This window comes from Williamsia sp. Y721 (assembly GCF_059683565.1).
The window spans coordinates 1,086,206-1,143,876 of record NZ_JCASNH010000002.1; the positions used below are offsets into that span (position 1 = coordinate 1,086,206).

Below are 57,671 nucleotides of genomic sequence, written 5' to 3' on the forward strand. Positions count from 1 at the left end.
CGACGATGCGATCAAGGTTGTCAAAGACAACCAGGACAAGGTGACCTCGGGCGCGTTGTCGACCGCCACCACGGTAGGTGAGATCGTCACCGGCGCATTCCTGATGCTCTTCTTGATGATCTTCTTCCTCTACGGCGGTGGTCAGATCTGGCGTTTTCTGACTTTGGCAGTACCGGTGAAGTCTCGCGAAAAGGTCTGGGAGGCCGGGCAAAACGGGTTTGGTTCACTGGTCGGATATGTGCGCGCAACCGTGGTTGTCGCGGCAACGGACGCGATCGCGATCGGCGCTGGACTCGCAATCCTGCAGGTTCCCTTGGCATTACCGCTGGCCTCACTTGTGTTCATCGGCGCATTCATCCCGATCGTGGGTGCGCTGGCGACCGGCGGCCTCGCGGTGCTGGTCACCCTGGTCACGCAGGGTTGGGTTGCCGCCTTGATCGCACTCGCTGTGGTGGTTGGCGTGATGCAACTGGAAGGTCATGTGCTGCAGCCGTTCTTGCTCGGACGGTCCGTGCGGCTGCACCCGGTGGCAGTGGTGCTCGGTATCGCCGCGGGACTGATCACGGCGGGCATCGTCGGTGGTCTGCTGGCCGTTCCGGTCATCGCATTCGTGAACACCGCGGTTCGCACGTTGGTGGCGAAATCGCATCTGGTCGAATCCGATCCAGATCTTGCAGAGTTCGCCACCGTCACCGGCGGCGGACACGATCGGATGTACGAGGCTGCTCCGGACAAGCCGAAGTGGGACGAAATCGATGCCAGCGCCTCTGATCCGATACCGGACAACAACCAGGACCACACCGGCGATCCCAGCTGAGGGTGACCGTGACCCGATCATCGAGTGCGCCCCTGCGGTCATCCGGCACCGACGACGATCCGGTGGCGCCGCTGTGGCGTGGTGCGCAGGTCTTTCGTCTCCTGAGTTACCTCTACGCCTTGGGCTTTCAGCTCGCTGTCCGCGATGATTACGAACGTGTGGGTTGGAGCTGGTTCTGTTTCGCCCTGCTGACGCTGTGGACGGGTGCCAGCACCATTCTCTATTTGAAGGGGCCTGGGCGCCGCTGGTTCTGGGTCATCACCGACCTGGTGGTGGCCTGCGGGCTGATCGCCATGACCCGATGGCTGGCATCGGCGCAGTGGGCCGCGGACAACCAGTCCTTTCCGACGACGTTGTGGGCGACGAATGCTGTTGTCTCCGCGGCGATCCTGGGTGGTCCGGTGGTGGGCGCGGTCTTCGGGCTGGCGGTCCGGGTGGCCAGTGCGGTGGCCAAGGGTGGTTACGATCTGAACGTCGGCCGCGACGCGACCGTGGTTGTGCTGTTGGCGGTGGGTGTGGGGGTTGGGCTGGCCGCCAACTCGGCCCGTCGCAATCATGTGCGGATCACCGGCGCCCTGCGTCTGGCTGCGGCGGCCTCGGAACGGGATCGCCTCAGCAGGCAGGTGCACGACGGGGTACTGCAGGTCTTGGCCTTGATCAGCAGGCGGGGAGCCGAGATCGGCGGAGAGACAGCCCGGCTCGCGCAGATGGCAGGCGAACAGGAGCGCTCGCTGCGCCGACTGATCGCCGACATCGAACCGCCCCTGCCCGACCAGCAGACGGCCGAAGTGGATCTGCGCATGCTGCTACGCCCCCACGCCGATGACCTGGTGACGGTCAGCGAACCGGGGGAGGCGGTGCTGCTGGACCACTTTCGGGCGATGGAAATCGAAGCCGCGGTCGTCAACGCGCTCGACAACGTACGGTTACACGCCGGGCCGAAGGCGCGTACGTACGTCCTCGTCGAAGATCTCGGTGACGAGGTCGTGGTGAGTATCCGTGACGACGGCCCCGGCATCGAGGACGGTCGGCTGCGTGAGGCCGTCGCGCAGGGCCGAATGGGTGTGTCGCGGTCGATCGTGGAACGGATCGAGGCACTCGGCGGTACCGCAAAACTCGACACCGGTCCCGGTGAGGGAACGGAATGGGAACTCACGGTGTCAAAGCAGACGGGTTCCGGGAAGCCGGATTTCGACAAGAGCGCGGGCAACAAGAATGAGGGGCGGATCTGATGGCCGATGTGGGAGATCCGGGAGTTCTGCGGGTGATGGTGGTCGACGACCATCCGATGTGGCGCGACGGTGTTGCACGCGACCTGGCCGATGCCGGGTTCGACGTCGTGGCTGTCGCCGACAGCGTGGCCGCTGCGATCGCACGCGGGCGGGCGGTTAGACCGGACGTGGTGCTGATGGACATGCAGCTGCCCGACGGTAACGGGGCGCAGGCCACCGCAGAAATCCTCGAGACCTCGCCCCACACCCGGGTGTTGGTGCTCTCGGCGTCGGACGAGCGCGACGACGTACTCGAGGCGGTCAAGGCGGGCGCCAGCGGTTACCTGGTCAAGAGCGCGTCGAAGGAAGAACTCTTGGAGGCGGTGAGGTCGACGGCAGCGGGGCAGGCGGTGTTCACCCCGGGTCTGGCCGGCCTGGTGCTCGGCGAGTATCGGCGCATTGCCCGCGACCCCGATCGGGCCATCGACGCGCCTGCGCTCACCGACCGCGAAACCGAGGTGTTGCGGTATGTCGCAAAAGGGCTCAGCGCCAAGCAGATAGCCTCGAAACTCACGCTGAGTCACCGCACCGTGGAGAACCATGTCCAGGCGACACTGCGCAAGCTGCAGCTGGGCAATCGGGTCGAGTTGACCCGCTACGCCATCGAACACGGTCTCGACACCGAACCGGGGTGAGTCGACTCGCGGTTGTTCCCCTCGCGATAAGTCCCCCCGCGGTAAGTCCCTAGGTGAAGTGAGTAGTGCTACTCATCCGCGAGGACGCCCGTCCCGCGACGATCGATACATGACCCAACCGAACGAAGCTGTCATCAGCCGGCTGTCCACTGAGTTCCACTCATTGTCGAATCAGTTTGCTCGTGTGTCGGGCGATCTGAACGAACTGCACACTGTGCTCACGCAGCTCAAAGAGCACCCAGTGCCGCCACCGCACACCACCCCTCAGCCGACTCCGCAGCCACCTCGGCCACAGCTGCAGCCGGTCCCGCCGTTTGCGGCACAGTTTCCGCCGATGCCTGCGCCGACTGTGCCGCCACAGGCCCGGCAACCGCATCCGATGGGGCCCGCGGCGCATGGATATGGCGCACCTCAGGCCCCGAAGCCCCAGCAGGCCCCGAAACCTCAGCAGGCCCCGACACCCCAGCACGCACCGCACGGTCCCTACCCATCCCAGTACGGTGCCGCTGCGCCTCGTCGGGCCGGACCTCCTCCACCGTCCAAACCGACACTGTGGCAGCGGATGACCGCCGAATCCGGGGGCGGTCTGATCGGCAAGATCCTCGCTGTCGCAGGTGTCACGGTGACACTGATCGGCGTTGTGATGATGCTGGTACTGGCCGCGCAGGCCGGCATCCTGCGGCCGGAGATCAGGGTCGCAGCCGGTGGCGCGCTGGCGATCGCGCTCATTGTGATCGCGATTCGGATGGCCGAGCGTCCTGGTGGTCGGGTCGGTGCAATCGCCCTGTCCGCCACGGGTATTGCGGCCGCTTACCTCGATGTTGTTGCGGTCACCCGGATCTACGATTGGCTACCCGACTACGGCGGCCTCGTGCTTGCCGGCCTGGTCACGTTCGCCGGTCTGTTGTTGGCCCGTCGTTGGGATTCCGAGCATCTGGGGCTGCTGGTACTCGTGCCGGTCTTTGTCCTCGCTCCGGTGCTCACCGCCGGACCGTCGCTGCTGCTGGTCGGATTCATGCTGGCCATGGCAATCGGATCGTTCCCGATCCAGCTCGGAAGAGACTGGATCTGGTTGCACGGGGTGCGGGTCACCGCAAGCACGTTCGTGTTGCTCGCCTGGGTTGCGGCAAGCGTCGTCGGTGACGACACGCACTTGGTACTCGGGGCCGTCGCAATGGCTGTCAACGCCGCGTTCGGTGTCATCACGTCGGTGGTCCTGGTGCGCGGCACCAGACTTCCGTCGCTGACGGCGCTGCTCGGCTGTGCAACGGTTCTTCCGGTCCTGTTGTCGCCCATGGTGTTCGACCGTCCGGTCGCCGCGGGCCTGATCTGGGGTGTGGCGGCACTGTTGCTCGCGGTGGCGCTGATTGATCGTGGGCAGCAGAACACCATCCGGTACATCTACGTGACAAGTGCTGCACTGGTAGCGGTCATCGGAGTGGTGGTGGCCTTCGAAGGGCCGGTGATCGCGCCGGTGTTGCTCGCGATGTCGATCGTGATCGCCATGGCCGCTCGACGCGATCTGGTCGGTCGGGTGATCGCCACGACGATCGGGGTTCTCGGAGGTGTCAACTATCTGGCCATCTCGCCGCCGGAGCAACTGTTCGAACCTTCTGAATTGGCTGTGTCCGACGCCCTTTCGGTGATCGTGGCCAGCGTCTTGGTGGTCGCGGCCATCGGAACCCTGATGTGGTCGTGGTACCAGGCGTCCGAACGCCATTCGCCGGAGAATGTTCAGATCTTCGGGATCCTCGGCGCGCTGGCCTCGCTGTACGCCGTGACCGCATTGACGGTGAGCGCCGGCGTCGCTCTCGGTGGACCCGCCGGAGGATTCCTCGGCGGCCACGTCGCCGCAACCATCTGCTGGATGATGGTCGCGGCCGGGCTTCTGGTCACGTCGATCTCGATTGCGAAGGGCCGCAGGATGTTCGGTGGTATCAGTCGAAACATTGTTGTCGGGGCCGGGTTGCTGTTGACCGCGGCAGCAGTGACAAAGTTGTTCCTCTTCGATCTGGCGACGCTGAACGGGATCTTCCGGGTCACCGTGTTCATCGTGGTAGGCCTGATCCTGCTGGCGCTGGGTTCCGGATACGCCCGAGCTCTGGGGCAGGGTGCGACCTCTGCGGGCGATCAGCCCCGCAACCCTGTAGGTGCGCAACACTGATCCTGCGGAATCCGTGAATCCACCCGTTCCAGCCCAAACCACACGTTGCATCATGTGGATGTGGTTGGAGCGGGTGGGGTTTTGTGGTCAGAAGGCCCCCTGCGAACGCCCGGAGAAGCGACTAGCTTCGAGAAGGTGACTGCCGACCCAGTGTGGACCGACAAGGGGCTTGACCGCCTCGTGTTCTTCACCGATGCCGTCCTGGCCATCGCGATCACCCTCGTGGTGCTACCTCTCGTCGACGAAGTGCGCGACCTCGACGGGGCGTCGGTCGCAGACTTTCTCGCCGACAACCATTCCCGGCTCATCGCCGCCGCCGTGAGCTTCGCGGTGATCGGTGCTTTCTGGCGGGATCACCACCGTTTGTTCGAACGCGCGACCGGATACACGCCGTTGCTCCTGCGGGTGAACCTGATGTGGCTGGCGGGTGTGGTGAACATACCGCTGGCCACCGTTCTCTATGTGTCCGCGTCCTCGGGTGATCGGGGGGCGATTGCCTACTACCTCGGCACGGTTGCGTTCACGATGATCATGACGCGCGTCGAAGAGATGATCCTGGCGCGTGCCGGATTGCTGACAGGCCCAGGTGTCACCGCAAGTCAGATCTTGTCGAAAGTGTTGCCCGTCATCGTGATTCTCCTGGCGATGGGAGTCGCGATCGCGATCCCGCGCCTCGGGCTGTGGCCGGTCCTGAGCCTGATCGCCGCCGGGCCGATCACCAGGCTCTCCGACAAACTGCTCGGCACGAGGGATCGCTCTGCCCCGGTGGAGGATACCGGTCAGCGCGCGTAAGCCCGCAAGAATGCATCGAGGCCGGAAGTCACTGCGCGCGTGAAGTCGTCGTCGCTGATCGGGGTCGTCCCCAGTCGGCTCATCTCGGGTAGTTCGGCGCTGATGAGGGCAAGGAATTGCCGGGCGGCAAGGTCAGGGTCGGGGACGGACAGGTGGCCGGCCTCGCCGAGCCGGGCGAGCTTGTCCGCCAGTAAGGCGAGCACCGGCGCGGCGGCATTGTCGAGAACGTATTGATAAACCGACGGGTCTCGGCCGACCGCCGCGTGCAGCTGTCGGTTGAGTGAGATGGAACAGCGGCTGCGCTGGCATTCGGCCAATTGGAGGGCGGCCCTTGTCAGGACCTGCCGCCACTGCCTGCAATCGGGATCGATCTCGTGGACGGCTTCGGTGGCCCGGACGTTCAGTACCTGGGCGGTGAAGGCGATGTGATCACGAAACAGCTGTTCTTTGCTGCCGAAATGGTTGTAGATCGTCGGCTTCGATACCCCTGATTTGGCCGCAACCGCGTCGATGCTGGTGCGCTCGTATCCCTCGATGTCGAAGATCTCACCCGCAGCTCGCAGGATGGCCTCACGTTTGTCTGGGCGCAGCCGCCGGGCCGCGGACTGCTCGCCGGTGACCTGCGTGGATGTCATGGTTCCAGATTCTACCTGCACCGAACTCTTGACTACACTAAACGGTGTAGTTTAGTTTGGCAGGCATGACCGTCAACGTGGAGAAGCCTGAGGTCGGGACGCCTGAAAAGGCTCCGATGCTGATCATCGGTTTGTTGGCGCTCGCCGCCTTCATGGCCGTACTCGACGGTTCCGCCGTGACCACCCTTCTCGACCAGTTCGGCGAGTCTTTTGATGCACCGATGACGTCGGTGGTGTGGGTCGTCTCGGGCTACCTGCTGGCGGCCGCGCTGGTGCTGCCCATCTCGGGCTGGCTGCTGGAAAGAATCGGCGGGCGAAAGCTGATCGTCGGTGCGCTGATGCTCTTTGTTGCCGGTTCGGTGTTGACCACAGCGGCCTGGTCGATCGAGAGCCTGATCGCGTTCCGGGTGATCCAGGGTTTCGGCGGTGGGCTCCTCGAACCCACGTCGCTGAGCCTGGCGGCGGCGGTTGCCGGCAAGGAACGCATGGGCAAGGTGATGGGCTTGCTCTCGCTGGTGATCAATTTTGCGCCCATTGCGGGCCCGCTGCTCGGTGGCTTCCTGAGTGATCCGGACACCTGGCACTGGATCTTCTGGATCAACGTACCGATCGGTGCCGTGATCCTGGTGGGTGCGGTCACGCTGCTTCCGAAACGGGTTCCCGGGGACGTGGGCGCCGCCGGCCGACCCGATATCCGTGGCCTGTTGCTGTTGTCTCCGGGCTTTGCCGCCCTGCTCCTGGCGGTAGAGCAGTCGGGGAGCGGATCGCCCTGGCGGATAATGGTTCCCGCGCTTGTGGGGGTCGTCCTGCTGGCCGGTTACGTGTGGCACGCGCTTCGTACACCCAAGCCGGTGATCGACCTCCGGATGCTCACCCGATCGCGCGGCTACGCGGCGAGTCTCGGTGTGATGGCCATGGTGGGCTTCATCATGTATTCGCAATTGGTGATGTTGCCACAGTTGGCCCGCAGCGAGTTCGGGCGAGACGGGGCGATGGCTGGAATCATCGTCGCGTCCCTTGGCGTCGGACTGTTGTTCGGCATGAGTGTCTCCGGCGCACTGAGCGATCGGATCGGCCCGCGCCCGCTGGTGTTCGCCGGTGGTGTGCTCACGGCGGCGCTGATGCTGTTGGTGGCGTTGACCATCGACGTGATCGCGCTTCCGGTGTTGCTGGTTCTGTACGTGCTGATCGGCGTGACCTTCGGATCGGTTGCCTCACCGACCTTCTCCAACGTCTACCGGGTGGTTCCGGGAAGCGCGGTGCCGCAGGCCACCACGTCGCTGTTCATCACGGTCCAGCTGACTGCGGCCACCGGTGCGACCCTGATGGGGTTGTTGCTGTCGGAGTCGTCGACCAACTGGGCCTTGAACTTCGGTGTCCTCGCAGCTGTTGCGGGCACTGCCGGGTTGATCGGGTTACTGCTGCCGAAACGACTGTCGCAGTAGGGAATCTCGCCACAGAAGTCGGGAGAAGCGTCGCAAAACCTGAGACAGGCCGACCGTTTGATGAACGGCCGGCCTGTCTCTGGGTTTCGATCAGTTGTCGGAGTCGTTGCCGCGACGGAGAAGATCGCGGACGCTGATCTGTCCGTCACCCCGACCGCGGGCGCGCCGCCGTCCACTCGATGAAGAGTCCTGCGACTCAGCGTCTTCCGGCTGCGGCTGCGGCTGTTGCGGTGCCGGAGTTGGCGGCTGCCCGTTCCGCCTCGGCGGTACCGGCTGCTCAGGGTTCCGTGGCCGAGCCGACTGCTCCGGGTTCCTCGGCGGTACCGACTGCTCCGGATTGAGCGACGCGATCAGTGGTGCTCCGCTCTGCGATCCCAGTTCCGGCCGACGCCGCAACGGGCTGCTCTGCTCGCCGTCGTACGGGCTCGTCGTGGTGGGTCCACGACCTGAAGGATCCTGCCTGCCTGCCGGAACCGGGCGCGGACCCGGACTCGGGTTGCGCGGCTCGGCGGGCCGACTGTTCGGCCCGGTCGTGCCACCGGGCTGGATCGGCTGCGGACGGGGTGGACGACCCGGCTGACGGCTCGGTTCGGATCCCACGTCAGCAGTGCCGTTCGTGGGCACGGACGGGCCGGCTCCGGAACCGTTGGTGGCCGGGCCATCGGTGCCGCCCAAACGAATACCGCCTGCACCCAGACTCCAGCCGCCGGTGTCGGGCCCGTTCCTGCGGGCATCACCCCGACTGGGTGTGCGGGGGACCACCGGATCGGAATTGGGTGCCGGACGACTCGGTGAACGCCGGATCGGTCCGCTGACCGGAGGCTCCGACGGCCGCTCGGGGCGGTGTACCGGACCGGAGTCGGTCCGCGGTGCGGGCATCCGGCCGGTGGGTATCGAAGCCGGATTCGGGCCACTCCGAATGGGTGTCACGGTGCTGAACCCAGGTGCCTGCGGCTGTCGGGGACCCGACGGCCGATCCGGATCGGATTGGCTGCCACCACGTCCCGCACCGGTCGGTGGGACCGGTGGACGCGGGCTCTGCGGTGGCCGATTGATGGGGCCGGACGCCCGGGTGGGGCCGGCAGCGGCACCAACCGCGACCGGTTGTTTGCGGTCGGTGGTCGACTGCGAACGGAAGGCCGACGTCGGTGCTTCGGCGACAACGGTTCCCGCACTGCGGTCGCCGCGGGCGACTTGAGCCGAACGTCCGGCACCGATGTCGTCGTCGAGGATCGTCTCTCCGAGCCCGATCTTCTCCTGCACCTTCTTCATCCACTGTGGAGCCCACCAGCAGTCGTCGCCCAGCAGCTTCATGATCGCCGGGACGAGCAGCATGCGAATGATGGTGGCATCGAGGATCAGCGCGGCGATCATGCCGAACGCGATGTACTTCATCATCACGATCTCCGACAAACCGAACGCTCCGGTCACCACCACCAGGATCGCGGCGGCAGCGGTGATGATGCGCCCGGTGTGCGCTGTGCCCCGTCTGATCGCCTCGGTGGTGCTGGCGCCCTTCTGTCTCTCCTCGACCATGCGGGAGAGCAGGAACACCTCGTAGTCGGTGGACAGGCCGTAGATGATCGCGATGATCAACACCAGGACGGCCGACATCAGCGGCCCAGGAGTGAAGTTCGCGAGCGATGAACCGTGCCCGTCGATGAAGATCCACGTCAGGATGCCCAGCGTGGCACCGAGTCCCAATGCCGAGACCAGCGCTGCCTTGATCGGCAAGACCACAGAGCCGAACGCCAGGAACATCAGCAGGCTGGTCACAAGGATCAGCATCACCACCATCAACGGCAGATCGGAGAGCAACGCGTTGATCGAATCCTGGGTCAGTGCCGGGGTTCCGGCGACGTACATCTGCAGCCCCTGGGTGTCGATCGCCCGGAGTTCTTCGACGGCCTCACCGGCGGTGTTCATGTCGATCAGGCCTGCCGACATCTCGACGAGATTGCCTTCGGCGAGTGCCCCGTCGAGGGTGAACTCCTTGGTGAATCCCGGTATCTCGTTGGCCTGGTCGGCGATTGACTGGAGTTTGGCCGCGTCGTCGTTGCTCTCGGGGTCGTAGAGGACGACGAGCTTGATCTCTTCGGTGCGTTCGGTGGGGAAGAACTCGTCGAAGTGCTGCTGCGCGATGCGGTTGTCGTTGTTCGGCGGCAGGTACTTCTCTGTGATGCCGCCGAACTGGATGCCTGCGAACGGGATGATCAGGGCCAGGAGCAGTAAGACCACCGGGATCGCGGTCTTGAGCGGATGCCGCATGACCCAACTGGCGAGCTTGCCCCAGAAACCGTCCTCGACCTCTTTTTTGGTCTTGGTCCGGCGCAGGAAGGAGAAGCCCCACATGTCGATCCGCGGACCGAGGATCGACAGGATCGCGGGCAGGACCGTGAGGGAACAGACCGCGGCGAGGGTGACCGACGCGATGGCACCGTAGGCCACCGACTTCAGGAAGCCCTGCGGGAATATCAGCAGACAGGCCAGCGCGGCCACGATGATCGTCGCCGAGAAGACGACCGTCTGTCCGGCGGTCATCACGGTTCTCCGGATCGCGCTCGGGGTGTCATAGCCCTCCGCGAGTTCCTCCCGGAACCGGCTGACTATGAACAATCCGTAGTCGATGGCGATGCCGAGCCCGATCAGCGTCACCACCGATTGGGCGAAGACGTTCAGTTCGGTGACCTGGGCCAGGATTTTCATGATGCCGAGTGAGCCGGCGATCGTCAGACCGCCGACCACCACCGGTAGACAGGCGGCGATGACACCGCCGAAGATGAAGAACAGCATGACCGCAACCAGCGGCAGCGCGATGATCTCCGCCCGTTTGATGTCCTCGTCCATGCCTGCCGACATCGCGCCGGAAACAGGTTGCAACCCGGCCAGCTCGAAGGTGGTGCCCGGTAGGTCGTACTTTTCCGCAAGATCGTCGAAGAACGGCGCGACGGTCTTGTAGTTGTTCAGGATCGTGGTGTCATCGTCACCGCGGATGCCGATGCTGACGAAGGCGTGCTGCAGAGAATCATCGAACAGACGGTCCCGGATCTGCTGCTGAGCTCCCTTCTGGAACTCGTTGGTCGTCGCGGTGAACGGATCGATGATGCCGGGATCGTTGCGATCAATGATGTCCGGATACTGCGCCACCAGATCTTCGACGATCTGCTCGACCTTGGCCCCGAAGGCGGGATCGTCGACCGTGGTCCCGGCAGGCGGCGTGACCAGAAGGATCACGTCCGACTTGTGGTCGCGGCCGAGGATCTCGTCACGCAGCTGCGAACCCGCGACGGACTCGGAGCCGGGATCAAACCAGCCGGACTGACTCAGATGCTTGTTCAGGTCGAGGCCGTAGAGACCGAGACCGGCCATCAACGCGACCATCACCGCGATGACCGCAAAGCGCATCCGGTACACGAAGTTGCCTATGGCACCAAACACCGCAGCGTCCTTTCTGTACTCAGGCCGTCATTGTGGTCGCGCAGATTCTCATCGGCACATAGTTGGTCACATCGCGGACCGGGCTTGCACACCACTGTGGATAGTTGCTTTCAGTTCTGGCGGCCGGACAGCAACGCTGTGAGCGGCCGGAAGGGAGCCAACCAGGCGCCTTCCTCGGGAAGCGAATCCAGATTGATCCGCGGCAAGGGCTCGCGGAACACACCTGGGATGTCCTCTAGGTCTACAAACTCCAAACTCTCCGACGTCAGTGCCCACGCGGCGTGCTCCCGGAACCCGAGCACCTGAACAGGCACACCATCGGAGGCAACATCGAGCAGCAGCTCCCGAAAGGCCTGTCCATCCGCCGATGCGACGATCAGACCGGCCAGCCCCACAGTGTGCCTACGCAGCTCGATGTGGTCGAGCATGTCCGAGTCCACGTCGCTGTCTTCATCGACCTTGGGCTTGGCAAAAACAGCAAAACCAACATTACGCAACGCTTCGACCCACGGGCGGACCACTTCGGCGGTACCAGGGGCGATATTGGTGAAGACGGTTGCTTCGGGGATCGGGGAGTACCCGGTCTTGGGGCGGTCCTCACCTTCGGCGGCAATCCGTGGCACCGATGCGGAGATCTCCGCGGTTCGATTGAGCAGCCACCGGCCCAACGCGTCGAAGCGGGGGCGGTGAGCTGCGGTGGGACGACCACCGAGGATCGAACCGAGCCCCATGTCGAGGTTCGGCGCATCCCAGATCAGCAGGACCCGCGATTCCTGGCTGGCCCCCGAGATGGTGTGAGCGACCGAATTGTCGGGTCCGCGGGCGGCGTCATCGCCGTACGACGCGGGGCTCATCGGGGCACCCGTGTGAGAACGAACTCAGTGACCGGGCGACCTTCGACTGCGGCTCGTCCCTCGAACTTGGTGACCGGGCGCTGCGTGGAGAACGGCACCTTCTCGTCGGTCGGGACCAGCAGGCTCTGCGCGGCGAGGACCTCGGCGATCGATTCTGCGTAGTCGGCGTGGTCGGTGGCGATGTGCAGTGCTCCACCGTCCCTCAGGACGTCGGCGATCAGTTCGATGGTCGACGGTTGGAGTAGTCGTCGCTTGTGATGCCGGGCCTTGGGCCACGGGTCGGGGAAGAACACCCGGACCCCGGTCAGCGATGCCGGTGCGAGCATGTTCTTCAGGACGATGATGGCATCGCCGCGGATGATCCGGATGTTCTCCAGCTCATCCCGGCCGACCGCGCCGACGAGCTGGGCGATGCCCGGTCGGTAGACATCGACCGCGATGACGTCGTTCTCGGGTTCCGCCGCCGCCATCGCCGCTGTCGAGGTGCCGGTTCCGCACCCGATCTCCAGGATGAGGGGTGCGCTGCGGCCGAACCAGGCGACGGGATCGATCTGGTCGGTTTCACTGACGTCACGACCCACGCTTGGCCACAGGCGCTCCCAGTTGGCCTGTTGTGCCGGAGTCAGACTGCCGCGCCGCGTCCGGAAGCTGGTCACGCGGGGATAGAGCCGGGCGCGTTCGCGGAGCTGGGCGTCATCGGCAGCCGAGTCGGAGGTCTCGGCGAGCTCCGATCGGGTCAGGGCGGCGACGTCGGATTCGGTATCGACGCCCTGGTCGGTGTCCGCATTCGGGTTCGAGCGTGGGCTGGTCACCGGCCCATAGTCCCGCATTCGGCACGGATGTGACAGCAGGGGTTGACCAACCACCTGCTGATTGTTATCTGCGAGTGACCGGAACCATAGCGTCGCGGGGCGCGTCTGACCTGTTGGCGGCGGGTTTTTCCTCGGGAGGGTGAATTGGATCAATCAGATCTGCGAGTCGGGGATGCGGCGTATGCCGATCTGACGGTTCGGCTGGAGGCGTTGTCTGCGCGGGTATCGGGAGCCGATGACCTGAATCGGGCGGTCTCGGAACTGCGCGGGCCGCTGCGGGTCGCGGTCGCCGGACGCTTCGGTACCGGCCGCGACACGCTCGCCGGGGCGCTGCGTCGCCGCTTCGACGTCAGCCCGATCGGCCCCGGCGATGACGCCGATGACGCCGACGCCTGGCTCCACGTGATTGCGGGCTGGCCCCGGGCCGATGATGTGGCGGCACAGGCGGGCCGCGATCCCCGACGCAGCCTGGTGCTGCTCGGCAAGGCGGACAGTCTGGGGTCGTGGCCTGCTGCGCGTGCCCGGGCCGCCGAGTGCGCACAGGAACTGCGCAGGCCGGTGATACCGGTGATGCCGCTGCTGGCGATCGCCGACCTCGGTGACGAGGAGATCGACCAGTTGGCGGCGATGGCCGCGGCGGGCGAACAGGTGCCGCCGATGCAGGCCACGTTCATCGACGCAGGCGGACCGGGTCAGCGGCTGCAGCGGATGGCGCTGCTGCGTCGTCTCGACGCCTACGGCATCGCCGCCACGATCGCGGTGTTGACCAACGCGCGCTGCTCGGCTGAAGAACTCTCCGAGCTGCTCACACAGCGCAGCGGGCTCGACGCGCTGGTGGGGCCGCTCGGGGCCTTTGCGTCAGCCGCTCCGGCGGTGCGGTTACGCCGGGTGGCCGCAGAGCTGGAAATCCTTGCCGCGCAGGGTGTTCTGCGCGACGAGATCGAGAATCTGTTGTCGGGGTCGGTGCTCGCCGGTGCGGTAGGGGAGGAATTCATATGGACGTGATGCAGATGCGATCTGTGATCGCCGAGGTCGCCGAGCTGACGGGAAGCGGCCTTGCCGGCATCGACGCGACCGATGTGGTGGTCGGGGGCACCGGAAAGGTCGGGGTCACATCGGTGACGAGGGTGCTCGGTGACCACGGTGTATCGGCGCGGGAGTGGTCTGAATCGGGACGACGGGCAGCGGTGGCTTTGCTGATCCTCGATCCGTCGTCCGGGGTATCGGACACAGAGGTCGAGGTGGTGCGCCGGTTGGGTGAGTTCGCGCCGTTGGTGGCCGTGGTCTGCAACAAGATCGACGCCCACTGGGATTGGCCGACCCTGCTGAAGGTCAATCGGGGCATCGTCGACCCCGATGGCCGCATGCCGATCTTCGCCGTGTCGGCGGCCGCGGCGCTGGCGGGGTACCGGGCCGAATCCGGTTTCGACGAATTGATCGAGTGGCTGCACGACCAGATCAACGGCCCGGCCCGTCCGGAACGACTCGAGTCCCTCGAAGCCGAACGTCACCTCGACCACCTCATCTCCGAACTCGCGACAGAGCGCGCCGATCCGGCCGCGAATCTGCTGGTGCAGCGCACGAGTGTGATCGCGTCCCGCGATCGTGGCCGGTCCGACAGGTTGGCGGCAGTACGCGGAGGCGCGAATCAGATCCGGGCCGCGGTGCTCACCGAACTCGATGGAGCCGCCCGCGACCTGTCGAGCGATGCGACCGCCCGCGCGGCCGCGCTGGGCCGATCGGAAACCGAAGATTTCGCGCAGTGGCTCTCGGGCCGGCTGACGGCCCTGCGGGATCGGGCACAACAGCGCTTCGACGAGGACCGCAGTGCACTCGAACATCGGGCGTTTCTCGGACTCGAAGAGGTGGGACCGCCGCCGGCCCGACCTCCCCTGTCCCTTCAGTTGCCACCGACTCCTCCGAAGCGCCGCGGTGTGGAAGAGGCGTTGTTGGTGGTCTTCGGTGCCTCGGCCGGACTCGGCCTGGGGCGACTGCTTGTCATGCCGCTCTCTGCCGTCCACACGTTGCAGTGGATTGCGATGCCGCTGACGTTGCTGCTCGGGGCGGCGATCGCGGTCGGATTGGTGCGGTTGCGCCGCCTGTCGGCGCTACGCACGTCCATGGCCGGCTGGGCGGGTGAAGCGATTGCCACCACGCGGGGTCGTATCGAACAGGATGTCTCGCGGCAGGTGCAGGCCGCCGAATCGGTGATAGGCGGCCGGTTGGCGCGTTTCTACGAGCGTCGCGCGCAGACGGTTTCCGACCGGGTGTCCGAACTCGACGCACAGATTCGGGCCGGACGCCGCGCGGCACCCGAAGCGCGCGAGCGTGACCTGCGTCGACTCGCTGCGGCGGTGGATGCTCGCGACCGGCTCGACGAGGTTCTGGTCGCCATCGGTCACTGATTTCACCGCCACGGAACCAGCGACCGGTCAGATACGTCCAAGGGTCCGGACCCCAAGACGATTACACGCAGACCACTACAACGGGGGTGGATGAGATGGACGGCGAGTTCGGATCCGAGTTCTGTGACGATCCGGTGGATCGGGGACCGACGTTTCATCAGGTCGCCGCGATCACACCCGACCTCGATGTGAGTAGCGACGCCTACGACAACCTGTGGATCGTCGAAAACGACAGGGTGTGGGACCTCGGTCCCGCTGATCTGGACACCGACGCCGACGGTGTGGCCGACTCGCTGACGCGCACCGGACCCGAGGGGATGACGGTGTACACCGACAGCGATCGCGACGGGCAGGTCGATCTGATCACCGAGGTCCACCGCGACGGTGGTTACCGGACGTCGAGACTGGATCCGGCCAGCGGCCAATGGACGGCCACCGACAGCGGTCGGCTCGAATAGGTCATTTGTGCAACAAAGGCATTGTTCGGGTGTGCGGAAAAGTTGATATCCGGGTCATAAAAATTAAATAAGTTTAGTTGCATGAAGTAAGTTCCGATTGCTGTTTTTTTCAACTCCTGGCGGCGACTCCCGCATACCGTCGGTGCGACGGTTACCTGACGACTTCCGCTCACGAAAAACAGATGACAGCGGCCGGAGTGATGATGGACAAAACCGGCGCCAGGTGGCCGAGACCACGCCTTACGTGCGAAATTACCGAGCGGCCCGTGAATTCTCGCGGACAGCGGTACGCTCGAATGGCCGATTTCGCGATTATTGTCACAGCTGTAACTTGGACTTCGACTAAGTATTTGATCACTTCGCGTGATGAGATGTGCCGTAACGCACGCACCCGATTGACCAGATCGGGTGCGGTCGAAGTACCCTGACAACGCACCCCACGGAGGGGCTGACCGGCGCAGACGCACACCTTGGCGTTACCGACACCGGCCGGTCACCAGCAGGAGAGATAACAATGACTTCAGCGACAATTCCTGGTTTGGACCCCGACAGCGCTCCCACTTCGCATTCAGAGCTTCTGGCCTGGGTGCGGGAGATCGCCGAACTGACCCAGCCCGACCAGGTTGTCTGGTCTGACGGCTCCGACGCCGAGTGGGATCGCCTCACCGCAGAGTTGGTGGCGGCGGGCACCCTGACCAAGTTGAACGAAGAGCGCAAGCCCAACTCGTTCCTGGCCCACTCGGATCCCGCTGACGTCGCGCGGGTCGAGTCCCGGACCTACATCTGCTCGAAGAACGAGGTCGACGCCGGCCCGACGAACAACTGGGTCGATCCGACCGAGATGCGCGCCACGATGACCGACCTCTACCGCGGCAGCATGCGCGGTCGCACCATGTACGTCATCCCGTTCTGCATGGGCCCGCTCGGCTCGGACGACCCGAAGCTCGGTGTCGAGATCACCGACTCCGCTTACGTGGTGCTCTCGATGCGGATCATGACCCGCGTCGGCCCCGACGTGGTTGCCGCCCTCGGCGAAGACCGGTTCTTCGTCAAGGCGCTGCACTCGCTTGGCGCACCGCTCGAAGCCGGTCAGGACGATGTGCCGTGGCCGTGCAACTCGGAAAAGTACATCACCCACTTCCCCGAGGACCGCGAGATCTGGTCCTTCGGATCGGGTTACGGCGGCAACGCATTGCTGGGCAAGAAGTGCTACTCGCTGCGGATCGCCTCGGCGATGGCGCACGACGAGGGCTGGCTCGCCGAGCACATGCTGATCCTCAAGCTGATCAGCCCGGAGAACAAGGCCTACTACATCGCGGCCGCGTTCCCGAGTGCCTGTGGCAAGACGAACCTCGCGATGATCCAGCCGACGATCCCGGGCTGGCGTGCCGAGACCCTTGGCGACGACATCGCCTGGATGCGTTTCGGCGAGGACGGCCAGCTGTACGCCGTGAACCCGGAGTTCGGTTTCTTCGGTGTTGCACCCGGCACCAACTACAGCTCCAACCCGAACGCCATGAAGACCATCGAAGAAGGCAACACGCTCTACACGAACGTGGCGCTGACCGACGACGGTGACATCTGGTGGGAGGGTCTCGAAGGCGAGCACAAGCACCTCCTCGACTGGCGCGGCAACGACTGGACCCCGGATTCGGACACCCCGGCGGCGCACCCGAACTCGCGGTACTGCACGCCGATGGCGCAGTGCCCGATCATGGCTCCCGAGTGGGACGATCCGCAGGGTGTGCCGATCTCGGCGATTCTGTTCGGTGGTCGTCGCAAGACCACGGTTCCGCTGGTCACCGAGGCCCGTAACTGGCAGCACGGTGTCTTCATGGGCGCCACGGTCGGCTCCGAGCAGACCGCAGCGGCAGAGGGCACCGTCGGTGCCATCCGCCGCGATCCGATGGCCATGCTGCCGTTCCTCGGTTACAACGTGGGCGACTACCTGAATCACTGGATCAACCTCGGCAAGAACGCCGATGAGTCCAAGCTGCCGAAGGTCTTCTACGTCAACTGGTTCCGTCGTGGCGACGACAAGCGCTTCCTGTGGCCAGGATTCGGTGAGAACAGCCGCGTGCTGAAGTGGATCGTCGAACGCATCGAGGGCAAGGCAGGCGGTGTCGAGACCCCGATCGGGATCGTGGCAACCCCCGAGTCGCTCGACCTCGACGGACTCGACGTTTCCGCGGCCGATGTCGCCGAGGCCCTTGCGGTCGACAACGACGAATGGCTCGGCGAGATCCCGTCGATCGAGGAGTGGTTCAAGTTCGTCGGCGAGAAGCTGCCCACGGGTCTCCAAGATGAGTTCGACGCCCTCAAGCAGCGATTGGGCGCCAAGTAGTCCGAGGATTCCTCAGACGCTTTTGTTTTCGCACAAGCACCTACAGGCACAGCCTGTAGGTGCTTGTGCATTATTGGGTTGGATCGTTAATCGGTTGCGTGTGATGATCGGGTCGTCCTTAACTTGTCAGGACGCATCGAGGTCGGACGCGACGGCGGGCCGGGTGAGGATGTGGGGGGAAAGATCAGGGTGGTCCCCGATGATTCGGAGGCGCCGCAGCAGTCACTATTTGTACTGCCCGACCTACCGGCATCATTTCCGCACGTGTCCACCCGTCTCGGCACCTGCGACGCCAGAGCTTGTGCACCACTGACCGACATCGAGAAAGGCCAGAACATGACTGCCCCACCGACTGCAGTTGCAGCCCGCGCGACCGATTTGAGGAAGGTGTACGGCAGCGGCGACACCCAGGTGGTCGCGCTCGCGGGCGTCTCCGTGGACTTCGTACGTGGTGAGTTCACCGCGATCATGGGCCCATCGGGTTCGGGCAAGTCGACGCTCATGCACTGCCTGGCCGGCCTCGACACCGCGAGCAGCGGTTCGGTGAGCATCGGCGACACCGATCTGTCCGGACTCTCGGACAAGCAGATGACGATGCTGCGTCGCGATCGGATCGGATTCGTCTTCCAGTCGTTCAACCTGGTGCCCACCCTGACCGCCAGGGAGAACATCACGCTGCCGATCGACATCGCCGGTCGCAAGCCCGACCAGGAGTGGTTCGACACCGTCATCGGCCGCCTCGGCATCGGCGATCGCCTCGACCACCGTCCCAGCGAACTGTCCGGTGGGCAACAGCAGCGCGTCGCCTGTGCGCGCGCCCTGGTCGGCCGCCCGGAGATCATCTTCGGTGATGAGCCGACCGGTAACCTCGACTCCCGTTCGTCCGGCGAGGTGCTCAGCATCCTGAGGGCCTCGGTCAGTGAGTTCGGCCAGACCGTGGTGATCGTGACCCACGATCCGCGGGCGGCCTCCTACGCCGATCGCGTCATTTTTCTCGCCGACGGTCAGATCGTGCAGGAACTGCGGAACCCCGACGCCGACGAGATCTTCGAATACATGAAGAACCTCGACGAGACCCCGTCGACCGGAGGCTTCGCGCAAGCTCCCCGGGAGCTGTGATGGCCTCGAACACCATGCAAAAGGTGTCGTTGAGAAATCTTGCGGCACATAAGCTCCGACTCGTCCTGACAGTTTTGTCGGTGGTTCTCGGTACCGCCTTCGTGGCCGGGTCGATGGTCTTCACCGCGACGATCTCGTCGGCCTTCGACGGCATTTTCGACAAGGTCGCGCTCGGGGTGGACACCCAGATCTCGCCCAATGATTCCAACTCCTCCGGCGTCCCGGATTCAGTGCTGACCCAGTTGCAGGACAACAAGTCCGAACTCGGTATCGCCAAGATCCTGCCCACGTATTCGGGGCCGGCAACCATCGCCAAGAAAGACGGCAAGGCATTGCAGACCGGAGGTGCGCCGAGTATCGGCAGCGCCTTCGTGCCGCCGGATCAGCGGTTGTCGGATGTCGAGAGCGACCTCATCGAGGGGCGCGCACCCGAGGCGCCGAACGAGGTGGCCCTCAACAAGTCGTCCGCCGAGGACGCCGACCTCGAGGTGGGTTCGACCACCAAGGTCGCGACCAGCCGGGGTAGCGATGCGCCGATGGAGGTCACGATCGTCGGAATCCTCGATGTTCCCGGCGCCACAAGTGGTTTCACGAATGTGCAGTTCCTCGAGTCGACGGCGCGGGATTTGTTCACGGATGGTTCGCACGTGCAGGCGATCGATCTGCAGGCGGTGCCAGGGGTCAGTGCTGACGAACTCAAGTCGCGGGTCGCCGGTCTCCTCGGCGACGACTACAAGCTGCGTACCGGCGACCAGGTACGGCAGGACGAGAAAGACAACGTCAACCAGTTCCTCGATGTCTTCAACTACATCCTGCTGGCGTTCGCTGCCATCGGTCTGATCGTGGGAACGTTCATCATCTACAACACCTTCTCGATGATCGTGGCGCAGCGGGTGCGAGAGTTGGCTCTGCTGCGGGCGATTGGCGCGAGCCGGAAACAGGTCACGCGGTCTGTGTTGCTCGAGGCGTTTGTCGTCGGTTTGATCGGCGCGCTGGTCGGGTTGGCCGCCGGCATCGGTATCGCGGCGTTGCTGCGGGCACTGACGGCATCCACCGGTCTGCCCAGCACGTCGCTGCAGGTCGGCCCGTCGTCGATCATCGCCTGCCTGGTGGTGGGTATCGGTGTGACGATGGTGAGTGCCTATGCGCCGGCCCGACGGGCCTCCAAGGTGTCGCCGGTCGAGGCGATGCGGGAGAGCGCGACCGACGGTCAGGCATCGCTGAAGGTGCGCACGATCATCGGAATAGTGTTGGGGATCATCGCGATCGTGCTGCTGGCCGTCGGTGCCTCCCGTGAGGGCGGCAATGCGGCCGCCACGGTCGGCCTCGGCGCTTTGGTGATGATCTTCGCGGTGGTCTTCGCGTCTCCGGCGCTGTCGCGGCCGGTGGTCGGGGTCCTCGGCGCGGTGCTCGCCCGACCGTTCGGGAAGATCGGGCAGCTGGCCCGGACCAATGCGGTCCGCAACCCGAGGCGCACTGCGGCAACAGCTTTCGCGCTGACGCTGGGGCTGATGCTGGTTGCCGTGATCGGTACCCTCGGTTCGACTTTCAAGGGCACCATCGACGACGCGATCGACACCGGACTGACCGCAAACCTGATTGTCTCGGGTTCGCAGGGAAGTGGCTTCTCTCCCTTGGTGAGTGAGGCGATCCAAGATATCGATGGCGTCGAGTCCGTGGTGTCGTTCGGTGCGATCCAGGCGGAGGCCGACGGCGATTCGGTGTTCGGCTATTCGCCGATCGGTGACATGTACTCCGTGACGCCCTACAAGATGGTGGAGGGTCCGACCACGATCGAGCCGGACGGCATCATCTTCAGTGAGCGCGTGGCCAAGGAGAACGGCTTCGAGGTCGGTGACGTCATCGAGTTCAGCAACTATGACGGAACCGTTGTCCCGGTGACGGTCACCGGCATCTTCGAAGACAACCCACTGATCGATCCGTGGGCCATGGGTAGTGACGCCTATCAAAGGCTGGTCCCGGAAGCCTTGCGGCAGGACGTGTTCGCGGCGATCAAGACAGCGCCGGGCGCCGACGTCGACCAGATCAGCGATCGGATCGAGGACGTCACCGCCGATTACCTGACGGTGAAGGTCCAGACGCCGTCGGAGTTCAAGGGCGAGCAGTCGTCGCAGATCGATCAGATGCTGAGCGTGCTGTACGCGATGCTCGGCCTCGCGCTGGTGATCGCGGTGCTCGGCATCGTGAACACCCTGGCGTTGTCGGTGATCGAACGCAAACGGGAGATCGGTATGTTGCGGGCGATCGGTATGGCCCGCTCGCAGGTGCGCCGCACCATCTACGTCGAATCGCTGCTCATCGCGATCTTCGGTGCGGTACTCGGTGTGGTGCTCGGTGTCGCGTTCGGTTGGGCGCTGGTGCGGACCCTGCGGTACTGGGGCCTGGGAGATCCGGTTCTGCCGACGGGTCTGATCATCATCACCCTGATCGGGGCGGCTTTCGTTGGTGTGGCGGCCGCGTTGTGGCCGGCGTCGCGGGCGGCCAAGACCAAACCGCTGGAGGCGATCGCCGAATAGCCATCCCGACAGTGGGTCATCACTGATCCGCTGTGCCCAAGCCCCTGTGCCGTATCCCGGTGCGGGGGCTTGGTGCATTTTCCGGCGACAGTCCGGTCAGTTCTTCCGAAGCATCAGGACGAGATTGCTGCCCAACAACTCTCGTACCAGCGGTACCCGCATCACCCACCACATCCGGCCGGGCAGGTAGCGCGGGAACGCGGCGAGCAGGGTGGCCTGCTCGGCCGGAACCGACCGGGCCCAGCGCAGGCCGTCGGCCGCGGTGACCTTGAACAGCGACGTGCCGTAGAGGTTCTTCGGGGGATGCCCGTGTTTGCGGGTGTACCGGCGAGCTGCCCGCGCTCCGCCGAAATAGTGGGTCAGACCCATCTCGTGGCCGCCGAACGGGCCGTACCAGAGTGTGTAGCTCAGCAGCACCAGTCCGCCGGGTTTGGTGACCCGGAGCATCTCCTGCGCCATCGTCCACGGATCACGCACGTGTTCGGCCACGTTCGACGAGTAGCAGATGTCGACACTGTCGTCGAAGATCGGCAACGCCATGCCCGAGCCCCGGACACTGGCCCGCTGGGGGAGCCCGGCCGCGTGCATCTCCGTGGGGTCCGGTTCGACCGATACGTAATCGGCGCCGCGTGATCGGAAGACCTCGGCAAAGTAACCGGGGCCGCCGCCGACATCGAGCACGGTCAGTCCATCGAGTCCGGCGTGGTTGACGTCCTGATGCAGAGCTTCGATGAGCTCGACGGAGTCGTCGGCGAGTGCACCGTAGAACCGGTCCGGATCGGGCTGTTCGTACCGGAAATGATTCAGCAGAGCAGCCGACCGCGGCAACGTTGCCCGCTTCTGCGCTCGGGAAGTGGCAGCGTTCACCGGCCAAAGGATACGGGTGGTGGGTTGCCGGGCGTGGCCGCTACCCTGTCTTGAAGTGAAAACCAACGACGACAGCACACCTGTTGCACCTCTGCGTGAGGTGCTGTTGCTGTGTTGGCGCGACAGCGACCATCCGCAGGGTGGGGGCAGTGAGCGCTACCTGGAACGGGTCGGCGCCGAACTGGCCGGTCGCGGCGTGAAGGTGACGCTGCGGACCGCGGGCTATCCGGGGGCTCCGGCCACCGAGTCGCGGGCCGGGATGACGGTGTCGCGGGGTGGTGGGCGCCTGAGTGTGTACCCGAGCGCGATGGCGGCGATCCTGGCCGCACGTATCGGCCGTGGCCCGCTGGCCGGGATCAACCCTGACGTGGTGATCGACACCCAGAACGGGATCCCGTTCTTCGCGCGCCTGGTGAGCCGGGCGCCGGTTGTGGTGCTGGTGCATCACTGCCACAAGCGGCAGTGGCCGGTGGCCGGTGCGCTGATGGGCAAGGTCGGCTGGTTCATCGAGTCGTGGTTGTCGCCGCGGGTCCATCGTGACGCGCAATATCTGACGGTCTCCCTGCCGTCGGCGGAAGATCTGGTGTCGATGGGTGTGGACGCCGACCGGGTGGCCGTGGTGCGTGCCGGAACCGATCCGTCGCCCGTTGCCGTGCCTGATGATCAGGTCGACACCGATGCGCGCCGCCTCTGTGTGTTGTCGCGGTTGGTGCCGCACAAGCAGATCGAACACGCCCTCCAGGTGATGGCCCGGATCTCGGTGACCCACCCCGACGTGATGCTGGATGTGATCGGCGACGGATGGTGGTCGGAAGAACTGCGGGCCAAGGCATCCGAACTCGGTATCGACGATCGGGTGGTGTTCCACGGACATGTCAGCGAGGAGCGCAAGCATCAACTCCTGGCCGGCGCCGCGGTGCACCTGATGCCCTCGCGCACCGAGGGCTGGGGTCTGGCGGTGATCGAGGCCGCCGGATACGGCGTCCCGACCATCGGCTACCGGTCGTCGCGTGGTCTGACGGACTCTGTCGTCGATGGCGTCACCGGGGTGCTGGTCGACGACATCGACGAACTCGGCACTGTGACAAAGCGATTACTCGACGAACCGGCGTGGTGCCACGATCTCGGCAACAAGGCGCGCGAGCGCGCAGGCGGATACTCGTGGGCGGCGGCCGCAGCCGGTGTCGATCAGGTACTCGCCGCGGCAGTGGCAGGCAAGCCGATCTCCGGACTCGTCAAAGATTGAGTGCCGCTCCGGGTTTGCAGTTGAAGCTCGGGATGTCTTCGAGTGAGAGTGTCGCCTCGTAGGTGCGCTTGTATCCGGTGGCGCAGATCTTCCAGCCCTGCGCGGTCCGACGGTACCGGTCGCTGTAGAAGGCCGCGCCGAACAGCATGAAGTTGAAGTCGGCCACGATGACCCGATCTTGTAGGTACCACTGACCGGTCGCCTCGTCGCCGTCCACCGTGATCTCCGGGTGATCGGCGCGATGTTCGGTGATCACCGCCGGCCCTACCGAGGATCGCATGAAATCCACCAGGGTGGTGCGGTCACTGAACGACAGGCTCTCGCCGTATTCGCCGGTGACATCGTCGGTGAGGGTGCTTTCGAAGTCGTCCCACGCCTTGGTGTCCAGTGCCCGCAGGTAGCGGTACTTGACCTGCTTGATGGCTTCGATGTCGTTCACTGGCTGACCTTCTTCCGGCGGCTTGATCGGTGCGCCCATTGCAACACAATCACCACAAAGCCATTGGCGATCAGCACAATCCACAACAGGTGGGCACTCCAGACCAGTAGCCGGTCCACGGTCGAGGCGGAGAACGTCCGGGGATTGTCGATCCGGTAGAGCTGCAGGTCGGAACCGGAGAAGACCTCGGTCGCAGCGGCCAGTGTCCGCTGCGCCGCTGCGTCGGCGTCGAGTTGCCCCTCGACGAGCACCCATCCGACACCGAGTTCTGCGAGTTCCTCGGGTGGGGCACCCGCTCGCAACGCCGATTCCGCGTCGGTGGCCCGCGACTCGGTGCGGTCGACAACCGCGCCGCCGACGACCAGTTCGCCGGTCTGCAACACGTCGGCGCGTAGCAGCCGGGGCGCGGGGTCGAGCGAGACGTGGCCGGTGAAGTCGTAGAGCCGGTTCATGCCGGTCGGCAGCAGCAGTACGTCACCCTCGTCGGCTCCGATGAGGTCGGCGACCTGCTGCCAATCGTCGGGATAGGTGCTCACGCTGAGCTTGTTGCCCACGCCCCACGCGAGGTCGGGCAGCGGTGCGATGATGAGCACTGCGACCACCACCGCCGCGAAAGCCCGTGGGACCCATCGGCCCAACGCCTGTACCGCTGCCGCTGCGGCCAACGCATAGAAGGGCACGGCCAGGGCAACCCACTTCTGGGTGTCGCGGAGCAATCCCGCGCCCGGAACGGTGTCGACCGCCCACTCCAAAACCGCAAAACCCGGATCCGTCGCGGCCAGGCTGATCAACACGATCGACGTCACGGCGAGCCAGGCAGCGCCTGACACCACCGGATTACGCCGACGGCGATACAGCGTCGGTAGCCCTGCGGCGACGACGATCAACAGCAGTGCCGTGGCAACCGCGGCCCAGGCGGAGGTACGGCTGGCCGGAACCGCGTCGGCATTCCAGATACCGCCGAGCCCCAGCACCGAACCCACCGTGCCCAAGCCGGGTTCGGCTCGGGCGGCGAACACCGATACCGATCCCGGATCGGCTGTGGCAGTGCCGGATCCCAGTAGCGACGCCATGATCCAGGGCAATGCCGAGCAGACCCACAGTGCCAGTGCCACCGCCCCGGTTCGCAGAGCACGCCGACCCGGGTCACCGATCGCGGTGGGGACCACCAACGCCGCCACGAGGGTGAACAGGGCGAGCATCGAGCCGGTGGGCGTCAGCCCCGCAACGGCCAGCCAGGCGACAAGCATCGACCAGCCGGTGAAATCTGCGCGACGACGAACCCGGTTGGCGCACAGAAAGATCCAGCCCACCGCCGCGTAGCCGAATAGTAAGCTCCAGTGTCCCTGCAGAAGGCGTTCTGCGACATAGGGATTCCAGACGGCAATCGTGGTGCCGACCAGCATGCCGGGCAGACCTGCCCCCGGCAGCGCAAGCCGCACCAGCCGGCCGTAGCCGACGCCGGCAAGTACCAGTGCCAGCGTGGTCAGCACCTTCACGACGATCCCGCCGTCGACCACGTGGGAGACCATCGCGATGAACCAGTCCTGCGGCACCGCGCGCGGGGCACCGACACCGAGACCCATCGTCGAATCGGTGAGATGGGAACGGGGCGTGCTCACCATGTCCGCGATCAACAGGTAGCCGGGTCGGAAGCTGGGTGCGGTGATCGCCAGCGAAAGCGTGGCGCTGGTCAGCCACAGCGTGATCCAGTGCCGGCGGGTCATGAACGGACCCTAACGGACCCATGAGCGGACACCGGATCGGGTGACACCAGATCAGGACGGGGGCAGTACCCGGGCCAATCGGGTCACCGCCTCGCCGATCATCGGAGCCGGTGTCTCGCCATAGGTGAGACGCAGATGGGAGTGATCGAACCCGGCCGGGAACCAGGGGGTTCCCTCGCCGACCAGGACACCCTCGGCGTACGCGGCGGCCGCGACGTCGCGATCGTCGATGCCTGCGGGCAGACGGACCCACAGGTGGATGCCGCCATGGGGGACGGCGGGAATGCCGACATGCGGGATCAGCCGGGTCATGGCCGCGACCAGGGCGTCCCGGCGCTGCCCGAGAGTGCGGCGGACCAGCTGATTGTGCCGCGGCCAGGCCGGAGAATTCAGGAACTCGACGGCGGTCTCCTGGATCGGGCCCGAGACGTAGAAGTCGTCGAGGGTCTTCGCCGCCCGCAGCCGGGCCAGCGCCGGACCCCGGGCACACAGTGCGGCAACCCGTAAGCCCGGTCCCACCGGTTTGGACAGTGAACGGACATGCACCACATGGCCGCCCCGATCCGCGCTGATCAGCGGCGGCGGTGGCTCGTGGTCGATGCCCAGGTAGCGGGCGTAGTCGTCCTCCAGGACAAACAGTGAATGTTGTTGTGCCAGGGCCAGAACGTCCTCGCGCCGGGATCGGGACAGCGTGACACCACTGGGATTGGCAAAGGCGGGCTGCAGCACCACAAGTCGGCTGCCGGTGCGTTCGATGGCGTCGGCGAGAAGGTCGGTCCGTATCCCGTCGGCGTCGGTCGGCACCGGGATCACCTCGGCGCCGTGGCTGCGCGCGATGGCGATCGTGCCGGTGTACGTGGGGCTTTCGACGATGACGGGTTCACCGGGACGGACCAGTGCGCGGATGGCGACCGACAACGCGCTCTGCCCGCCCGCGGTCACGATCACCTCGGAGGCGTGCACGCCGTCGATCTCGGAGGCGAACCATCGGCGTAGGTCTTCGCTGCCCTCGATCGGATAACGGCCCCAGCTCGGGGTTCGTTTGATCGCCCGGGCCATCGCGGCGTCGAGCGCGGCGCGGGGGAGCAGCTCGTCGTCGAGATATCCGCCTTTGAGACGGATGACGTCGGAGCCGGGGATGCGCCATAGGTCGAGCGTCCGCGTCAGTTCCGGTGGGATGCGGCTGCCGAGCACCGATTCCTGCCAGGAGGTGTCGGCGGGAGCGCGCGGTGGTGAGGCGGCGGCCACGAATGAACCGGCGCCGGGGCGCACGTCGACCAGACCTTCAACAGCCAGTTCGCGGAGCACCCGCTGCACCGAGTTGGGAGAGACTCGATGTTCCTGCTGCAGTGACCGCACCGAGGGCAACTGTGTGCCGGGGCCGCTACCGGCGATCAGCGTGCGCAGACTATCGCGAAGTACTGATACTCCGCTATCGTTGAACATGAGAACCAAGGATAACAGTCCGGCAGATATGGCGATATCGGATAACGCACGCCGACCTGGCGTTCTCCCGGCCGGAGTGCTGCTCGGCGGTCTGGGTGTTCTGGCCTTCAGTTTCTCGTTACCTGCCAACAAACTTGCGGTTGCCGGCATGGACGCGTTCACCGTGACCGCGCTGCGCGCGGCCCTCGCCGGACTACTGGCGTTGGCCTATCTGTTCTGTGTGCGGGCGTCCGTGCCGGGTCGCCGCGATCTGGCCGCGCTGGTCTGCTCGGGTCTGGGCGTGGTGGTCGGGTTCCCGCTCTTCTCATCGCTGGCACTGGAACGTATGGATTCGGCCACCGGCGCGGTCATCATCGGCCTGCTGCCCGCGCTCACCGCGGTATTTGCCGCGCTCCTGGGTGGTGAACGTTTGCCGTGGCTGTTCTGGTCGGCCACCGGTGCCGGCGTGCTCGTCTTGATCACCTATCTTCTCGCGACCAGTCCATCTGGCCTGGCCGGATTCGCTCTGGGCTGGGGTCACCTGTGGATGTTCCTGGCCGCCGTCAGCGCCGGATTCGGGTATGCGGTCGGTGGGTCGGTGGCCAAGCGGATCGGTGGCGCGCAGAGCATCTCGTGGTCGCTGGTCCTGTTGTTGCCGTTGTCGATACCCGTCGCGCTCGTCGCGGTGATGAGCGCATCGATCTCGCTGACGACGTCCGTCGTCGCCGGGATGGTCTACATCACGGTGATCTCGCAGTTCCTCGGATTCTTCGCCTGGTACGGCGGTCTGGCCCGTGGCGGCATCGCCCGGATCGGGCAGATCCAGCAGATCCAGCCCCTCCTGACGATCGTGTGGTCGGCATTGCTGCTCGGCGAGCGACTCGACGCCTGGATCTACCTGGTCGCAGTCGTGCTGAGTCTGCTCGTCTGGATCGCCCAGCGGGCCCGGCTGCGGACCACGGCTCGACCGCAAATTCGCGCCACTTACCTGCGTTCGCGCCCGTTGCAACCGGCGCGTATGCAGGCAGGTGGCGCGAATTCCTCCGAAGAGGTATGAGACCAGCCCTTCGTCGCGGGTCGAGGTGGTCCTGAGAGACTGAACGCCATGGCGAATCGGATGGCTGGTGTCGGGGGTGTTGCGGTCGGCACGATGGTCGCCAACATCTGCGGATACCTCATCCACCTGCCTGCTGCCCGCTGGCTGACCGAGAGCGACTACGGCGAGTTCGCGGTCCTGCTCCAGGCGATGCTGATCCTCGGTGTCCCGGCGTTGGCACTGCAGGTGGTGATCGCCCGGGAAGTGGTGCGGGGCCGGGCAACTGCCGATCTGGTCTCGATCACGCTGCGGACCACCGCCGCGGTGCTGATCGCAGCTGTGATCGCGGTTCCGGTGATGATGGCGATCGCCGATACCGGACTTGCCGCCACCATCGCCGCGTTCGCCACCGCCCCGCTGCTGGTCCTGATCGCCGCCGGCCAGGGGATTCTGCAGGGGCGGCAACACTTCTCGATCTTGTCCTGGGTGCTGGCCGCGGTGGGCATCTTGCGGACCGTGCCGGGCATCGTGATCCTGGCGGCCGGTGGTGGCGCTGCCGGAGCGCTGACCGCCACCGCCGGTGGCGCCGCGCTCGCCGCCGCGGGGGTCTGGTTTGCGGTGACGCGGACCGACGCGGTCCCGGCATCACCTGGCGAGTCGGCCCAGGCGCTGGCACTGAGCATGGTGCTGCGGGCCTCCCAGGTACAGCTGGTCCTCATCGCACTGTCGTCCGCCGACCTGCTGCTGTCCCGGCCGGTGCTCGGGGAGCAGGATGCCGGGGTCTATGCCTTCGGAACCATCGCGACCAAAGCTGCATTCTGGCTACCGCAGGCGATCGGGGTGGTGCTGTTCCCGCAGTTCGCCGATTCCGCGAAGTCCCGCGACGCGTTGAAGACCGCGGTCATCTGGCTGGCCGGGATCGGCGCGGTGGTGGTGGCAGGCGCCGCCATCTGCGCGCCACTGGTCCCGGTCCTCGTCGGCGACGAGTACCGCCCGGTGGTCCCGATTCTGTGGGTGTTCGCGCTCACCGGGAGCGCCCTGTCGATTCTGCAGGTGGGTCTGCTCGCCGCCATCGCCGCCGACCGCACCCTGGTGGCCGCGTTGAGCTGGGTGGTCCTGCTGGCAGAGATCGTGATCATCGTGGTGTGGGCCCACAGCATCACCACGCTGGCGGTGACCGCCGCGGCCTGCGCGGTGGCCGGGACCGCTCTCACCTTTGCTGCGCTCGTAACCCATCGGAGGATCGGCGCTAGTCGTACTGTTGATGCATGAGCATTCGACTCGGTTATCAAATCCCCAATTTCACCTACCCCGGTGGCGTCGACGAATTGTTCCCGACGGTCATCGCGCAGGCCCAGGAAGCCGAAAGTGCCGGTTTCGACACGGTTTTGGTGATGGACCATTTTTACCAATTGCCGGGTATCGGAGATCCGGACGAACCCATGCTCGAGGCGTACACCACCCTGGGTGCCCTGGCGACCGCAACGTCGAAGGTCAATCTGTCGACCCTGGTCACCGGCAACACCTATCGCAATCCGGCGATGCTCGCCAAGACGATCACCACGCTCGACGTGATCAGCGGCGGCCGCGCGATCCTCGGAATCGGTGCCGGCTGGTACGAACTCGAGCACCACGAGATGGGTTACGAGTTCGGCACGTTCACCGAGCGGTTCGAGCGTCTCGAAGAGGCACTGCAGATCATCGAGCCGATGCTGCGCGGCGACAAGCCCGAACTCGACGGCAAGTGGTACCAGGCCCACGGCACCCGCAACCACCCACAACTACGTACCGACCTGCCGATCATGCTCGGTGGTGGTGGCGAGAAGAAGACGTTCGGGCTGGCGGCGCGCTATGCCCAGCACCTGAACATCATTGCGGCTGCAGATGAACTACCGCGCAAACTGGAGGCGCTGGCCAAGCGCTGCGAAGAGGTCGGCCGTGATCGCAGCACGCTCAAGACGAGCTTTTTGGCGACCGTGATCCTCGACCCGGACGGCGACAAGGCCCGCGAGTCCCTCGTCGACATGATGAAAGCCCGCGGACTCGACGCCGAAGATGTCGGCGCCGAAAAGTGGGCCGAGGCCACGGACCGGTTCTTTGTCGGCTCACCCGAAGAAGTCGCCGTGCAGATCAAGACCCGGGTGCTCGAGGTCGGCATCGACGGCATCACCATCAACATGATCTCCAACGGACATGTCCCGGGGATGATCACCCTGGCGGGGAACGCGTTGTCCCCCTTGGTGAACTGAGCTTCCCGCAAAACCACACGGCCGCGTCATTTCCAGCAGCTACAACAGCTGGAGATGACGCGGCCGTGTGGTTTTGTCTCAGGAGCGGCGGGGCGGGGACCAGTCGGTGAACCCGTCACCGTCGTCCCGCACGACCGGGATCTGCCGGGTCTGATCCGGATCGTAGGGCTGCTGTTCGTACTGCTGCTCCGGGTACGTCGATTGCGGGTATGTGGAATCGCCGGGGCCGGGCTGATAGGGCTGATCACCTGAATCGGTGGGTCCGTCAGTTGCCACGGCCGGCTTCGGGCCACCGCCGGAACGGAACAGGAGCCACACGCCCAGCGCGAGCAGGACAGCGCCGATGATGCCGAAGATGATCGGGATCCAGCGGCCCCACAGTGTGATCGGATCGCTCAAACTCTTTGCGTCCGAAGCCAATTCCTCTTGGGTGGCCTGGTCGTACGAGAACACGACGTCCAGCGCGGTAAGGCGGTAGTCGAGCATTTCCTTCGGCGAATCATCGCTCACGTTCAGCTTGAAGTCCTGCCGAATATGTTGCTGCTCATTGAGAATCGTGCCGCTGGCCGGGTCGACGTAGAGGTCGCGGGTGCTGGACTGCACCAGCGAGGCAGGCAACTTGTCATTGTTGCGGTAGTCCGGGAATCCGCCGTACCAACCCGCCGTCTGATCGAGGGACGTACCGGGCAGCTGCTGGTCATTGGCATCGACGAGCGTGCTCAAGTCGACTTCCGGAACCTCCTGGGTGAAGTGGTAGGTCTTCACGCCGTGGATCTCGGTCTTGTCGTCGACGTAGGTCAGCGGGTTGGTGGTCCGGGTTGTCAGATCGAAGTACTGATACTTGTCGCTCTTCTCGACACCGAACGGGAATCGGTACTGCAGGCCGGTGCGATCGGGGAGGCTGACGCTGTTGTCGCTGGCGTCGACCTTGACCTCGGATTGTCCGCCGCCGGAGATCGCCGGTTCGGCAGTCTCCCGGTTGGTGGTGACGAGGTCGCGCGTCGCGGTCAGCAACGAGGACATGCAACCGCCGGCACCACCGGCCGCGGACGGGGTGATCGTCTCGTCGCCGCTGGTGTACGAGTCGATCCTGGTCGACTGGCCGGCCTGGAACGTGGCGATGTTGCTGTCGGCCGGATCGACCACGATCACACGCTGCTGCTGCGTGAGACGGGCGTCCGAGACCTCCGCACGAGCCTCGTCGACCGAACAGCTGTTGAAGATCTTGGCCGGTTGGGAGTCACTTCCGGACACCGTGGGCTGCGGCTGGCTCGTCGCGACACTGGTGATGTCGAGGTCCATCGGGGTCTTCTTGAGCGTGTCGACAAAATAGAGCGGCAGCGCGATGGCGGCCACCAGCAACAATGCTCCGAAGAAGATCGCGACCGGACCGGCGAGGTCCTTGGCTGACATCCGTGGCTGAGGTGCCATCCGGCGGTTCTCCTTCAGATCTGAGCGGCAACGCTTACGGCACAGCGAGACTAACAGTCGCGGACTTGACCTTCAGTGCCTCGAAGCCCCGGTCGCCGGTGCGCCGGGTACTTTGGGCTCATCATGAGCTCTTCGCGGCCGGTCGCCGGTTTCAACAGAGCACTCGAAGGCATGCGTGCACTCGCCGCCGTCGGTGTCATCGTCACGCACGTCGCTTTCCAGACCGGCTCGGTGGACGGAAGCGTGTTGGGAGCGGTCTGGGGCCGGTTCGACATGGCGGTGGCCCTGTTCTTCGCGCTCTCGGGCTATCTCCTGTGGCGTCCGCATGCCGAGGCCGCCCGGGACCCGCACCGGAAGGTGGCCTCGACCTGGCGATATCTGCGGCACCGGGTGGTCCGGATCTGGCCCGCCTACGTGGTGGTCGTGGTGGTGGTCCTGTGCCTGCTGCCCGATGCGCGGCCGGCGAGTTTCACCGTCTGGATCGCCAACCTGACGCTGACCCAGGTCTACGTGCCGTTGACACTGACCGCAGGCCTCACCCAGATGTGGAGCCTGTCGGTGGAGGTCAGCTTCTATCTGGCATTGCCGTTGATCGCCTGGTTGATGGTGCGTCTGCGCGGGGGTTCGGCGCGATGGCGGATCCCGGTGCTCGTGAGTACCGGAGTGATCGCTCTGGGCTGGGCCTGGGTCGCCGATGCGCTGCCACTGGCTGCCGGGGTGGAGGCCAAGAACTGGCTGCCGGGGCACCTGCCGTGGTTCGTGTGCGGTCTGGTCCTGGCCGAATTGGGAACAACGAGTGCGGTCGGGCTCCGCGGGCGACTCGTACGCCTGGGTGGTCGGCAGTGGCTGATGGCCGGTGTGGCCGCGGTGGCCTTCGCGCTCTCGTGCACAGAACTCGCCGGACCGACCGGGCTGGCTCCGCTCGAGCCATGGCAGTTCGCGGTCAAGATGGTGTTGGGCGTCATCATCGGGTTCGCGTTGATCGCCCCCCTGACGTTGAATCCCGCCCGGAGCCACCGGTTCCTGGACTCGGCGCCGATGCAGGCGCTGGGCCGATGGTCGTACTCCATCTTCATCTGGCACCTGGTGGTGCTCGCCTGGGTCTTTCCCCTGGGCGGGATCGTCCCGTTCTCCGGGTCCATGTTCGTCGTGTTCACACTGACCGTGCTGTTGACCATCGGGGTGTCGGCGGCCAGTTACGCCTGGATCGAGGAGCCGACCCGGCAGTGGTTGCGCGACAGTGAGGCTCGGGCGGCACTGGCACAATCCCAGCGCAAGGCGCTACCGGCGCAGCCGGGACGTCAGGCGGATCAGCCATCGCGGCACGTCGATCGCGAGCCACGCGACCAATACGACCGCCAGCAGAGCCGGTAGCTGAACCCACCAGTCCCAGCCGGTGTAACCCAGCGACGACCGCCACGGGCCCGAAGCCAGACCAAAGGTCGCGAGCAACATCATGATGGCGACAAGGGCCGCACCGTTGTTCCGCCGTCGTGGACGGCGCACACGTAGCGTCGACGCGGTCGCCGCGGCGGCGACAACGGTCGAGATGCCCAGCCCGATCGGCCCGGTCAGCAGGTAGACGGCACCGGCCAGAAGCAATGGAGCCGCAACGCCTGCCCGGATGGGCTGCGCCACAGCTGGGACGAGCGCTGGCGAATTCGGCGCGGGTCGGCGACGGATCGGCAGCAGCGTGGCGACGAAGAGCAGCGCGACAAGCGCCAGGCCGATCCCGATCGACCACCGATATGGCTGATCGAGCGGGAACGTCAGCGAGATGGCGCCTGCGTACCCGGCCGGGATGATCCAGCCCTGTTGCCAGCCGTTGACGGTCAGCGGCTTGAGCGTGATGTCGCCTGCCTGCGCCTCCCACCCGGAATTCTCGCTCTCGGGAACGATCAGGACGCGCTCTTCGGATGCGGCGGTCACCTCGACCCGACGATCGGTTGCGTCCCAGCGGGTGACGGTGGTGGGCTGCGGGACGGCGCGCGGGATCTGCGCGCCCGTTGCGGTCAGCGTCACCGCCGAGACCGAGAACGCGTCGCCGGGGTTGACCGCGAGCTCCTGTTCACCGGCCGGGAGTGCCAACGCCGCAGAACCGCAGAGTGTGGCCGGGATCGGCGCGCCGGACCGCAGCGCTGCCGCGGTGGTCCTCACCGAGAAGCGCGCGGCGGACCCGGCGATGGTCAGTCCGGGGCCCTCGAAGCAATCGACCACGATCGGCCGGTCCGGGTCTGCCTGGGGTATGTCGGTGCCCAGGACCTCGACCTCTGCGATGCCGGTCGGGGCCAGGTCGGCGAATCCGAGGCTGTTCGCGTCGAGGGTCTCCTGCTTCTCCAGGATCACGATGGTGATCGCGGAGGTCTCATGGGGATCGAGCCGGATGACGCCGTCGTCGCCGACCTCCCGAACCTGCCGCCCGTTGCCGAGGTCGACGCCGACCAGTAGCGGATCGGCGGGGAATTGCCGGGGTGGCACGGTGATCTTCAGGCCGTCGACGACCTGCGGTGTGGGCAATTGCAAACGAAGCGTGGGGTCGGCGTCGCCGCTCTCGCCGGTGCGGGCGATCCAGCTGGTACCCGGGTCGCCGTCGACGGCGGCAGAGGATCCACCGCGTGGATCGACGATGGACGATTCGCCGGTCGCGGTGATCTCGGTGGGGTCGGAGAGCAAGGCGGTCAATGCTTCTGACGGCCGGGCGGTGACCGTCACCGACGGTTCGACCGATACCGGGGACGGGACCGACAGCACCCGGCCGAAGGTGCCCGGCTCTTCGGTGGGCAGGCTCAGCGAATCCGAACAGACCGTCACATCGCCGTCGGGGACGCAGGCCGCGCGGCCGGGTAGTTCGGGTCCGAGATCCCATTGTGAGACCTGTTGTCCGGCAATTAACTCCGGGAGAACGATGCGGTGACGGATCGGGAGCACCCGATCGGCCGCGGCATCGCGCAACTCGACCTCGGAGATCACGAATTGATTTCCGGCAGTGTGGTTCTCGGTGTCGACGGCACGGATCTGAATCCATCGGGTCGGCCCGCTCGGCGGCACGACTCTGGTCACGGTTCCGGGTGAGACCCCGGAGGCGACGGTGCTGCCGGCTTCAGTGGTGATCAGTAGCGTGGAGACGCCCGGACCCAGGGCTGTGCCCAGCGTGATGTCGAGGGCGAGTCGCTCGCGGGGCTCGGTGAAGTCGAGTTGTAGCCACTGTCCAACCGCGGAGTCCAGGCCGCGGCTGACCCAGCTGGTGTTCGGATTCTGGTCGAAGGCGGCGGCGGGTGAGCTGCCAGGGGAGCTCTGCCCCAATTGTGTTGCATCGGAGGCCGATCCGGATGCGCTGACCGAAAGTTGATCGGGCTGGCCGTCGAGCAGCCATTCGCCTTGCACCAGGGGCTGACCGTCGACCGAATAGTCGGCAACGGCGTTCTGTGTCAGACGGGGATCGTCGGGGGTACGGATGCCGGAGCTGTGGTCGTCGACGCGGCCGAAGTCGACCTCCCGGTTGGTGGGGGTGTCGGTGACGACCATCGGAACCTCGGGCAGGCCTGCCTCCTGCGCATCGGACTGCAGGACAACCGGACCCAGAGGCGGCTCGTCGGCGATCGCCGCGTTGTTCTGAAGCTGGGCAAGGGATTCGGGGCCGCCGGAAACGCGCGGCATCGAGTCCGAGGGGACGGTTGCGGCCCGGGTACCCGGGAATGCGACGCTCGAGTCGACTTCGAAGATCTGGATCGCGGGCAGTTTCGGTCGCAGGCCGCTGTCGGACACGATGTCGTCGTCGATGGTGGCGGCGCCGACCTCCGGGCCGAAGGTCGCCACCGGGGTCATGCCGGGCGATCCGGCAATTGCGTGCTGCGCCAACACCGGACGGGCCGAACGGGAGGTGGACGGATCGAGGTCGGCCCGCACGACCACGTACGAGATCCCCTGCTGCGCCAGGGTTGCGGCCAGACCGGGCATCGGCCTGCCCGCGGCGATCGCCCGCTGCACCGAATCCAGCGCCCGGATTGCGCCCGGTGGGGTCAGTGGGATGGCGTCGCGGACGGCCCAGGGCTCGTCGGCGAGCACCTGCAACGGCTCGTCGCGGGTCAACCCCCAGGTCTGGTTGGCAAATGGTGATCCCGGAACCACCAGGGCACGACGGTTTTCGTCGGCGCCGTTGTCGTCGAGCCAGTCGGCCGTGTCTTTCCAGTACGACGGGATGGCGCTGTAACTGCCCGGTGCGGCGAGCGATCGGGTCCAGACCATCGAACCGGCAGCGAGCAAGGCAACCAGAAGCACCACCGCGGCCGCGACCGGCTTCGACCGCTCGGGGTGCGCGAACGCCACCCGCATGCCACGCCATCCGACGGTCTGCGGGGTCGGGACCCGGGCCAGCAGGTGCGCGATACCCAAGGCCAGCGGGATCCTGATCAGCGGTTCCCACTTGTGGACGTTGCGTAGCGGAGCACCGGCGCCGTCCAGGAAGGTGCGGACCGATTCACCGATGGGCGATCCGAGTTGCCCCGGGTAGCCGAGGCAGATCAGCAGCAGTCCGATGAGCAGGATGACGGTCAGACGTCCGCGGGCAGGCATCGCCCGCATCGCAAGTCCGGTGAGTCCGGCGGCGGCCAGGACCCCCGTCGCGACGACTGCGGCGGGCTGCGAGACGAGACCGGCTCCGGCGACCCGTTCCGGTGAGACAAATGGGGTCCAGGCGCTGGTGCCGCGGAGGACCTCGGTCAGTGACACCCATTCGGTTGTCACACGGGATGATTCGATGAAATCCAGGAACGGGGGACTGACCCGCGACAGGATGAGAAGCGGTACGACCCACCAGAGGCAGGCCATCACGCTGCCGAGCAGCCACCACAGTCCGAAACGCCACCAGCGCGCGGCGTTGGTGCGCAACGGTGTGTGCAACAGCCACCAGATGATGGCCACCGACGCCGCCGCCAGGGTCGCCACTGCATTGACCGCGCCCATCAGGGCGAGGGCACAGGCGGATTCGAAGGCCACGCGACGTGGCGTTTTCGTCGGAACCGCTTGATTGAGTGCCATCACCACCGGGGCGAGGACCCACGGCGCCAGCATCATCGGCAGTGTCTCGGAAGAGATCGAGCCGATGGTGGTCAGGACACGGGGGCTGGTCACGAAGACGAGGGCCGCAAAAATCCGGGACCACCGCGAGCCGACCCCGAGCGCGTCCGCGAGGCGCACGAACCCCACGAAACCGGCCCAGAGCAGCAGTGCCCACCACAGCCGTTGGGTGACCCAGGCCGGCAGCGACAGCAGATCGCCGAGAGCAAAAAATGCGCCGTGGGGAAAGAAGTATCCGTAGGCCTGGTTCTGTACCTGCCCGAGAGGTGCAATCGACGACCACAGATGCGCCGCCCGGCCGAGGAATCCGAGTGGATCTCCGGTCAGGTCGAGCTTGGTGTCAGCCGATATCAGGCCAGGGGACTGGAGGAACGACGCGAACAGCGCCACGAGAGCTGCATACAGCAGTCCTCGTTTGGTCAGTTTGTGACTCCGGCGTTGTCGCGGGTGCCGTAGTCGACAGTTCCCTCGACAAAGCCGTTTTCTGCGTTGAAGCTGTTCACATCAGTGGCCGGCGAATCTTCGGACGACAGCACGCCGCCAAGGAAGACAGCGGCAATGGCAAATACAACGCCCAGAACTCCGGCGACAGCGCCCGCAATCAGGCGGTTGTTCATCATGTGTGCGAAGTTACCATCCTGGCCTTGGACCTTCGCAGCGCCCGTGCATCTTCGTTCCGCCGATCGCATCCGGCCGGGACCACCAGTACCGGGCGATGGCAATGCTTGAGGACGTGCTCGGACACACTGCTGTGCAGTAGGGCCCGCAGTCCGGAGGCGCCGCTGGTGCCGGTGACAAGGATGTCGACCTCGAGTGTGTCGGCGGCGTCGACGAGTGCGGCCCAGACGGTCGAGTCGACCTCGGCGAGGCGGCCCTGCGCCTGCAGGCCGGCGGCGATGGCGCGCTGGACGCCCTGGGTGTTCCGGTCGCGGGCCTCGTCGTGGAGTGCGTCGTCGATGCCCTGATCGACCACGGAGTGCAACACGGGCTGCATACCGCCCGAGAGTGCCGAGAGCCGTGCGCTCTGGTGTACGCCCGACTCCCAGGCGGTCACCACGAACGCCATGTGTGACTGCAGGAATCTGCCTGCGTAGTCGATCGCCCGATTTGAGTTCTCGCTGCCGTCGTAGGCGATCATGATCGTGTCTTGTCCGGTACGTCCCGGTTTCACGTTGGTTTGCTGCCCGGACATGGTTGCCTCCTGTGCAAGGTCCTCCGCTGTCGAGGATACCGCCTGAATGTAACGGACATCACACAGCAATACCGTGCAAGACTCGGTTTATGTATGTCGAACGCCGCCCCCGCCGTGCCCTGGCCGCCCTGACGATCACCGTCGGGCTGATGGTGGCCGCCTGTAGCGGGTCGGACGACAAACCCGAGGAGCTCCTGAGCTCGGATTCCGGGACGTCGCCGACGAGTGCGGTCGCGCCCCCGGCGACGTCGGGAACGCCGATGGTGACCCCGGAGGCCTGCGGGGCATCCGAGCTCGAGTCCATGCCGCTGCGTCGCAAGCTGGCCCAGTTGCTGATGGTCGGTGTCACCGGCACCGACGATGCGGTGAACGTGGTCACCACAGAACAGATCGGCGGGGTATTCATCGGTAGTTGGACCGACTTGTCGATTCTTCCCGGCGGCGTCGGCGCGATGCAGCAGGCCGCGGACTTCCCGGTGATGGTCTCGGTGGATCAGGAGGGTGGCCGGGTCTCGCGGCTGTCGTCGCTCGGCATCGATTTCCCCTCGGCCCGCGAGATGGCACAGACGATGACCCCGGCGCAGGTTCAGGAGCTGGCGACAACTCAGGGGCAGGCGATGAGTGAACTGGGCATCACGGTCGACTACGCCCCGGTGGTCGACGTCAGTGCGCAGTCAGCGAACGAGGTGATCGGCGACCGCTCGTTCAGCGACGACCCGGAGACGGTGACCATCTACGCCGAGGCGTTCGCGCAGGGACTGAAGGACGCGGGCATCATGCCGGTGTTCAAACACTTCCCCGGCCACGGCAGCGGTTCGGGCGACTCGCACACCGGCACCGTGGCCACACCGCCGCTCGCGGAGCTCCAGACCACCGATCTGGTGCCCTACCGCACCCTGGTCACGGATCCGGGGGCCGGTGTGATGATGGGACACCTCATCGTCCCTGGGCTGACCGGACCGGACACCCCGGCCAGCATCAGCCCGGCCGCGATCTCGCTGCTGCGTGACGGTACCGGTTATGGCGCACCACCTTTCGAGGGACCGATCTTCACCGACGATCTGTCGGGGATGGCGGCGATCTCGGCGAAGTACGGCATCGAGAAGGCGGCCACGTTGGCGTTGTCGGCAGGCGCGGACATCGCCCTGTGGCTCTCGACGAACGACGTCCCGGCAGTCCTGGACACGTTGACCGCGGCGGTCGACAGTGGTGAGCTCTCGGCAGATCAGGTGGACAACTCGGTGGTCCGGGTGTTGCGCGCCAAGGGTGTCCTCGACTGTTGAGACCGGGCGTGCGCCTGACCGCGAATGAACTTACCGGCTGGTAAGGTGGTCGGGATCAGAAGGTCTAAGAAAGTTGGTGTCGTGGCCGGAGGAACCAAACGCTTGCCGCGCGCCGTCCGCGAGCAGCAGATGCTCGACGCCGCGGTGCACGTCTTCGCCGCAAACGGTTTCCGAGAGACGTCGATGGATGCGATTGCCGCCGAGGCGGACATCAGCAAACCGATGCTCTATCTCTATTACGGCTCCAAAGATGAACTCTTCGGCGCTTGCATCAATCGTGAGGGTGCCCGGTTCATCGAAGCGATGACCGCCGGCTTCGATCCGAATCTGAAGCAGCACGATCAAGCCCGCACGGTCATCTACGACTTTTTGCACTATGTTCACAACAACCGCGAGTCGTGGCGGGTGCTCTATCGGCTGGCCACCGGGCAGGCCAAGTTCGCCGGTCTTGTCGCCGCGAGCCGGGCTCGGCTGATCGAGATGGTCGCCGACCTTCTCCGCCGCGGCACCACCGTCCCGCATCCCAGTGACACCGATTTCGAACTCATGGCCGTGGCGCTCGTCGGCGCCGGTGAGGCCGTGGCCGACCGGATCTCCGAAGGCGACATCGACCTAGACTCAGCCGCCGACCTGATGGTCTCGATGGGCTGGCGCGGCCTCGCCGGAGACCGCCCCTAACCCCCCGCGAGCCCAAAGTGGTGGGTTTTGGTGAGTCTCACCTGGGGAAATGCTCACCAAAACCCACCAATTTCGGTACCTAGCGGAGGGTGGCGGTGAGGTGTGGGTAGCCCTTTTTCGGGTTCAGGACCGAAATGTCGAAGCCGCTCTCTGACCGTTTGGTGTAGACGTTCACCTTCGCAGGCAGGATCAGGGGCTTGCCGAACTTCACGTTGTAGGTGACCCGGTCGGCGAGTTGGCCCTCGGTGTTCGCCACCACCCGCGCCGCCGTCCACATCCCGTGGGCGATGGCCCGCGGGAATCCGAAGGCCTTGGCGCTCAGGTTGCCGGTGTGGATCGGGTTCCGGTCGCCACTGGCCGCGGCGTATTTCCGGATCAGGCCCAGGTTGGCCACCAGGGTGGCGTCCGGCGGCGGTGGCCGGTGCTCGGCCGGTGCCGGTGGACGCGGACCATCGGACAGGCTGGTGTGCTGCTGGCTCAGGAACGTCGCGGTCTGTCGGGTGACCAGTTCATTGCCCACCGAGAACTCGGAGATGACGTCGACGAGCATGCCCTTGCGATGCTCCCGCAGGTTCTCCGCGTGGGTCTCGATGGTCAGTGGCTCACGGACGTTGATCGGGCGGAACCGCTCGATGTTGTTCTCCATGTGCACCGAACCGATTGCGGTCAACGGAAAGTCCTTGGCCACAAGGAGTTTCATCACGAGCGGGAACTGCAATACGAACGGAAAGGTCAGCGGCAGGGTGTCGCCGTATTGCTGACCGGTGCACGCGCAGTAGTCGCGCAGCTGGTCGAGGTCGACCTTCACGTCCGGTAACCGCAGCGTGGTGTCGGGCAGAACGGCATCAGCGGACACCCGGCCGGACTTGCCGACCACCGGGAGCATGGCGGTCACGGCCCGGCGATAGATATCGCCGGTGGATGGGAACTCATGCAGGGTAACGGTATTCGGCATCTCAGGCTCCCAGCATGCTCTGACCGCAGACGCGAACCACGTTGCCGGTGACAGCGCTCGACGCCGGGTTGGCGAAGTAGGCCACCGTCTCGGCGACGTCGACGGTCTGCCCGCCCTGCTGCAGCGAGCTGATCCGGCGTCCCACCTCGCGGGTGGCCAGTGGGATCGCGGCGGTCATCGCGGTCTCGATGAATCCGGGGGCCACGGCGTTGATCGTGATCTTCTTCTCGGCCAGGATCGGTGCGTAGGTGTCCACCAGGCCGATGACACCGGCCTTGGAGGTGCCGTAGTTGGTCTGGCCGCGGTTGCCCGCGATACCGGCGATCGACGACACGTCGATGACCGAGCCGCCTTCGCGCAACGCGCCGGCTTCCAGGAGATCGTCGACAAGCTTTTGTGGCGCAATGAGATTGACACCGATGACCGAGCTCCAGCGTGCGTCGTCCATGTTGGCGAGCAACTTGTCGCGGGTGATGCCTGCGTTGTTGACGATGATGTCGAGGCCGCCGTGGCGCGCCAGCACATGCTCGGCGATCCGCTTGCCCGCATCGTCGGCGGTGACGTCGAGCGGCAGCGATGTGCCGCCGACCTTGTTCGCGGTTTGCGAGAGGGCATCACCAGCGGCCGGGATGTCGGCGGCGATGACGTGGGCGCCGTCGCGGGCGAGGACCTCGGCGATCGTGGCGCCGATGCCACGGGCGGCTCCGGTCACCAGCGCGACCTTGCCCTGCAACGGCTTGTCCCAGCTGGCCGGGGCGACGGCGTCCTTCTCATCGACCCGGATGACCTGGGCGTCGACGAACGCGGACTTGGCGGAGAGCAGGAAGCGCAGTGTCGACTCGAGCCCGGACAGTCCGGTCTTGGCATCGGGCGAGACATAGACGAGCTGGGCGGTCGAGCCCTTGCGCAGCTCTTTGCCAAGCGAACGGGTGAAGCCTTCCAGGGCTCGCTGGGCGATGTGCTCGTCGGGTGTCTTCGCCAGTTCGGGGGTGGTGCCGATGACCACGAACCGGGCGCAGCTTCCGCTGGCGCGCATCGCCGGACCGAAGAACTCGAAGAGCAGCGACAGCTCGGACGACTTGGTGATCCCGGTGGCGTCGAGGACCACGGCGCCGAGCTTGTCGGCTCCCCGGCCTGCGGTGTTGTTCGTGATCAGCTCGTAGCCGCTGTCCGGGTCGCCGAGGATCTCGCGCAGCGGCTCGATCAGCCGGCCGTTTCCGCCGAGTAGGACCGGACCGGTGAGTGCCGGTTCGCCTGCACGGTATCGACGCAGGTGGGGTGGTTGTGGCAAGCCGATCTTTCCGGCGAGGAATGACCCCGGGCCGGAGTTCACAAACGTCGAATACAGGTCGGTGGTTCCGTTGGAAGGCACGTGCACTCCTTGGTGTCAGACGGCATCGGTGTTGTTTGCGCCACCCGATCGGGGGTAACCCCCGGGGCGGAGTCGACAACGAACTTACTCGGGAGTAAGAATACGCCATAAGAGCCATCCACAACTTGGGAGATCCGCAGTGGCAACGAACAACGGTGCAACGAACAACGGGGCGAGCAACGGCTCCGCAGATACCAGTGGTGCCGGCGCCACATCACGGAAGGCCCGCAGCGTGCGGCCGGTGGCGATCGTCGGCGGCAATCGGATCCCGTTTGCCCGTCAGGACGGCGCCTACGCCAAGGCGAGCAACCAGGACATGTTCACCGCAACGCTGAACGGGCTGGTCAGCCGCTTCAACCTGCAGGGTCAGCGTCTCGGCATGGTTGCAGGCGGAGCCGTGCTCAAACACTCCCGCGACTTCAACCTGATCCGGGAATCCGTCCTGGGATCGGCCCTGTCGCCGTACACGCCGGCGTTCGACCTGCAGCAGGCCTGCGGTACCGGACTACAGGCGATCTCGGCGGTGGCCGACGGCATCGCCACCGGCAAGTTCGACGCCGGTATCGGTGGCGGTGTCGACACCACATCGGATGCCCCGATCGGGGTCTCCGAGAGCATGCGACAGGCGATGCTGGCCGTGAACCGGGCCCGCAGCACGGGCGCACGGCTCAAGGCGATCGCCAAGCTCCCGACCTCACTCGGTATCGAGATCCCGCGCAACGGGGAACCCCGCACCGGGATGTCGATGGGCGACCACGCCGCGATCACGGCCAAAGAATTCGGCATCAAGCGCGAAGACCAGGACGAACTCGCCGCGGCCAGCCATCAGAAGATGGCCGCCGCCTACGACCGCGGGTTCTTCGACGACCTGATCACGCCGTTCCAGGGCCTGACCCGCGATCAGAACCTGCGTCCGGGCAGCACCGTGGAGAAGCTGGCCACCCTCAAGCCCGTGTTCGGGGTCTCGCTCGGTGACGCGACCATGACGGCGGGCAACTCCACCCCATTGACCGACGGCGCCTCGGTGGTGCTGCTGAGCACCGACGAGTGGGCCGCACAGCAGAAGCTGCCGGTACTGGCACACCTGGTCGACGTCGAGACGGCTGCGGTCGACTACGTCAACGGCCCCGACGGCCTGCTGATGGCCCCGACCTACGCCATCCCGCGTCTGCTCGAGCGCAACGGCCTGACCCTGCAGGACTTCGATTTCTACGAGATCCACGAGGCATTCGCCTCGGTGGTGCTGTGCACGCTGGCCGCCTTCGAGTCCGACGAGTACTGCAAGGAGCGCCTTGGTCTGGACGGCGCGCTGGGCAGCATCGACCGGTCGAAGCTGAACGTCAACGGCTCGTCGCTGGCCGCGGGTCACCCGTTCGCCGCCACCGGCGGCCGGATCGTGGCCCAGGCTGCCAAGCAGATCAGCGAGAACGGTGGCGGTCGCGCCCTCATCTCGATCTGCGCCGCCGGCGGACAGGGCGTCACGGCCATCATCGAGGCCTGAAATCCCGTAGTCAGACGCCCGCGAGCGGGTCTTTGAGAATTGCTCGACGACTGTGTAACGCCTCACAGAACCCCGGCGATGAACCTGATGACTCCGGTTGAGCTACATGACCCCCGACCCTGTAGCTCAACCGGCGTCGCTTTATCCCGAGCGTTCAGCGCGGGGTCAGGAGATCGGGTTCATCACGGACGCGATCTCGTGTTCGCCTTGCGCACAACGGCATTCCGGTTGGCGGGCGGCCTCACCGATCGCTGCGGTCAGCACGTCCCGCATCAGGCTCAGCCCCTCCTGGAAGACGGCGAACACCTGTGAGGCCATCACTCCTTCGCCGGCCACCACGCCCGCGTCGGTGTCGGTGACCAAGGCGACCGCGGCGTAACACATCTGTAGTTCACGGGCCAGCACCGCTTCGGGCTGACCGGTCATGTTGATCAGGGTGAATCCCTGGCCCGCGTACGCCCGGCTCTCGGCCCGCGTCGAGAAGCGCGGCCCCTGGACCACGACCATCGTTCCGTCGACAACGGCTTCGGGTGCGGCGGTGGCCACTGCCTGGCGCAACGCCGGGCAGTAGGGGTCGGCGAATGCGACGTGGACGGCAGGTCCGTCGAAGAAGGTCTGCGCCCGGCCGGAGGTGCGGTCCACGAGTTGGTCGGGGATCACCATGGTCCCGGGTTCCAGCTCGGGGTCCAGCCCACCGACCGCGCAGGGCGCGAAGATCCGGCGTACACCCACCGACCGCAGAGCCCACGCGTTGGCCCGGTACGGAACGGTGTGCGGTGCGTATTCGTGGGACAGGCCGTGCCTGGGTAGAAATGCCACCGGCACGCCGTCCACATCACCGATGGTGACCGCGGCGCTCGGATCGCCGTACGGGGTGTCGACAATGACTTGCCGAGCACCGGGTTCGAAGAACGAATAGAAGCCGGATCCGCCGATGATCCCGATCCGTGGCTGAGTGTCTGCGTCCATGAATCCAAGCCTGCCTGAAGTTGTTTGGGTCTGTCGCATCCATCACTGCTTAGGCTAGCCTTCGTTTCATGGGTTATTCACGCGCAATGGTGGTCGAGACCACGATCCTGAATCCTCGACTGCTCAGGATTCGGTTCGATGTTCCGAACCTGGCGGGCATTGAACTACCCAGGCTCGCCGACGAGGTCGTCGGCATCTATTTCCCGGTCGACGGCCAGGATTCACCTCCCGACATGGAGTGCCGGGACGGTGTCTGGGGCTACTACGACGTCGATCCGATGCCCGAGGGACGCAACTACACGGTCCGCGGCATCGAACCCGGTACCAACGTGATGACCGTCGATTTCGTGGTTCACGACCACGGTGTCGCCACGACGTGGGCGCAGCGTGCGCAGGTCGGTGACCAGGTGGCGATGGCACATGGCCGCGGGTGGTACTGCCCCGAACCGACCACCGAATGGCAACTGTTGGTTGCCGACCTGGCCGGGTTGCCCGCGCTGGCACGCATCATCGAAGAGTTGCCCGGCGGCGCGCGAGCCACGGCAATCGTGGAAGTGGTCGACGAGAGCGATCTCGACTACCTGCCGTCGCGCGACGGCGTCGAGCTCATCACGCTGATCGGCAGCGGCAATGGCAACGGTGACAGCCGCCTGGACGTGGCCGTCGAAAAGTTCGAGCATCCCGAAGGCCGTGGTTACTGCTGGTTCGCCGCAGAGGCAAAGGCGTCGAGGGCGGTGCGCAAATATCTGCGTCGCCGGTTCGGCTGGAAGACCGAGCAGTGCGACATCATCGGTTACTGGCGTTTTGACGGTGAGAAATGGGCGCGCAAGTTCTCCGAACAGGGTGCGCAGGCGCTCGAGGTGTACACGCAGGCGCTCGCCGAAGGGAAGAGCCCGAAGGTGGCCAACGAGATATACGACGATGCGCTCGAGCGGGTCGGGCTGTAACAGCGCACGTTCTCCCTGCGCCCCGGCACGATTGTGCGCCGCGGGGTGGTACTAGGGTGTCGCCTCGAGTGCAGATCGGCATCTCACGGGCGCGGACGACTCACCAGCGCTGCTGTCCGATCTGCGAAACGACTGATCTGCGCGACGACCGATCTGCGCGACGACCGATCTGCGCGACGACAATGGCCGGAGGCTTCGGGTGGATTCTGACAGGTATGACCCCGGTACCAGGTTGCCGGTGTTCCTCGTACCACCCGCGGAACCTGTTCGGGGCAAAGAGATTCGGGTCGACGCGGACACGACGCCGCGACAGTTTGCCCTCCGCACGATTTTCGGTGCGGGTAGGTACACGATCCCGGCCGCGATCCTGATGGTCGGTCATTTTGTCGGTGAGGCGCTCGTGCCGGTGATCATGGGTATCGCCATCGACCGGGCGGTGTCCACCGGCGACGTCGGATCGTTGGTGATCTGGCTGATCGCGTTGGCCGCCGACTTCGTCCTGTTGTCCTATACCTGGCGGTTCGGTGAACGACTCGCCGTTTATGGGCAGACGATGGTCGAGCACCAATTCCGGATGCGCGTGACCGATCGCATCCTGAATCCGAAGGGGATGGCGGGCCCGGCCCGCCTGCCGGGTGTGTCACTCAACATCGCGACCTCCGACGTGAACCGGTTGTCGATGGCGGTCTTCATCGCGGTGTTCCCGATCGGCGAGATGGCCGCGGTGCTGGTGGCAGGCGGTGTACTCCTGTTCATCTCGTGGCCGCTCGGCCTGGCGATCCTCGTCGGAACCCCGGTGCTGCTGTGGATTCTCGATCTCACCGGAGGCCCGCTGCGCGCGCGGACCGAGCAGGAACAGGAGGTGGCAGGCGAAGCGGCCGGGACCGCCACCGATCTGGTGGCAGGCCTGCGCATCGTGAAGGGTCTCGGCGCCGAGGCCGAGGCCGGACGCCGCTACCGGGCAGCGAGCTCGCGTGCCCGCGACGCCGCCATCCGTGCCGGACGCACACAGGGTGCATATACCGGTGTGATGCAGATGGTTTCGGCCTTGTTCGTGGTGGGTGTGTGCATCGCGGCGGGGCTGATGGCACTCGACGGGAAGATGAGTCTGGGTGAACTCATCACCGTGGTCGGCCTCACCCAGTTCATGATGGGGCCGCTGAACAACTTGGGCACCAACTTCGGCCGGGTCTGGAACAGCGCGGTTCCCTGCGCAAAGCGGGTGTTGTCGGTGTTGCAGGCGGAACCGGCCACCAGAACCGGCGACGTCCGCGATGCTGCCGGGGCGCTGTCGTTCCACCACGTCACGATCGGTCCGGTCGAGGATCTCGACCTGACGCTGCCCACCGACGGTGTGGTCGTTGTCGTCTGTCCTCCCGAGGTCACCGAGGCCATCGGTGCGGTGCTGTCCAGGAAAGCCCATCCCGACTCCGGGCAGGTTACGGTCGGCGACATCGATCTGTTCGATCTGCACGGCGACGTGAGCGGCGAGCTGATCCGGACCGTGCCGCACACCCCGGACCTGTTCGAGGGCACGGTGCTGGAGAACATCGGCGCCGGGGTGCCGGACGGGCCCGACCGCGATTCGCGGATCACAAGGGCGATCTTCGCGGCGGCCTGCGACGATGTCGCGGACGTGCTGCCGAACGGTTTGGACACCCCGGTCGGTGAGGCGGGCCGGATGTTGTCGGGTGGTCAGCGCCAGCGGGTGAGCCTGGCCCGGGCCCTGGCCGCGGACTCGGCGATCCTGGTGCTCAACGATCCGACCACCGCGGTCGATTCGGTCACCGAAGCGACTGTTGTCTCCCGCCTGCATCAGGCGCGAGCCGGTCGGACGACCGTGGTGTTCACCAATTCGCCTGCATTGCTCGAGGTTTCCGATCAGGTGATCATCATCGAAGACGGGCGATTGCGCTATCAGGGTGTCTTGGCCGACGCCGAGTCGATGCTCGCCGGAGCGCTCGGAGGGGGCCGGTGAGTACTCCGATGTCGAACCCGAAACTCCTGGTCACCGACTTCTCGATGACGATGCGGTATCTGCGGGCGCAGTTGCGCCGGCATACCGCGCAACTGCTGCTGCTTGCGGTGGTCATGACCCTGGCCGCCGGCCTGGGTCTGGTCACTCCGCGCTCGCTTGGCACGATCATCGATATCGTGAACGGCGACAGCGGCAATGGTGACGCTGCCGAGATCTGGCGGCTGGCCGCCATCATGGCGGCCTCCGCGGTCGGTGCCGCGATCTTCGCGGCAATCGGAGTCCTGTTGTCGGCCAAGATCTTCGAATCGATCCTCGCCGATCTGCGCGAGGAGATGATCGCGGCGTCACTGACGTTGAAGCTCTCGCGGATCGAGGGTGCAGGCAGTGGTGACCTCGTGTCGCGGGCGACGGCGGACGTCAGTACCGTCAGTGAGGCGATCAGCAAAGCCGTGCCCGCGGTCCTGACCGCGGTCTTCACCATCGGCGTCACATTTGTCGGATTGGCCGCCCTCGACTGGCGATTCCTGATCGTGATCCTGTTGGTGATCCCGGTGTACGTCAACGGGATCCGGATGTATCTGCGGCACGCCCCTGTGCTGTATGCGGCGCAGCGCGAGGCCACCGCGGACCGGGCGCATCACGTGCTCGGTGCGATCCATGGGCTCGAGTCCGTGCACGCATTCCGGTTGTCGGCTCTGCTGAATCGGCGGATAGATCGGCACTCATGGGAAGTGGTCCGCTGGTCGATTCGGGCGAGTGTGCTCTTCAGTCGTCTGGGTGTCCGGGTGAACACGGGCGAATTCGTCGGCATGACAACCATTTTGATCGTGGGATTCTTCTTGGTCGACGGGAACTCCCTGACCATCGGTGCCGTCACCGCGGCGATGTTGTTCTTCCTGCTGCTCTTCGATCCGATCGGAATGCTGCTGTTCGTTGTCGATGACCTGCAGTCCGGTGCGGCAGCGCTCGGCCGGATCGTCGGGGTGATCGAAGAGTCGAAATCGGTGGACGACCCCATCGCGCCTGGCTCGCCGAAACCATCGGCACCGCTGCTGGAGCTGGAGGGCATCAGCCACGGGTATTCGGCCGAACACGAGGTGCTGCACGACATCTCGCTGACCCTGGTCGACGGTGAGCATGTCGCGGTGGTGGGACCCTCAGGTGCCGGAAAGACCACATTGGCGACGATCGTGGCCGGTGTCCATCGGCCGACGGCAGGCCGGGTCCTGCTCGAGGGTGTGGACATCGCGTCGATGGAACCGTCGGAGCTGTCCCGTTCGGTTGCCCTTGTCACCCAGGAGGTCCACGTCTTCGCCGGCACCTTGGCTGCCGACCTGCGGATGGCCGCGCCCGATGCCACCGACGAGGAGCTGTCCGCCGCACTCGAACTCGTCGGTGCGGGCGGGTGGGTGCGCAACCTGTCCGATGGCATTCGGACGGAGGTGGGCTCGGAGGGACATCAGCTCACTCCGATGCAGTCGCAACAACTCGCGCTCGCGCGACTCGTACTGCTCGACCCCAAGGTTGCGATCCTCGACGAGGCGACCGCCGACGCGGGCAGTGTGGGCGCGGGGGTACTCGAGGAGTCGGCGCAGGCCGCCCTGAAGGGGCGGACCGCGCTGATCGTCGCGCACCGTCTGAGCCAGGCGGCCCGTGCCGACCGCATCGTGTTCATGGAGCGCGGCCGGATCGTGGAGGTGGGCACGCACGCAGATCTGGTGACGCGAGGAGGGCGCTACTGCGAGCTCTGGAATGCCTGGTCGCGGGGACGTGGGGTGTCGAACAACTAGGAATTCCGAGTGCGGATCAAGCCAGTTGACACAAAAAGCCTATATGAACTCAATTACCATTGGTAGAAATATCAGGCTAGGCTAACTTTGTAGATCTATTGGCCGATACGGCCCATGTAGATCGATCAGCAGACGCCACAGGTAGGAGAGTGCTCATGGTCCACGACGTGCGCAGCACACGCACCGGTACCCGACGGGATCTCGCGAGGGGGGAACAGATGCCGGCCGCGCGGGGATGGGTGGCCGGTTCATGACCACCGACTTCGACGTCGTGGGCGTGGGTTTCGGTCCTTCGAATCTCGCCCTTGCGATCGCGCTCGAGGAGCACAACCGAAATCTGGATCCCGCCGACCGGATCACCTCGTGCTTCATCGAGAAGCAGAGCCGATTCGGGTGGCACCGGGGAATGTTGTTGCCGGGGACCACGATGCAGATCTCGTTCCTCAAGGACCTCGTCACCCAGCGCGATGCCACGAGTCGCTACTCCTTCCTCAACTATCTGTCCGAGCGCAGCCGGTTGACGCATTTCATCAACCAGCAGAGCTTCTTTCCCACTCGGATCGAGTTCCACGACTACCTCGAATGGGCGGCGGGGCAGGTCGATGTCCCGGTTCTGTACGGGGCCGAGGTGACGGGCGTGCGCCAGATATCGAACACGTTCGAAGTGTGCATGAGTGACCGCGCGCCGGTCACCGCACGCAACGTCGTGATCGCGGGCGGCCTGCGGGCCAAGCTCCCGAATGGCATCGCCTCGAGCGCCCGGGTCTTCCACAATCATCGGCTGCTGGACCATCTGCGCGTGCTGCCGACGTCAACGCACCACCGGTTCGTGGTGGTCGGTGCTGGGCAGAGCGCCGCGGAAGTTGCTGCTTACCTGCATGATTCATATCCGGAGGCGGAAGTTCACGCCGTTTTCGGGAAGTACGGGTACACGCCGGCCGACGACAGCCCCTATGCGAATCGCATCTTCGATCCGGAGGCGGTGGTCGAGTTCCACAGTGCCTCGGCCGAACTCCGTCAGCAGCTGCTCGACTATCACCGCGCCACCAACTACTCCGCGGTGGATCTGCCGCTGATCGAGGAGCTCTATCGGCGGGAGTATTCCGAGCGGGTCTCCGATAGTCGGCGCTTGTTCGTCCACGGGGCATCCGAGATTGCCGACGTGGCGGACTACGGGGACGGTGTCACCGTGCGGATCGGGCACCGGACGACCCGGGACCACACCGAAATCGATTGTGATGCGATAATATTCGCGACCGGATTTCAGCCGGTGGCCCTTGTGGACCTACTCGGACCGCTGGCGGGTGAATGCCATATCGACGATCAGGGCAGGCCGCTCATCGATCGCGAATACCGCATCGTGACCAATGATGGGGTCGAAGGTGACATCTACCTTCAGGGCAATACCGAACACACGCACGGACTGACATCGACCCTGCTCTCGAATCTTGCTGTGCGATCAGGCGAATTGGTGAACTCACTGGCCGGTAGAGCGCGTGTCGGTGACCTGGAAACGGAAGGGGTGCCCACTCTTGTCGACAAATCCTTTTGATGACGAAGACGGAAAGTTCTATGTGCTGGTGAACCACGAGGAGCAGTACTCGTTGTGGCCGACTTTCGCGACGGTTCCGACAGGCTGGGCAATCGTGCACGGGAGTGATGGGATGACGTCGAGGCAGTCGTGTCTCGACCACGTCGAACAGCAATGGACCGATATGCGACCGAAGAGTCTTCGGGACGCCATGGACCTCGCGCCCGCGCAGGTCGCATCGAGTCAGGAGATCTGATGTTGCGCACTCTGGTGAACGGAAAAATCCACCGCGCCACCGTCACCCAGGCAGATCTGCACTACGTCGGATCCGTCACCATCGACGAGACCCTGTTGAAGGCGGCCGATCTCGTCGAGGGCGAGATGGTCAGCATCGTGGACATCACCAACGGATCGCGGTTGGAGACGTATGTCATCACCGGCGCTGCCGACAGCGGGGTCGTCTGTATCAATGGTGCGGCGGCCCACCTGGTGGACCCGGGTGATCTGGTGATCATCATGTCCTACGTCCAACTCGACGAGGCCGAGGTCCTGCTACACGAGACCAAGGTCGTCCACGTCGATGGGAACAACTCGATTTTGGCGCTGGGAAATGATGTGGCACAGCCGGTTCCGGGGGCAGTTGATCAGCGCTCGTCACGGTGACACAGTGGTACCCGCAGTGATACCCGTCCGACGGCGAAGCGGCCGGGGCGAACTCTATGGAAGGTGAACGATGCGTGTCGTGATGTTCGGATATCAGACGTGGGGGCACAAGACCCTCGAGGCGCTGATCGGATCCGATCACGAGGTTGCCCTGGTGGTGACCCACCCGGTGAGTGAGCAGCGGTACGAGTCGATCTGGGCCGATTCCGTGGAGGACCTGGCCCGGTCGAACGGGGTCGATGTGGAGCTCGCCACCCGACCGACGGCGGAGCTGATCGAGCGCGTGAAGCTCGCGGAGCCCGACATCATCGTGGCCAACAACTGGCGAACCTGGTTGCCCAGGGAGCTTTTCGACCTCCCGCCGCACGGAACCCTGAATCTCCACGATTCGTTGCTGCCGCGATTCACCGGCTTTTCCCCGGTGATCTGGGCGATGATCAGTGGGGCATCCGAAACCGGGCTGACGGCACACCGGATGGACGACGATCTCGACACCGGCGATGTCCTGGTGCAGAGGTCGGTTCCGATCGGACCCACCGACACCGCGACCGAACTCGTCGGTGCCACGATCGATCTGATCCCCGAGGTGCTGCTCGAGGCGCTCTCGCAGATCGAGTCAGGGACGGCGACATGGACCCCACAGAACCTGGACGACCGGACGTTCTTCCACAAGCGCTCCGAGCGTGACAGCCTGATCGATTGGTCCTGGCCCGCAGAGGATCTCGATCGGCTCGTCCGGGCGTTGTCCGACCCCTACCCGAACGCGTACACGTTTGCGCGTGGTCAGCGCATCCGGATCACCAAGGCACGGGTGTCGCGGGGCATCTACGGGGGTACACCCGGCCGGATCTTCATCAAGGAGGGTCACGGCATGGTGATCGTGGCCGGCCCGAACGCGCATCGGGGCCAGAACCATGGCCTGGTGCTCGAACGGGTCCGCACCGATGACGACGTCGAACACAACGCACTGGACTTCTTCCCGCACGGTGGCGGGTACCTGTCGGACGACGCATAGATCAACCGGCGGCGTCCCCACGTCAATCATTTGATCCTATACAGAGAGTGCCTAAAAAGGTACTATCGCAAGGATCATCTGGATGGCGCAGGGCACGACTGGCTCTGCCTGCAAGTAAAGGAAGTCGCACAAAGTGAAATCCAATAGTCGAGCCACGGGAATGGCGGGGCGGGTGGCGATCCTGGCCATCGCTCTCCTGCTCCCGGCCGCATGCTCGAGCGACTCCGATGCCAGTTCGTCGGACGAATCGGCCGTGACGGTCACCGGTGCATACGGCGAGACCGTCGTCGAAGAGACGCCGCAGCGCGTGGTCGCGATGTCGGCCACCGATGCCGATTTCCTGCTCTCCGTCGGCGTGACGCCGATCGCGATCCCGAGCATGCCGCAAACCGATGCGGCGACCAACGGAACGAGCATCTACCCCTGGGCAGAGGGTAAGTACCCGGCCGATACACCGAAGATCGCTGCGCCTGCCACCGATTTCAGCATCGAGGCCGTTGCGGCGCTCGATCCCGATCTCATCGTGGCGACCGGCTTCTGGGGCCTCGACGAGACGTCCTTCGCGGCACTGTCCGAGATCGCTCCGGTGCTGCACTTCGACACCGAGGCCAACGCTGATCCGTGGCAGGACAACGTGCGCAAGGTCGGCCAGGTCGTCGATCGCGTCGACGAGGCCGAGGCGAGCATCAAGTCCGCTGAAGCGGCCGTCGCGACCGCCAAGTCCGACAACCCGGCGTTGGCGGGCAAGACCTACAACGCGATCATCTCGCCGTCCGAAGATGGTGTGTACGTGTTGTGTTCGACAGAAGACAACATGGCACGCGCGATGGCCGACCTCGGGCTCGTGCTCAGCGACTACGCGCAGACCGTCGAATGTGACGGCGGAAAGGGTGAGGTCTCCTGGGAGAACCTGCCCAATCTCGACGCGGATCTGCTGTGGGTGATCCCCGATACCCCCGATCAGGTCCAGGTCCTCGAGTCGCAGCCGCTGTGGCCGACTCTGACCGCAGTGTCCAAGGGTGCGGTGGCCGTGGTGCCGAAGACCGAGGGCGTGCCGTTCGCCCTGGCGTTCCCGTCGCCGCTCAGCCTCGAGTGGGGCGTGAACCAGCTGGCACCGCAATTGGCAGCTGCTGCAAGCAAATAGGCGATTCGCGTCAGTCTGAATCCATATGAGCCACCCCGGCCCTGCCGGGGTGGCTCACGGCGTTTTCGGGGCATCCGAACAACCCCTGACACTTCATATAGCCTAAACTGACAGGCGAGTATGCGTGAGGTCGTGCAGATAGTCCGACCGGGGTGTCACGGAGGGTTCGGTTCACATGACTGACACGTTCGAAACAACCAATGCAGGCGTTGGCCCAGCGGCGCCCGTCGGTGAATATGACGGTGGCACTGTCGATCTGCTCGCCGATGCGGATGTCGATGCGGGCCTCGGTCAACCGCCGGTCCGTCTGTCGATCGCAATACCGGGCGTGCGCGGTCTGCCGGAATCCGCTGTCGAATGGGCCGCTCGGCGGTGGTTCAGTGACTACTCGGGCCTGCTGCGCGCGTCGGGAGACTCGCCGCAGCCCGCATACCGGGTGAGCAGCGACCATGAAGATCTGAGTACCCCGCACCCCGGCGCCGTCGTGGACATGACCTGTCTGGTCGACGCCACCGGCGGTGTCCTGGAACTGACTGTCGACGTCACCACCAACGATCTCGACGAGGTATGGATCGCAGGCGCCGCCGACGTCATCCGTCGACTCGCCCACGACCGTCTCGAGAACCGGGAGAGTTCCGTTGCTCTCGGCGATGGCCGGGCCGTGCTCGCGCAGTACCTCCTCGAAGCAGCGTCGCCCGAACTGCTCGAACGTGATCACTGGGCCGAATTCGGCACCGAGCTCGAAGAACTCGAGCCGGCCACCATCGGGAACGACCCGACGGCCCGTGAGACCGGTGCGGCGCACCCCGATTGCCATCGCCTCCGAATCCACGCTCCGGTGACGGATTCCGGGTTGTCCTCGAGGGTTGTGGTGGTCGGGTCGGTGCTGCGGGCACTCGTGGATTGCGGCGTGCTCGACGGCGACACCGCCGACGGCGTGCTCGTCGACGTCGAGGAGCCCGCCCGAACGCAGCGCTGGGCACTGATCCCTGGCCGGATCCGTCGTCGGTTCCCGCTCTTGATCCCCGACGAACTCGTCTTTGCCCCGGTTGATCCCACGGGCGATTCCATGGTCGGTTCAACGGCCGAGTACCTCGCCGTCCTGGCCGCGGTGGTGGACATCGACGGCCCGATCGCTTCGGAGCATGGCGCGCTGCGGTTCGCGAATCCCTTGGCCGAAGGCATGTTCGACGACCTTGCCGAAGCCGACATCCTGGCCTCGATCCGCTTCGGTGACGCACTGCCTGCCTCAGATCGGTCCGAAGGCGATCAGACGGCGTTCGGGCGGTACGCGGTGGTGGTGACGGTCTGGATCGGTGCGACGGCGATCAACGGGCAACAACCGGTGGTCGTCGACGTGGCGGTTCGCCCCGATGCCCAGCCCGGTGCAGGCGATCTGGCCACGTCCGTGGCGGCCTCGCTGGGTGTCTGGGGTGCCGGACATCTCGGTGATGTGGAAGGCCTGGGGTCTGCTTTTGCCGCCGAACCTGCGGCGGCGCCGCTGGTGTCCGTCGACGACGAGACCGGCACGCGCATCGAGGCATTGTTCGGGCAACCGCGAGATGTGCTGCCCGTCTCGGCACTTCAAGAGGGTCTGCTCTTTCACCTGCAGTCCGCGCAGGCCTCGCAGGCAGGCGACCTGTATGCGTCGCAGTTCCATCTGACCATCGAGGGCCAGATCGACGCGGCCCGGATGCGGGACGCAGTGCGTGCGTTGTTGTTGCGTTACCCGAACCTGGCAGCAGGCTTCGTCACACTCGGTGACCGCACGTTGTCGGTGGTCCCTTCCGTCATCGAGGTCCCCTTCCGCCACCTGCGTTGCGATGTGTGGAAGCGAGACTTCGACACTGTGGCACAGGTCTTCGAACATGAACGTGCACAACCTTTCTCCGCCACCGCACCACCGTTGATCCGGTTCGTGCTGATCGAGCTCGCGCCGCGCAGTTCGGTACTGTGTGTGACTTTCGAGCACATCCTGGCCGATGGGTGGTCCGCGGGCCTGATGATGGATACGCTCCTCGACCTCTACACCGACCCGTCGGGGAGTTCGCTGACCGAGGTGGTCTCTTTCCGGACCTACCTGCAATGGTTGGCCGGACGGGATCTGTTGGTGGCCCGCGAGATCTGGGGCCGTCAACTGTCCGGATTCGATGAGCCGACCCTGCTGCGTCCGGACGCCGCGGCGATCGCGGCGACCACGGCGATGGCCAGGGACCACCACGAAGACCTCTCCTTATCGCTCAGTGATGACATCCGGAGCGCTGCCGCGGCCACCGGCGTCACCGTGAGCACGTTCCTGCAGGCGGCCTGGGGTATCACCCTGTCGCGGCTGGTCGGCAAGGATGATGTCGTATTCGGTACCACCGTCTCCGGTCGGCCCGCAGATCTCGAGGGTGCGGAATCGATTGTGGGACTGCTGTTCAACACCGTTCCGGTGCGGATGACGCTGCAGCCGGATCATACGGTGGCACAGGCGCTGGGTGACCTTCACGCGCGCAACATGGACGTCCTCGAACACCCGTACATCGGGCTCGGTGACATGCAGGCCATGGTGGGTCTGCGTACGTTGTTCGACACCCTGTTCATCATCCAGAATCATCCGGGACGCCGAGAGGGACAGACCTACGGTCCGGCAGGCGAGGTGCGGGTCGCCGATGCCGAGCTGACGGACTCAACCCATTATCCCGTCTCCTTCGCGTTGTATCCCGGTGAGCAGGTCCATGTGCGGTGCGCCTATCGGGGCGACCTGTTGACCGCCGAACAGGTTGCCGTGCTGGTGGATCGACTGCGGGGAGTTTTGCAGGACATGTCCGCGAACACCGCGTCGTCGGTGGGCAGTATCGCGGTGGCCACCGACAGCGAATACGCCCAGGTCACCTCCGAATGGAATGCGACCACGCGGGAGGTCGAACCCGTCACGGTTGCAGAGCTTTTCGATGCTGGTGTGGCCCGGACTCCGGATGAGGTCGCTCTGCGCTCCGGCCGGACGAGTCTGACGTTTGCCGAACTGAGCACTCGCGTCCACCAATACGCTCGCGCATTACGCGTCCGCGGTGTGGCCCCGGAATCCCGGGTGATCCTGATGCTTCCGCGGGACGAACGGATGATCATCTCGATGTTCGCGACCTTTGCGGTCGGGGCGGCATACGTGCCTGTCGATTCGGACTATCCGGTCGAACGGATCGGATACATGATCGATGCCGCCGCGCCGACCCTGATCGTGACGACCACCGATCTCGCGGCCCGACTGGGCTCTGTGGACTGCGCCGTCCTCGATCTCGACGATGTGGACGTGATCACCGAACTCGGTGCATACGCACCCGGACCACTGTCGGCCGCCGAACTCGGTACGCCGGTACATCCGGACAATCTCGCCTACATCATCTTCACCTCGGGCTCGACCGGTCGTCCCAAAGGCGTTGCGGTGCCGT

The 57,671-nt window shown here is 65.3% G+C and carries 44 protein-coding genes (2 of these 44 running past the window's edge); 29 read left to right on the plus strand and 15 right to left on the minus strand.

What is annotated here, in order from left to right; genetic code table 11:
- The 5 genes from AC56PL_RS13875 to AC56PL_RS13895 form a co-directional block, all read left to right on the plus strand.
- A protein-coding gene (locus AC56PL_RS13875) for an AI-2E family transporter (protein WP_497154182.1) crosses the window boundary here: on the plus strand, positions 1-817 show its 3' portion. Its footprint begins 446 nt before the window's first position; only the last 817 of its 1,263 coding nucleotides appear in the window; its start codon lies off the left edge, out of view; the stop codon is at positions 815-817.
- An 8-nt stretch (positions 818-825) separates the two neighbouring features.
- Positions 826-2,049 carry a MacS family sensor histidine kinase gene (gene macS / locus AC56PL_RS13880; RefSeq protein ID WP_495514249.1) on the plus strand — a complete coding sequence of 408 codons (1,224 nt, stop codon included), beginning with the start codon at positions 826-828 and terminating at the stop codon, positions 2,047-2,049.
- Entirely contained in the window at positions 2,049-2,723 is a 675-nt protein-coding gene (locus AC56PL_RS13885; protein ID WP_495514250.1) for a response regulator, read from the plus strand. The genes macS and AC56PL_RS13885 overlap by 1 nt, the downstream gene beginning before the upstream one ends.
- Before the next feature lie 334 nt (positions 2,724-3,057).
- Positions 3,058-4,887 carry a DUF2339 domain-containing protein gene (locus AC56PL_RS13890; protein WP_497154183.1) on the plus strand — a complete coding sequence of 610 codons (1,830 nt, stop codon included), beginning with the start codon at positions 3,058-3,060 and terminating at the stop codon, positions 4,885-4,887.
- A 135-nt stretch (positions 4,888-5,022) separates the two neighbouring features.
- Positions 5,023-5,679 (plus strand): TMEM175 family protein, encoded by a 657-nt coding sequence (locus AC56PL_RS13895; protein ID WP_497154184.1) that lies wholly within the window; start codon positions 5,023-5,025, stop codon positions 5,677-5,679.
- On the opposite strand, the gene AC56PL_RS13900 is transcribed toward AC56PL_RS13895, so the two are convergent.
- The gene (locus AC56PL_RS13900; protein WP_497154185.1) at positions 5,667-6,314 is read right to left on the minus strand and encodes a TetR/AcrR family transcriptional regulator; all 648 of its coding nucleotides are present in this window, start codon (positions 6,312-6,314) and stop codon (positions 5,667-5,669) included. The two genes, AC56PL_RS13895 and AC56PL_RS13900, sit on opposite strands and share 13 nt — an antisense overlap.
- Positions 6,315-6,379: 65 nt before the next feature.
- Here AC56PL_RS13900 and AC56PL_RS13905 point away from each other — a divergent pair, with 65 nt between their 5' ends.
- A complete protein-coding gene (locus tag AC56PL_RS13905; protein WP_497154186.1) occupies positions 6,380-7,759 on the plus strand; it encodes a DHA2 family efflux MFS transporter permease subunit in 1,380 nt (459 codons plus the stop codon).
- Positions 7,760-7,849: 90 nt separating this feature from the next.
- Here the strand turns inward: AC56PL_RS13905 and AC56PL_RS13910 are convergent, their stop codons facing one another.
- From AC56PL_RS13910 to trmB, 3 genes are all read right to left on the minus strand, one after another.
- Entirely contained in the window at positions 7,850-11,197 is a 3,348-nt protein-coding gene (locus AC56PL_RS13910) for an MMPL family transporter (RefSeq protein ID WP_497154187.1), read from the minus strand.
- 110 nt (positions 11,198-11,307) lie between these two features.
- On the minus strand, positions 11,308-12,051 hold the full coding sequence (locus AC56PL_RS13915) for an NYN domain-containing protein (protein WP_495514256.1): 744 nt from the start codon (positions 12,049-12,051) through the stop codon (positions 11,308-11,310).
- Positions 12,048-12,881 (minus strand): tRNA (guanosine(46)-N7)-methyltransferase TrmB, encoded by an 834-nt coding sequence (trmB, locus tag AC56PL_RS13920; RefSeq protein ID WP_495515987.1) that lies wholly within the window; start codon positions 12,879-12,881, stop codon positions 12,048-12,050. Before trmB ends, AC56PL_RS13915 begins: the two co-directional genes overlap by 4 nt.
- A 126-nt stretch (positions 12,882-13,007) precedes the next feature.
- Between trmB and AC56PL_RS13925 the strand changes: the two genes are divergently transcribed.
- The 6 genes from AC56PL_RS13925 to AC56PL_RS13950 all read left to right on the plus strand — a co-directional run bounded on the left by AC56PL_RS13925 (position 13,008) and on the right by AC56PL_RS13950 (position 21,726).
- Positions 13,008-13,868, plus strand: a complete 861-nt coding sequence (locus tag AC56PL_RS13925) for a hypothetical protein (RefSeq protein ID WP_497154188.1) — start codon at positions 13,008-13,010, stop codon at positions 13,866-13,868.
- On the plus strand, positions 13,859-15,268 hold the full coding sequence (locus AC56PL_RS13930) for a hypothetical protein (RefSeq protein ID WP_495514258.1): 1,410 nt from the start codon (positions 13,859-13,861) through the stop codon (positions 15,266-15,268). The genes AC56PL_RS13925 and AC56PL_RS13930 overlap by 10 nt, the downstream gene beginning before the upstream one ends.
- A gap of 95 nt (positions 15,269-15,363) precedes the next feature.
- Positions 15,364-15,726 carry a DUF6802 family protein gene (locus AC56PL_RS13935; protein ID WP_497154189.1) on the plus strand — a complete coding sequence of 121 codons (363 nt, stop codon included), beginning with the start codon at positions 15,364-15,366 and terminating at the stop codon, positions 15,724-15,726.
- A gap of 514 nt (positions 15,727-16,240) precedes the next feature.
- Positions 16,241-18,070 (plus strand): phosphoenolpyruvate carboxykinase (GTP), encoded by a 1,830-nt coding sequence (locus AC56PL_RS13940; RefSeq protein WP_495514260.1) that lies wholly within the window; start codon positions 16,241-16,243, stop codon positions 18,068-18,070.
- A gap of 336 nt (positions 18,071-18,406) precedes the next feature.
- A complete protein-coding gene (locus AC56PL_RS13945; RefSeq protein WP_495515988.1) occupies positions 18,407-19,189 on the plus strand; it encodes an ATP-binding cassette domain-containing protein in 783 nt (260 codons plus the stop codon).
- On the plus strand, positions 19,189-21,726 hold the full coding sequence (locus tag AC56PL_RS13950) for an ABC transporter permease (protein WP_497154190.1): 2,538 nt from the start codon (positions 19,189-19,191) through the stop codon (positions 21,724-21,726). Before AC56PL_RS13945 ends, AC56PL_RS13950 begins: the two co-directional genes overlap by 1 nt.
- Before the next feature lie 96 nt (positions 21,727-21,822).
- On the opposite strand, the gene AC56PL_RS13955 is transcribed toward AC56PL_RS13950, so the two are convergent.
- Entirely contained in the window at positions 21,823-22,593 is a 771-nt protein-coding gene (locus AC56PL_RS13955; protein WP_495514262.1) for a methyltransferase domain-containing protein, read from the minus strand.
- A gap of 91 nt (positions 22,594-22,684) precedes the next feature.
- On the opposite strand from AC56PL_RS13955, the gene AC56PL_RS13960 reads away from it, so the two are divergent.
- Positions 22,685-23,839 carry a glycosyltransferase family 4 protein gene (locus AC56PL_RS13960; protein WP_497154308.1) on the plus strand — a complete coding sequence of 385 codons (1,155 nt, stop codon included), beginning with the start codon at positions 22,685-22,687 and terminating at the stop codon, positions 23,837-23,839.
- On the opposite strand, the gene AC56PL_RS13965 is transcribed toward AC56PL_RS13960, so the two are convergent.
- From AC56PL_RS13965 to AC56PL_RS13975, 3 genes are read right to left on the minus strand one after another with little or no spacing between them, the layout of a single operon-like run.
- Positions 23,829-24,278, minus strand: coding sequence for a nuclear transport factor 2 family protein (locus AC56PL_RS13965; RefSeq protein ID WP_495514263.1), 450 nt, complete (start codon positions 24,276-24,278; stop codon positions 23,829-23,831). The genes AC56PL_RS13960 and AC56PL_RS13965 overlap by 11 nt on opposite strands.
- A complete protein-coding gene (locus AC56PL_RS13970; protein WP_497154191.1) occupies positions 24,275-26,005 on the minus strand; it encodes an MmpA family trehalose lipid delivery protein in 1,731 nt (576 codons plus the stop codon). Before AC56PL_RS13970 ends, AC56PL_RS13965 begins: the two co-directional genes overlap by 4 nt.
- Before the next feature lie 51 nt (positions 26,006-26,056).
- A complete protein-coding gene (locus tag AC56PL_RS13975; RefSeq protein WP_497154192.1) occupies positions 26,057-27,451 on the minus strand; it encodes an aminotransferase-like domain-containing protein in 1,395 nt (464 codons plus the stop codon).
- Here AC56PL_RS13975 and AC56PL_RS13980 point away from each other — a divergent pair.
- From AC56PL_RS13980 to AC56PL_RS13990, 3 genes are read left to right on the plus strand one after another with little or no spacing between them, the layout of a single operon-like run.
- Entirely contained in the window at positions 27,450-28,487 is a 1,038-nt protein-coding gene (locus tag AC56PL_RS13980) for a DMT family transporter (RefSeq protein ID WP_497154193.1), read from the plus strand. The two genes, AC56PL_RS13975 and AC56PL_RS13980, sit on opposite strands and share 2 nt — an antisense overlap.
- A gap of 48 nt (positions 28,488-28,535) precedes the next feature.
- Positions 28,536-29,738 carry a lipopolysaccharide biosynthesis protein gene (locus tag AC56PL_RS13985; RefSeq protein ID WP_497154194.1) on the plus strand — a complete coding sequence of 401 codons (1,203 nt, stop codon included), beginning with the start codon at positions 28,536-28,538 and terminating at the stop codon, positions 29,736-29,738.
- Positions 29,735-30,715 carry an LLM class F420-dependent oxidoreductase gene (locus tag AC56PL_RS13990; RefSeq protein WP_497154195.1) on the plus strand — a complete coding sequence of 327 codons (981 nt, stop codon included), beginning with the start codon at positions 29,735-29,737 and terminating at the stop codon, positions 30,713-30,715. Before AC56PL_RS13985 ends, AC56PL_RS13990 begins: the two co-directional genes overlap by 4 nt.
- 78 nt (positions 30,716-30,793) lie before the next feature.
- Here the strand turns inward: AC56PL_RS13990 and pgfA are convergent, their stop codons facing one another.
- Complete coding sequence (gene pgfA, locus AC56PL_RS13995; RefSeq protein ID WP_495514269.1) at positions 30,794-32,146, minus strand: cell envelope lipid trafficking protein PgfA; 1,353 nt, start codon at positions 32,144-32,146, stop codon at positions 30,794-30,796.
- A gap of 123 nt (positions 32,147-32,269) precedes the next feature.
- Between pgfA and AC56PL_RS14000 the strand changes: the two genes are divergently transcribed.
- Positions 32,270-33,520: an acyltransferase family protein gene (locus AC56PL_RS14000; protein ID WP_497154196.1), complete on the plus strand. Its 1,251-nt coding sequence runs from the start codon at positions 32,270-32,272 to the stop codon at positions 33,518-33,520.
- On the opposite strand, the gene AC56PL_RS14005 is transcribed toward AC56PL_RS14000, so the two are convergent.
- The 3 genes from AC56PL_RS14005 to AC56PL_RS14015 are packed head-to-tail and all read right to left on the minus strand — an operon-like array spanning position 33,428 to position 38,414.
- Entirely contained in the window at positions 33,428-37,612 is a 4,185-nt protein-coding gene (locus tag AC56PL_RS14005) for an alpha-(1->3)-arabinofuranosyltransferase domain-containing protein (RefSeq protein ID WP_497154197.1), read from the minus strand. The genes AC56PL_RS14000 and AC56PL_RS14005 overlap by 93 nt on opposite strands.
- A 29-nt stretch (positions 37,613-37,641) precedes the next feature.
- Complete coding sequence (locus AC56PL_RS14010) at positions 37,642-37,842, minus strand: DUF2613 domain-containing protein (protein WP_482136125.1); 201 nt, start codon at positions 37,840-37,842, stop codon at positions 37,642-37,644.
- On the minus strand, positions 37,839-38,414 hold the full coding sequence (locus AC56PL_RS14015) for a universal stress protein (protein ID WP_497154198.1): 576 nt from the start codon (positions 38,412-38,414) through the stop codon (positions 37,839-37,841). Before AC56PL_RS14015 ends, AC56PL_RS14010 begins: the two co-directional genes overlap by 4 nt.
- An 89-nt stretch (positions 38,415-38,503) precedes the next feature.
- On the opposite strand from AC56PL_RS14015, the gene AC56PL_RS14020 reads away from it, so the two are divergent.
- Together AC56PL_RS14020 and AC56PL_RS14025 are read left to right on the plus strand one after the other, a co-directional pair.
- Complete coding sequence (locus AC56PL_RS14020) at positions 38,504-39,697, plus strand: glycoside hydrolase family 3 N-terminal domain-containing protein (RefSeq protein WP_497154199.1); 1,194 nt, start codon at positions 38,504-38,506, stop codon at positions 39,695-39,697.
- 81 nt (positions 39,698-39,778) lie between these two features.
- Positions 39,779-40,375: a TetR/AcrR family transcriptional regulator gene (locus AC56PL_RS14025; protein WP_482136122.1), complete on the plus strand. Its 597-nt coding sequence runs from the start codon at positions 39,779-39,781 to the stop codon at positions 40,373-40,375.
- 79 nt (positions 40,376-40,454) lie between these two features.
- Here AC56PL_RS14025 and AC56PL_RS14030 read toward each other — a convergent pair whose 3' ends face one another.
- Both AC56PL_RS14030 and AC56PL_RS14035 read right to left on the minus strand, forming a co-directional pair.
- Entirely contained in the window at positions 40,455-41,330 is an 876-nt protein-coding gene (locus AC56PL_RS14030; RefSeq protein WP_495514274.1) for a MaoC/PaaZ C-terminal domain-containing protein, read from the minus strand.
- A gap of 1 nt (position 41,331) precedes the next feature.
- Positions 41,332-42,702, minus strand: coding sequence for a 3-oxoacyl-ACP reductase (locus AC56PL_RS14035; protein ID WP_495514275.1), 1,371 nt, complete (start codon positions 42,700-42,702; stop codon positions 41,332-41,334).
- A gap of 139 nt (positions 42,703-42,841) precedes the next feature.
- Here AC56PL_RS14035 and AC56PL_RS14040 point away from each other — a divergent pair, with 139 nt between their 5' ends.
- Positions 42,842-44,203 carry an acetyl-CoA C-acetyltransferase gene (locus tag AC56PL_RS14040; protein WP_495514276.1) on the plus strand — a complete coding sequence of 454 codons (1,362 nt, stop codon included), beginning with the start codon at positions 42,842-42,844 and terminating at the stop codon, positions 44,201-44,203.
- A 165-nt stretch (positions 44,204-44,368) separates the two neighbouring features.
- Here AC56PL_RS14040 and AC56PL_RS14045 read toward each other — a convergent pair whose 3' ends face one another.
- Positions 44,369-45,172 carry an S-methyl-5'-thioadenosine phosphorylase gene (locus AC56PL_RS14045; RefSeq protein ID WP_495514277.1) on the minus strand — a complete coding sequence of 268 codons (804 nt, stop codon included), beginning with the start codon at positions 45,170-45,172 and terminating at the stop codon, positions 44,369-44,371.
- A gap of 68 nt (positions 45,173-45,240) precedes the next feature.
- Between AC56PL_RS14045 and AC56PL_RS14050 the strand changes: the two genes are divergently transcribed.
- The 9 genes from AC56PL_RS14050 to AC56PL_RS14090 form a co-directional block, all read left to right on the plus strand.
- A complete protein-coding gene (locus AC56PL_RS14050) occupies positions 45,241-46,119 on the plus strand; it encodes an SIP domain-containing protein (RefSeq protein ID WP_495514278.1) in 879 nt (292 codons plus the stop codon).
- A 199-nt stretch (positions 46,120-46,318) separates the two neighbouring features.
- Positions 46,319-48,097, plus strand: coding sequence for an ABC transporter ATP-binding protein (locus AC56PL_RS14055; RefSeq protein WP_497154200.1), 1,779 nt, complete (start codon positions 46,319-46,321; stop codon positions 48,095-48,097).
- Complete coding sequence (locus tag AC56PL_RS14060) at positions 48,094-49,887, plus strand: ABC transporter ATP-binding protein (protein WP_497154201.1); 1,794 nt, start codon at positions 48,094-48,096, stop codon at positions 49,885-49,887. The genes AC56PL_RS14055 and AC56PL_RS14060 overlap by 4 nt, the downstream gene beginning before the upstream one ends.
- A gap of 250 nt (positions 49,888-50,137) precedes the next feature.
- Positions 50,138-51,439, plus strand: a complete 1,302-nt coding sequence (locus tag AC56PL_RS14065) for a lysine N(6)-hydroxylase/L-ornithine N(5)-oxygenase family protein (protein ID WP_497154202.1) — start codon at positions 50,138-50,140, stop codon at positions 51,437-51,439.
- Positions 51,420-51,674, plus strand: a complete 255-nt coding sequence (locus AC56PL_RS14070) for an MbtH family NRPS accessory protein (RefSeq protein WP_495514282.1) — start codon at positions 51,420-51,422, stop codon at positions 51,672-51,674. Before AC56PL_RS14065 ends, AC56PL_RS14070 begins: the two co-directional genes overlap by 20 nt.
- A complete protein-coding gene (gene panD, locus AC56PL_RS14075) occupies positions 51,674-52,081 on the plus strand; it encodes an aspartate 1-decarboxylase (RefSeq protein WP_497154203.1) in 408 nt (135 codons plus the stop codon). Before AC56PL_RS14070 ends, panD begins: the two co-directional genes overlap by 1 nt.
- A 70-nt stretch (positions 52,082-52,151) precedes the next feature.
- Positions 52,152-53,096 (plus strand): methionyl-tRNA formyltransferase, encoded by a 945-nt coding sequence (locus AC56PL_RS14080; protein ID WP_497154204.1) that lies wholly within the window; start codon positions 52,152-52,154, stop codon positions 53,094-53,096.
- A 133-nt stretch (positions 53,097-53,229) separates the two neighbouring features.
- A complete protein-coding gene (locus AC56PL_RS14085; protein WP_497154205.1) occupies positions 53,230-54,240 on the plus strand; it encodes an ABC transporter substrate-binding protein in 1,011 nt (336 codons plus the stop codon).
- A 175-nt stretch (positions 54,241-54,415) separates the two neighbouring features.
- A protein-coding gene (locus AC56PL_RS14090; protein WP_497154206.1) for an amino acid adenylation domain-containing protein crosses the window boundary here: on the plus strand, positions 54,416-57,671 show its start. The gene runs 8,651 nt beyond the window's last position; only the first 3,256 of its 11,907 coding nucleotides appear in the window; the start codon lies at positions 54,416-54,418; the stop codon falls past the right edge of the window.

What these genes read in the sequence shown, in the direction of transcription:
- AC56PL_RS13885 (WP_495514250.1), top strand. Translation starts at nt 2,049, where the DNA reads ATGGCCGATGTGGGAGATCCGGGAGTTCTGCGGGTGATGGTGGTCGAC.
- AC56PL_RS13890 (WP_497154183.1), top strand. Translation starts at nt 3,058, where the DNA reads ATGCCTGCGCCGACTGTGCCGCCACAGGCCCGGCAACCGCATCCGATG.
- AC56PL_RS13900 (WP_497154185.1), bottom strand. Translation starts at nt 6,314, where the DNA reads ATGACATCCACGCAGGTCACCGGCGAGCAGTCCGCGGCCCGGCGGCTG.
- AC56PL_RS13905 (WP_497154186.1), top strand. Translation starts at nt 6,380, where the DNA reads ATGACCGTCAACGTGGAGAAGCCTGAGGTCGGGACGCCTGAAAAGGCT.
- AC56PL_RS13915 (WP_495514256.1), bottom strand. Translation starts at nt 12,051, where the DNA reads ATGAGCCCCGCGTCGTACGGCGATGACGCCGCCCGCGGACCCGACAAT.
- trmB (WP_495515987.1), bottom strand. Translation starts at nt 12,881, where the DNA reads ATGCGGGACTATGGGCCGGTGACCAGCCCACGCTCGAACCCGAATGCG.
- AC56PL_RS13930 (WP_495514258.1), top strand. Translation starts at nt 13,859, where the DNA reads ATGGACGTGATGCAGATGCGATCTGTGATCGCCGAGGTCGCCGAGCTG.
- AC56PL_RS13935 (WP_497154189.1), top strand. Translation starts at nt 15,364, where the DNA reads ATGGACGGCGAGTTCGGATCCGAGTTCTGTGACGATCCGGTGGATCGG.
- AC56PL_RS13940 (WP_495514260.1), top strand. Translation starts at nt 16,241, where the DNA reads ATGACTTCAGCGACAATTCCTGGTTTGGACCCCGACAGCGCTCCCACT.
- AC56PL_RS13945 (WP_495515988.1), top strand. Translation starts at nt 18,407, where the DNA reads ATGACTGCCCCACCGACTGCAGTTGCAGCCCGCGCGACCGATTTGAGG.
- AC56PL_RS13950 (WP_497154190.1), top strand. Translation starts at nt 19,189, where the DNA reads ATGGCCTCGAACACCATGCAAAAGGTGTCGTTGAGAAATCTTGCGGCA.
- AC56PL_RS13970 (WP_497154191.1), bottom strand. Translation starts at nt 26,005, where the DNA reads ATGACCCGCCGGCACTGGATCACGCTGTGGCTGACCAGCGCCACGCTT.
- AC56PL_RS13980 (WP_497154193.1), top strand. Translation starts at nt 27,450, where the DNA reads ATGAGAACCAAGGATAACAGTCCGGCAGATATGGCGATATCGGATAAC.
- AC56PL_RS13975 (WP_497154192.1), bottom strand. Translation starts at nt 27,451, where the DNA reads ATGTTCAACGATAGCGGAGTATCAGTACTTCGCGATAGTCTGCGCACG.
- AC56PL_RS13985 (WP_497154194.1), top strand. Translation starts at nt 28,536, where the DNA reads ATGGCGAATCGGATGGCTGGTGTCGGGGGTGTTGCGGTCGGCACGATG.
- AC56PL_RS13990 (WP_497154195.1), top strand. Translation starts at nt 29,735, where the DNA reads ATGAGCATTCGACTCGGTTATCAAATCCCCAATTTCACCTACCCCGGT.
- pgfA (WP_495514269.1), bottom strand. Translation starts at nt 32,146, where the DNA reads ATGGCACCTCAGCCACGGATGTCAGCCAAGGACCTCGCCGGTCCGGTC.
- AC56PL_RS14000 (WP_497154196.1), top strand. Translation starts at nt 32,270, where the DNA reads ATGAGCTCTTCGCGGCCGGTCGCCGGTTTCAACAGAGCACTCGAAGGC.
- AC56PL_RS14010 (WP_482136125.1), bottom strand. Translation starts at nt 37,842, where the DNA reads ATGATGAACAACCGCCTGATTGCGGGCGCTGTCGCCGGAGTTCTGGGC.
- AC56PL_RS14015 (WP_497154198.1), bottom strand. Translation starts at nt 38,414, where the DNA reads ATGTCCGGGCAGCAAACCAACGTGAAACCGGGACGTACCGGACAAGAC.
- AC56PL_RS14020 (WP_497154199.1), top strand. Translation starts at nt 38,504, where the DNA reads ATGTATGTCGAACGCCGCCCCCGCCGTGCCCTGGCCGCCCTGACGATC.
- AC56PL_RS14030 (WP_495514274.1), bottom strand. Translation starts at nt 41,330, where the DNA reads ATGCCGAATACCGTTACCCTGCATGAGTTCCCATCCACCGGCGATATC.
- AC56PL_RS14045 (WP_495514277.1), bottom strand. Translation starts at nt 45,172, where the DNA reads ATGGACGCAGACACTCAGCCACGGATCGGGATCATCGGCGGATCCGGC.
- AC56PL_RS14050 (WP_495514278.1), top strand. Translation starts at nt 45,241, where the DNA reads ATGGGTTATTCACGCGCAATGGTGGTCGAGACCACGATCCTGAATCCT.
- AC56PL_RS14065 (WP_497154202.1), top strand. Translation starts at nt 50,138, where the DNA reads ATGACCACCGACTTCGACGTCGTGGGCGTGGGTTTCGGTCCTTCGAAT.
- panD (WP_497154203.1), top strand. Translation starts at nt 51,674, where the DNA reads ATGTTGCGCACTCTGGTGAACGGAAAAATCCACCGCGCCACCGTCACC.
- AC56PL_RS14080 (WP_497154204.1), top strand. Translation starts at nt 52,152, where the DNA reads ATGCGTGTCGTGATGTTCGGATATCAGACGTGGGGGCACAAGACCCTC.